This window comes from Nocardia sp. NPDC055053, from assembly GCF_053608285.1.
The window spans coordinates 230,687-288,357 of the sequence record NZ_JBSGVD010000004.1 but is presented as its reverse complement, the minus strand read 5'-3'; the positions used below and the strand labels follow the sequence as shown (position 1 = coordinate 288,357).

Sequence of the window (57,671 nt, the reverse complement as noted above, 5' to 3'; positions counted from 1 at the left end):
ATTGGAAAGTTTCTGGGGCTCAATGCAAATCGAGCTGCTGAACCGCCAGAAGTGGAAGACACCATCCGCGCTGTCAGCTGGCCACCGCGACTGGAACCCAACCGGTAGGCAGGTCACTCTCCGGATAAGCAGGGGAAACTCACACCGAGGTCGCACTGTCGGGGTGGACCGACGCGGACTGCCCCGCCGAGGACGTCTCCGCGCGCTACGGTGCCCAGGCCATGACAAGCCGCTGCACTACAACAACCAGGCCGGTGTCGTGTCGTTCACTCGCTGGAGGACATCCCGAGCTTCAGCCTGATCGCCGGCCACTGGGATTCTTCGCCCGAACACCGACCAGCCTGACCGGACCGCCGTCCCCCTGAATAGGCGGATCGCGGCCTGCACGAGCAGGGCACCTCATCCCCGGGCTGCGGCCGATTCCCGCAGCCCGGCTCACCGCCGTTGCGCCCCCAGCGTGGCGACGCTCGAGCGGTTCGGCATCGGCTCAGACGGAGAACTCGACCTGTCCGGACTCGCCGAGGTGGATGGCATCGACAGTGACGGTGGCGATGAACTGTCCGTGACCCGGCTGGAAGATGGACGACTTGGGGTCGCTCATCCAGGCGCCGGGACCGATGGCATGGACAACGCGGATGCCGGTTTCACTGGTGGTGAGATTCTTCCAGTGCAGGGTGACCTTCAGGCTGCAAGAGCCGACGCCAGTCATGTTGGTACTGACGGTGAACGCGGCCGAGTCCGGGTATCCCGGGCCATGCACCGACGAATCGACCACGGCGATACACGCGCCGTTGGTCAGCGAGTAGATCGTCTCGAATTCGCCGCCCGACGCGGCGGACGCGGGCGCCGCCGTCAGGGCGAGAAGGGTGGCCGACGCAAGGGCGCCGCCAGCGGAGAAAGCCGAAATTCTGGCCGAAATCATCGGAACCCCTGCCGAGTTGGGACGGACGTCAGATCAGGTCAACGATACCGTCGGCGTGACAACCTCGAGGCGAAGCGGCGCAGTCGGTCGCAGACTATGCCGAGCTCCTGTTGTCCCCGTAAGTCCAGGACGGTGACGTCGGCCGCTTCCCGGCCGGGGTCACTGGGCGTGGGCGAGGTTGGTCAGGGTGGCCACGCCCGCCATCGCGACAGCCACCCCATCGCCACGTAAGCGGCAGTCCCGCAGGATCTTCCAGGTCTTCCATCCGGGTGAAGGCATGTTCGACGCGGGCACGGACCTTGCGGTGGGACTTCTTGTGGTCCTGTTTCCAGCCCGGTAGCTCGACACCGGGTACCCGGCGGTGCGGGATGATCAGATCGGTGCCCTGGTAACCGCCGTCGGCGATCACCACCGCGTTGCGGCAGGTGTGGGCGGCACCGGACTCTTTCCCGGCCCGGCAGTGGTCGCGGTGTACCCCGCAACGGCCGCCCGAGCGCGACGACGAGTTCGGTGTCGGCGTCGATATCGACCTGGTGGTTGATGGAGTACCGGTAGTTCCACGGCCGTCAAATGGTCCGGATTGGCGTGCTGTTGACACGCGGCTACTGTCAAGGACGCAGCCATCCGCCTCCGCATCGGCGTCACCGACGTCATGGCCTCATACGGCTAGGATAGACGCAATTCACATTGTGCGCGTGAGCTCCGTCGGCTGCTCGAAAGCGCTTTTCGAGAACCTTCCGTCGCCGCGCACCCGGTGAATACTGTGTATTTCGCGACGGCATCTAGGAGCGCGTATGAGCGAGGCCACCCACCTGAATGTTTTGATCGTGGGCGCTGGACTGTCGGGAATAGATGCTGCTGTCCACGTCAGCCGTGCCTTTCCGGCGAAGAGCTATGCGGTGCTGGAACAGCGAGGAGAATTGGGCGGGACCTGGAGTCTGTTCCGATATCCGGGTATCAGGTCGGACTCCGACATGTACACCCTCGGTTTCGGATTCAGGCCGTGGGACGGGGAAAACGCCATCGTGGACGGCGCTGACATCCTGTGCTATCTGCGTGAGACGGCAGCGGAGTACGGCGTGGATCAGCGGATCCGATACCACCACCGAGCTACCAGATTCTCCTGGTCCACAGACGAGAAGTGCTGGACGGTGGCGATCGAACACGTCGATACCGGTGAAACGTCGACGCTCACCTGCGACTTTCTGTTCTCCACGAGTGGCTATTACGACTACGACCATGGCTACACACCCGACTGGCCGGGCCTGGACGCCTACCGCGGCACACTGGTCCATCCGCAACACTGGCCGAAGGATCTGGACTACACCGGTAAGCGGGTGGTCGTGATCGGTTCGGGCGCTACCGCGGTCACGCTCATCCCATCGATGGCCCGCGAGACTGCACACATCACCATGTTGCAGCGGACGCCCACCTATATCGTGAGCCAGCCTCGAAAGGATCCATTTGCCCAGGTGCTGAACAAGATCCTGCCCGGCAAGCTGGCTGCCAAGGTGATCCACGCACGCTATGCCGCCGTGACAATCGGTTTCTACGAGTTCTGTCGCCGTAGCCCCAAGACGGCCAGAGCCTTGTTGGAACGGTGGGCGAGGGTCCACCTACCTGACGGTTTCGACTACGCCAAACACTTGCGCCCACCGTATGATCCGTGGGATCAGCGGCTGTGTGTGGTGCCCGGAGCCGACTTGTTCAAAGCGATCCACAGCCACAAGGTCGACATCGTCACCGACATCATCGAGCGGTTCACCACGAATGGCGTCGCGCTCATTTCGGGCCGCGAGCTCGAGGCCGACATCGTAGTGACCGCCACCGGTCTCGAGGTGGTCCCGATGGGTAAGGCCGAGTTCTACGTCGACGGTGAGCGGATCGAACTGGGCAATACGTTCACCTACAAGGCGATGATGCTCAGCGATGTCCCGAACTTCGCCTTTGTCATCGGCTATTCCAATGCTTCCTGGACTCTGAAGGCGGATCTGGTCTGTGAGTACGTCACGCGATTGCTCGACTACATGGACCAGCACAACCTGAAGGTTGTCGTCCCGCGGCTGGCGGAGGGTCTCGAGCCGAAGCCGTTGCTCGACCTCACCTCGGGCTACCTGCAGCGCGCGGCAGGCAAACTACCCGTCGCCGGTGACCGCGACCCGTGGCGGTTGAAACACAACTGGTACTTCGACAAGAAGGCGCTGCGGCACAGCCGGATCGACGACGGTGTGGTGGCGTTCTCCGAATGAGGCCCGCGCCGACCGCGCGCCGCGGCTGACGGACAGGAGAATCCCCGCTGAACCCCGGGTATCGCACCTCTGCGGCTCACGTCTGGCGGCGGCGCGATGCGATGTAGGTGTGCGGGGACCCGCGGGTCCGACCTCGACGAGTGGCTGGAGCGACGTAAGCGCCAGCACCGAAACGGGTATCGGCACCACCTGGATACCGGGACCGGGTTCGGCGACGATGGACCGATGAGTGAAGTGGTCGACATGCGCTCGGTGCGCACCGAGCGCAGGGCGCAGCTCGGCGCGTTCCTGAAGTCGCGCCGGGCCAAGATCGCGCCAGGGGATGTCGGGCTGCCGCCGGGGCCGCGCAGGCGCACACCGGGTCTGCGGCGCGAGGAAGTCGCCCAACTTTCAGGCATAGGAGTCACCTGGTACACGTGGCTCGAGCAGGGCAGGCCGATCAATGCCAGTGTCCAGGTGCTCGATGCCGTCGCACGGACGCTGTGCCTTGACCCGGTCGAGAAGGCGCACCTCTACCGGCTCGCCGATGTGCCGTCCGTGCCGAGTTCGGTGATGCAGTCGGCGTTGCCGCCCGGTCTGCCGGTGATCCTCGATCAGCTCTCGCCGCTGCCGGCGGTGCTGCTCAGCGCGAAATACGATGTGCTGGCTCACAACGACGCCTATCGCGCGTTGTTTCCCCGCTGCGGCGACGGCGAGCAGAACATCCTGCGCCACGTGTTCCTGACCCCGGAGTGCTGCAACCCGTACCGGCACAACGTGCACGACCTGCGTCGCATGGTCGCCTACCTGCGCGGAGCCTACGTCAAGCACCTCGACCACCCGGAGTGGGTTGCCCTGGTCGAGGAGCTGTGCGGGGCGAGCGCGGAATTCGCCGATCTGTGGGCATGCAACGATGTCGCGGTCCCGGTGAACGTGGTCAAGGTGATCCAGCACCTGGCCGTCGGCACGCTCGCGATGCACATGACGAGTATGTCGCTGCCGGTGGTCGAGGGCGCCTGGATGCAGATCTTCACCCCGGTGGACGCGGCGGCGACGGAGACGATGTCGAGATTGCTCGCGATGACCGACGAAGAGCGGCTGGCGCCGGTGGATGAGCATGTCGCGCGCTCGCACGCGCTCGGCTGACCTGCGGCGACGGCCGACTTCCCGGGTCGCTTCAGTGCTGGAAACTCCACCACGCGCTTGCAATCCGCAATCTGCGAACCTCGGGTACTATCGCCGTCGGGGGAGCGCGAGATGTCCGATGGTCTGTTTAGTATGTCGCAGGCACCGGCAGCTTCGGCTGCCTCACCAACGCCATACACGACATCTCCAGGGGATGAAACTTGATCGACATGACACCGCACCCCACCCCCCGGAGCCGCTTCTCGCGGCGCTCCGGCATCACTTCGATCGTCGCGGTCGCCGCTGTCTGCGCCGCCCTCGTGACCGGTTGCTCCAAGGATGACGCCGCCACCACGACGGCGCCGCCGACCGGCCAGCTGCCCGATGGTGCGCAGCTCGTGAAGGAGTCGGCGAAGACCACGCAGACCCTGCGCACGGTGCACCTGAACATCAACGTGAAGAACCTGCCGAACCTGCCGGTGGAGACCGTCTCGGCGGACGTCACCAACGAGACCCAGGGCTCGGGCGCCGCGATGGGTGAGGCGAAGGTCAAGCTCACGCCGGAGTCCCAGTTCACCGAGGCGAAGTTCCTTGTGGTGGACAAGGTTCTCTACACCCAGACCGGCGGCCGCTACGTGCCGGCGGGCCCGGCCGAGAAGGTCTACGATCCGGGCGTCATCCTGGACAAGGACAAGGGCATCGCCAACGTGATCGCCAACGTCCAGAACGCCAAGGCGGAGGGCCGTGAGGTCATCGACGGCATCAACACCGTCAAGATCACCGGCACCATCGACGCCGCCGTGATCGACCCGATCGTGCCGCGCGTCGGTGAGAACGCGGGCACCATGCCGATCACCCTGTGGATCCAGGACACCGCCCCGCCTGCCTCCGACTCGACCAAGCCGTCGGACGCCGCGTCCACCGGTGATGGCCCGAATCTTGTTCGCGCCGTGGTGAAGAAGGATCAGGGCGAGGTCACCGTCGGCCTGTCCAACTGGGCCAAGCCGGTCAACATCGTCAAGCCCGCCGGCTGATCCGAGCCGGTTCAACCGGTTCAAACCCACACCGGTCCGGGGACCGCGGAACCTGGCACGCAGTGCCGTCCGCAGCCCCGGGCCGGTGTGTCGTCTGGGTGTCGCCTGCGGCAACTCGAGCTCCGAACGCACGCACGCACAACCAATAAGAGAATGTTCAGCGAGATGCAAGGCGCCACAAGGACTATACGTGTCGGGACGCTGGTCGGCAGGCAACACGCATCGCACGCCGATCGACACGGAGGAAGAACAAATGACGATCGATGATCGACCTGATGAAGAGGAGCGCGAGCTCCCGCCACCGCCCGGCCCTGGGGGTCGGCCTCCCGTCAACAACGTATGGGTTTATAACGGCAGAGCCTACGACCTGAGTGAGTGGATCTCCAAGCATCCAGGCGGTGAATTCTTCATCGGCCGCACGAAGAACCGTGACATCACCTCGATCATCGGTTCCTACCACCGTGATCCGGAAAAAATCGCGCGGATGATCGAGCGTTACAGCCTCGGTCGCGATGCCACTCCCGAAGACATCCACCCGAAGAACAACGCGCCCGACTTCCTGTTCAAGGAAGGCTTCAACAGCTGGGACGACACCCCGAAGTACAAGTTCGACAACAAGAACGACCTCCTGCACAAGGTCAAGGCCCGGATCAAGGAACCCGAGCTGGCGGCCCGGCTCAAGCGGATGGATCGCGCGTTCGACATCGTCGTGGCGGTGCTGATCTTCCTGTACTTCGCGGTGCAGGGCCTGCGCCTGTGGGACACCAGCTGGATGCCGTTGCCGGTCTTCGTGATCGCGATGGTGCTGCTGCGCAGCTCGCTGGCGGGCTTCGGCCACTACGCCATCCACCGGGCGCAGAAGGGGCTCAACAAGTACGCGGTGAACGCGTTCGACATGAACTATGTCGCACTGTCTTTCGTCACCGCCGACGGCCACGCGCTGCTGCACCACCCGCACACCCAGAGCGAAGTCGACATCAAGAAGAACGTCTTCACGATGATGATGCAGGTGCCGCGCCTGTACCGGGTGCCGGTGCACACGGTGCACAAGTTCGGACATCTGTTGACCGGCATGATCATTCGGCTGCTCGACGTCTGCCGGCTCACCCGCAAGGTGGGCATCAAGGACATGTACGGCACCTGGGGTGGGGCGCTGCCGCACTTCATCGGGTCCTTCGGCGTCCGGTTCCTGCTGGTGGCCGAGTTCGTCGTCTTCACCGTCGCGGGCGACTTCTGGGCCTGGGCACTGCAATTCGTGATCACGCTGTGGATCAGCACCTTCATGGTCGTGGCCAGCCACGACTTCGAGGTGCCGACCGAGGAACTGCACACCGAGACCGAGGACTGGGCGGTCAACCAGCTCGAGCAGGCCTACGACCTGACCGTGGTCGGCAACAAGTACGTCGACTGCTTCCTCTCCGCCGGTCTGAGCTCGCACCGGGTGCATCACGTACTTCCGTTCCAGCGCAGCGGTTTCGCCAATATCGCGTCCGAGGACGTGGTGCGCGAGGAGGCCGCGAAGTTCGGCGTGGAGTGGCTGCCCGCGAAGAGTTTCTTCGGAGATCGTTTCCCCAAGCTGTGCCGGACCTACCTGCTCGCGCCGTCGCGTGACGCCGAGGAGAACCGGTGGGGATTCGTGCGCGAACACTGCGCACCCACAGCGCTGAAGACCTGTGTGACCTACACGGTGCAGGGCTTCACCGGCATCGGAACCGTCTGACCCGCCTTCCGTTGCCACGTGTATCTGTTTCGAAAGGATTTGTGCCCGTGTCTGTTTCCCTTGACCTGCTCCGCACGGCCGACGTCGAGCGCGGGCACGACCTGCTACCGCCAGCCCCGCCGACCACGGTCGGTGTGATCGAAGCGGTCGCCACCGGTTCGCCCGAGCGCGTGGTCGACCAGTCCGTGAACGCCGGCAGGGTCGCCGAGCTGTTCTCCGATCCGGCTCAGCGCCAGCGCATTCCGCGGATCTACCAGAAGACCAGGATCGACACCCGCCACCTGGCGATCGACCCGCTCGACCCGGAGTTCCTCGAGTTCAGCCGCCGACCCGGCACCATCAGGGAGCGGATGAACCTGTTCTTCGAGCACGCGGTGCCGCTGGCTGTCGACGTCGCCCGCCGCGCCGTCGCCGGACTGGAGAACCCCGCGCAGGACATCGGCCAGCTGATCTTCGTGACCAGCACCGGCTTCATCGCCCCCGGCGTCGATGTCGCGGTCGTCAAGCAGCTCGGCCTGTCGCCCAAGGTCGGCCGCATGATCATCAACTTCATGGGGTGCGCCGCCGCGATGAACGGCATCAGGGCCGCCACCGACTACGTCCGGGCGAACCCGGACAAGAAGGCGATGGTGCTGTGCATCGAATTGAGCTCGGTGAACGCCGTGTTCGACGACGACGTCAACGATGTGATCACCCACAGCCTCTTCGGTGACGGCTGCGGCGCGGTGGTGATCGGCGCCAACCAGGTGCACCAGCCGCTTGCCCCGGGCAGCATCGTGATCCGCGACAGCTTCAGCCACCTGTTCGACGACGCGGAGGACGGCATCGTGCTCGGCATCAAGGACGCGGGCATCACCTGCGAGCTGGCGACCAGCCTGCCCGACTACATCTACCGCGGGGTGGATCCGGTGGTGACCGAGGTGCTCGCGCGCAACGGGCTGGACAAGAGCGCCATCGATCTGTGGGCGATCCACCCCGGTGGTCCCCGCATCATCGAGGAGTCGGCCCACTCGCTGGGCATCCCGGCCGAGGCGGCGGCGCCGAGCTGGGACGTACTCGCCGAGCACGGCAACATGCTGAGTGTCTCGCTGATCTTCGTGCTGGAGCGGATGATCCGCGACGCGCAGTCGGCGGCACCGATTTCCACCGGGGTGGCGTTCTCGTTCGCGCCCGGTGTCACCCTCGAAGGCATCGTGTTCGATGTCATCCGCAGCTGAGAGCACACGTCATGCATCTACTCCGTTTTCTCGCCGCGCTCTCGCCGGCCAGGATCGCTGCCGTGGTGGCCGCCGGCCTGATCTGCGGTGTGGCCAACACCTACCTGGTGACGCTGATCAACGCGGTCGTCTCGCCGAAGCCGCAGCCTGATCAGCTGTTGCTGCGGTTCGGGCTGACCGGCCTGGTGATCCTGGTCAGCGGTGTCGCCTCGCAGGTGCTGTTGATCCGGTTGTCGCAGGACGCGATCTACCGGCTGCGCAGCGACCTGAGTTCCGGTATCGTCTCCGCGCCGCTGGAACACCTGGAACGGCTCGGTATGCACCGCCTGATGGCGACGCTCACCGAGGATGTCCGTTCGCTGTCGCAGGCCGTGACCGCCATCCCGTCGATCTGCGTCGACGTGGCGACCATCATCGGCTGCTTCGTGTTCCTGTTCATCGTGTCGGGTCCGATCTTCGCGGTGACGGTGGCGGGCACGCTGGTCGGTATCGCGTGTGTCGAACTGGTGCTCAAGCGGGTGCGCGGGATCTACCGTGAGGCTCGCGAGAACGAGGACGCGCTGCTGCGTTCGTTCCAGGCCGTCACGCTCGGCATCAAGGAACTGAAGCTGCACCGCGGCCGCCGCCGGGACTTCATGGACCGGCATCTGCTCGGTTCGGCAGGCACGCTGCGCGATCAGAACACCGACGCGGGCTCGAAGTTCTCCTACGCGCAGGGCTTCGGTCAGGCGCTGCAGCTGGCGACGATGGCGCTGATCCTGTTCGTCGTCGCGGCGGCGCTGGATCTGCCGCGGGACACGATGGTCGGCTACGTGCTGGTCACCACGTTCCTGGCGATGCCGATGCAGAACTTCATGCACCGGATCCCGGATCTGCTGCGTGGTGATGTGGCGCTGGCCAAGATCCGGGCGATGAACCTGTCGATGGAGACCCTGCACAACGAGGAGCTCCTGCCGTACACCGAGCGTCCAGTGGCAGGGGAGGCCAAGCTGGAACTGACCAATGTCAGCTACGTGTACCGCTCCGAGGCTCCGTCGCCGGTTCCGCCGCCGCCCGGTTCGCACCCGGACGGGCCGCCCGCGCGTGGTGGGCATCCGCCGCGTCCCGGGATGCCGCCGCGGGCAGGCAACGGCCACCCCGGTCCCGGTGGGCCGCATCCGGCACACCCCGGTGCGCATCCAGGCGCCGCTCAGCTGGATGTGAACGGCAAGGCCTGGGTCGACCACGGCGGCAACGATGTTCGGCCGCTCGCGCCACCGCCTGGTCGCGACGAATCCGAGGACGCGGGCTTCCGGCTCGGTCCGATCGACCTGGTTTTCGAACCGGGGCAGATCACGTTCATCGTCGGCGGCAACGGCAGCGGCAAGTCGACGCTGGCCAAGCTCATCACCGGTCTGTATGTGCCACGCTCGGGGTCGTTGTCGCTCAACGGGGAGAGGATCGACCACGACAACATCGAGTGGTACCGGCAGAATTCGTCGGCGGTGTTCACCGATTTCCATCTGTTCGAGGACTACCTGGGCTTCGACCGTCCCGGTATCGACGGTGAAGTACAGCGCTACCTGGAGGAGTTGCAGATCGCGCACAAGGTGACCGTGCAGGACGGGCGGCTGTCGACCGTCGACCTGTCGCAGGGGCAGCGTAAGCGCCTTGCCCTGCTCACCGCCCTGCTCGAGGACCGCCAGATCTACGTCTTCGACGAATGGGCCGCCGACCAGGAGCCCCGCTTCCGCGAGGTCTTCTACCGCGAGATCCTCACCGACCTGAAGCGGCGAGGCAAGACGGTCATCGTGATCACCCACGACGACCGGTACTTCGACTGCGCCGACCAGCTGGTGAAGCTCGACTTCGGTCTGGTCGCCGTGTAGTTCACACACCACGAACGCCGGTTCGGTCCGTCAGGGCCGGGCCGGCGTTCGCCGTATCGGCGGTTCGGGCGCTCTCGTGATCTTGGTACAGTCCTGGGGCCGTGGTGTTCGGGAAACCGGTGTGGAACCGGTGCGGCCCTCGCCACTGTGATCGGGAGTGACGGATCGACCCGGATGATGTCATCCGGAACCACTGGGGTGCTCGCGCCCTGGGAAGGTAGATCCGCCGCGCACAATCCCGTCAGCCAGGAGACCGGCCACGGCTACTCAGTACCCATTCCACGAGGACCTGGAAGGCCGTCACCTTGACCCACTCTGTTTTCGCGCGCCTACGTACCGGCGCGCTGATCGCGTGCGCGATCGTTGTCACCGGTTGTGGTGTGCAGCCCGGCCCCGAGACGGGCGGCGGGAACGCCGTGACCCGCGCGAACTGCGGGATCGACATCACCGTCGCGGCACCGCCCCAGCGGATCTACGCGGCCTACCAGCCGTCGATCGAGATCGCGCATGCGCTCGGCGTCACCGATCGGCTCGTGGGGACGGCATTCCTGGATTCCGCGGTACTGCCCGAATACCAGGACGCGCAGGCGAAGTCGACCTTCGTCGAAAAGCTGCCGAGTCGTGACGAACTGCTCGCTCAGAATCCTGATTTCGTCCTGTCCGGGTACAACGGCGTATTCGCCAAGTCCGCGCACAACAGCGTGGGGACCCGCGCGAGCATGCACGATCTCGGTGTGCGGACCTGGGTGGTGAGTCCCCTGTGCCCGAGCGCGGACGGGCTCGCGGACGAGGCGATCGACCCGAAGACCGTGCGTTTCGACAACGTGTACGCGGATCTGCGGGACCTGGGTGCGCTGTGGGGCGTCGCCGATCGCGCCGAAGAGGTTGTCACGCAGCTGAGCTCGCGGATCGCCGCGGTCCGCGCGAAGGTGGGTGACACGGCGCGACCGCGGGTCGCGGTCGTCACGCCCAAGGACGACGGCTCCTATACCGTCGCGGGCGGGATCGACTTCATCACCCAGATCATCGATGCCGCGGGCGGGGTGAACGCCTTCGCCGACCTCACCGAACGTCGCAATGTCGCGATCGGCGCCGAGGAGCTCATCGCCCGCGACCCCGACATCATCCTGACCAGCCAGTGCTGCAAGGCGACCTACACGCGTGCCGACGCGCAGCCGCAGGTCGGCAAGATTGCCGGTAACCCCGCGTTCGCCAATCTGGCCGCCGTCCGCAAGGGCGCGGTCCATCCGTTCCTGTTCGCCGATCGGGCCGCCGGGGTGCGGATCGCGCACGCGACCGAACTGGTTGCCCAGCTGATCCACCCCGATCTGTTCGGGCGGTGACTCGCACCGCTCGCGGCACCGGCCTGATCCTGGTCGGTGCCGCGCTCGCCGCTGTCTGCGTCGGGTCCATCCTGGTCGGTTCACATCCGCTCACGCTCGACCAGGCGGTCACGGCGTTCACGGACTTCCGCGGCACCGACACCGACCGGATCGTGCGCTACCTCAGGCTGCCGCGAACCGCCGCGGGTCTGCTCGCGGGAGTGGCCCTCGCGCTGGCCGGAGCGGTCATGCAGGGTCTGACCCGCAATCCGCTCGCCGGTCCGGGGCTGCTCGGCGTGAACTCCGGCGCCTCGCTGGCCATCGTGATCGCCATGGGCGCACTGGGTGTGACCTCGCCGACCGGGTTCGTCTGGTTCGCCTTCCTCGGCGCGGCCGTCGCGGCCGCCTTCGTCTACCTGGTGGGGTCGTTGGGATTCGGTGGCGCGACACCGGTGAAACTGGCGCTGTCGGGTGCGGCGTTCACCGCGCTGTGCGGATCGATCACCACCGCGATCACGCTGCTGGACCGGACCACCTTCGACAACTTCCGGTTCTGGGTGGTCGGGTCGCTGACGCGGGCCGATGTCGAATCCGTCTGGGGGATAGCGCCGTTCATCGCCATCGGTGCCGTCCTTGCGCTCGTGGTGGCGCGTCCGCTCAACGCCATTGCGATCGGTGACGATATGGCACGCACGCTCGGCACGCGGCTCGTCGTGGTGCGCGCCGCCGGTGCGTCGAGTGTTGTGCTGCTAGCTGGTTCGGCGGTGGCGATCGCCGGGCCGATCGCGTTCATAGGCCTCGTCATCCCGCATATCGCCCGCGCCTTCGCCGGCCAGGACTACCGGTGGATTCTGCTGTGGTGCGCCGTACTCGGCCCCGCCCTGCTGCTGCTCGCCGACATTCTCGGGCGTGTCGTCGCCGCGCAGGAAATCCAGGTCGGCATCATCACGGCCTTCGCCGGATCGCCGTTCTTCCTCTACCTCGTGCGCAATCGGAAGGTGGCGACCCTGTGACGATCACCGAAGCCGGCGTCCTGCCCAGCGGCACCATCCTGGTGCGATCACCGGGGCGGCGCTGTGTCGTTCGGGTGCATCGGCGATCGGTGGCGCTGACCGCGCTGATCACGACGGCCGCGCTGGCGGTGGCGGCATGGTCGCTCACCATCGGCTACTACCCGCTCACCGTCGGCGATGTGCTACGGGTGCTCGGTGGTGGCGGCACCCTCATCGAATACGACGTGGTCGTCTCCGATCGGCTGCCGCGCGTGCTCACCGGGCTGTGCACGGGCGCGGCCTTCGCCGTCTCCGGTGCGATCCTGCAACGGATCGCGACGAATCCACTGGTCAGCCCGGAGATCATCGGCATCAACACGGGCGCCTCGCTGGGGGCGCTGGTCGTGAGCGTGCTGCTCGGTGGCTCCGGTCTCGGACTGGTCGGCGGCGCGCTGGCCGGAGCATTCGTCGCCATGGCCCTGATCGTTGCGGTGGCGACCAGGGACGGTCTCGACGGATATCGCCTCGTCCTGGTCGGGATCGGGGTGACGGCCATGCTGTCGTCGGCGATCGCGTTCATCCTGACCAGAGCCAATGTCTATCAGGCGCATACGGCCGCCATGTGGCTGACGGGCAGTCTCGCCAATCGCGACTGGATGCACGTCTGGTTCGCCGCCGCGGCGCTGGCAACGGTCGTCCCGCCGCTGATCGTCCTCTCCCGCTCCCTGTCGGTGCTCGAATTGGGTGATGAACTCGCGAATTCGCTGGCCGGGCGGCGCGGCCCGCACCGCACGACATTGATCGCCCTGGCCGCGCTGGCGGCGACGCTGGCCACCGCCGCGGCCGGACCGCTCGCCTTCGTCGCGCTGGTGGCACCTCAGATCGTGCGCAGGCTGCTCGCCGAACGCGGCGCAGGGCTCGCGCCTGCCGCGGCGACCGGCGCATTGCTGGTGGTCGCCGCCGACCTGGCCGCCCGCCGGCTGTTCCCCGCCGAACTGCCCGCGGGCGTCGTGACCGCCATCCTCGGCGCGCCGGTCCTCGTCTATCTCCTCGCTCGTGCAACCCGAATCGGACACGCTGGATGACCGCACATCTCACCACCCAGGACCTCGCTCTCGCCTACAGCGACACCGCGATCGTCACCGACGCCACCGTCGACTTTCCCGCCGGACAGCTCACCGTCATCGTCGGTCGCAACGGGTGCGGGAAATCGACACTGCTGCGCGGCCTCGCGCGCCTGATTCCACCGACCGCGGGCGCGGTCTTGCTGGACGGCGCCGATATCGAACGTCAGCCGGCGCGGACGTTGGCGCGCCGGCTCGGCATGCTGCCGCAGCAGCCGGTGGCCCCGGACGGGATCACGGTCGGCGAACTCGTCGGCCGCGGTCGCCATCCGCATCAACGCTGGTTCCGGCAGTGGTCCGCCGACGACGAGTCGGCGGTGCGGACAGCGCTGGCGGCCACCGATACTCTCGACCTGATCGACCGCACGATCGATCAGCTGTCCGGTGGTCAGAAGCAGCGGGTGTGGATCGCGCTGGCGATCGCGCAGGACCCGGAGGTCATGCTGCTCGACGAACCGACCACCTTCCTCGACCTCGCGCACCAGCTGGATGTGCTCGACGTGCTGCGGAACCTGTTGCCGCGCACCATCATCGCGGTGCTGCACGACCTGAATCTGGCCGCGCGCTACGCCGACCACCTCGTCGCCATGAAGGGTGGCCGGGTGGTCGCGCAGGGCTCGCCCGCGCAGATCGTGCGCGCCGACCTGATGGCCGAGGTCTTCGACCTGGAGTGCACGGTGATCGATGACCCGAACACGGGCACACCGCTGGTGGTTCCGGCCGGGCGGGCGGTGCGCACGGTATGACCCGCCGCTACGTCCTCGTCGCCCGGCCCACCCCGTCCGGTGTCGACCTCGCCGCCGTCGAAGCACTGGCGCGGGCCTGCGGGATCGGCTACGCCCTGCTCGACCAGGGGGAGCCGACGATCCACACCGTCCTCGACGACGCGGCCCTGCGCGAATCGCCGGTCACCTTGATCCCCCTGGCCGTGCCGCGCGACCGCTACCTGGAGACGTGGATCGCTCGTGCCGTGGCGAACTGGAAGGAGGACCGCGGCCGGGAACTGGATGTGCGCATCACCGAGGGTATCGACACCGCTACCGGATTCGCCGACGTGGTGCGGTCCAGAATGCGCGAGGAAGGCACAGCGGTCACCGCGAGTCCGCGCGCGTTCCGCAGCCCTGCCTGGTCGCAGATTCCCGAGCACAGCACGCACATCCTGGTCTGCCGCGGCCCCCGCTGCACCGTCTACGGCGCGGGCGAAGTGCACCGTGCCCTGCGCCGCGACAACCCCGACGCCCTGGTCACCCCGACCGGCTGCCTGAACCCGTGCAACCTGGGACCGCTCTACATCACCTATCCGGACGGGCAATGGCACACCCACGCACTGGAACCCGCGGCCGACGGCAACGCGGGCGCATAGGTCAGGCGCTCTCGCGCTGGGCCGCGATCAGCTGTGCCATCGGTGGGCGGTCGGTGAGGCTGACCTCGGACGGCGTTCGCTGCCAGCCGGTTTCGCCCGGCTGGAACTGCACGAGCCCGATTCCGGAGTCGCGGATGCCGAGCCGGTCGAGCAGGGTCGCCACGACCTGTCTGCTCATCACCGCGAGCTCGTGGGTCGGCCTGCTGCGGTGCACCCTGGTGCCGAGGTCGACCTGGGCGATCGCCGAGAGTCCGTGCCGCTGCCAGCAATCGATGAGGATCCCGATCTCCGCGCCGAAGCCGCTGGCGACGGAGATGTCACCGAGAAACGTTCGGGTGGCGGCGTATTCGCCGCCCAGCGGCTGCACGATCTCGGCCAGGGCGGGTGCGAGGGCGGTGAGCAGCGGGCGAGCAACCAACTGCGTCACCCGTCCGCCGCCGTCGGCGTCCACGCCCGCCGCGCTCGCCAGCGGCCGCCGGTAGTACCCCTTCACCAGCGCCAGGCCGGGATCGTCGAGCAGCGGCGCGAGCAGGGCGGGCACGAACGACGGATCCGGCTCGACGAGATCGGCGTCGAGGAAGACGATCAGATCACCCGTGCACACCGCCAGCGAGCGCCACAGCACCTCACCTTTCCCCGGCCTCGGGACTACGGCGGGCAGCGCCTCCTCCCTCGTGTAGACCGTGGCGCCCGCCGCCCGCGCCCGGGCGATGGTGCGATCGGCCGAGCCGGCGTCGAGGACCAGTAGTTCGTCGACCAGCCCGCCGAGCCAGGGCCGCGCGGCGGCGATCACCCCGGCGACGGTGTCCTCGTCGTCGAGTGCGGGCACCACCACCGAGACCCGGCGACCCAGCTTGCGGTCGATCAGTTCACGGACGTCCATGCAGACCAGTGAACGACAGACGGCCGCGCACCGCCACTGTTCCCCGCGATTCCTGTGATCGAAGCCAACGAGCCCCGGGCTCACTGGTGCGGATGCCGGGCCGATCGTGCTCCGCGCGGGTACCGTTGGCCTGATCGCGCTGGTAGCGGTTGCTCGGCGCGACAATCGACCGGTGGAGGGCGGCGTCATGACTGGGAGCGCAACGGTGGCCGAGGTGGCCAAGGGGTCCAAGACCGATCTGGTCGATGGCCGGTACACGGTGCGCATCGACCTCGACGGCCCGGTCGGAGCGGTGGATGTGTCGGCGGTGCTGGTGACGGCCGACGGCCGGGTGCGTTCCGACGCCGATTTCGTGTTCTTCAACAATCCGGCGGCACCGGGTGTGCGGTTGGAGTCCGATGCTGTGGTGTCGGTGGACCTTTCGGCAGTGCCCGCCGATATCCATCGGGTGGTGATCGCGGGCAGCACCGAAGCGCAGGGCATGCGGTTCGGGCAGGTCACCGGGTTGCGGGTGTCGGTCGCGGGCACGGCGCAGACGCTGAGTTTCCTACCATCCGGACTGGATTCGGAGACCGTGCTGCAGGCCGTCGCGTTGTACCGGCGGGGGAGCGGGTGGCGGCTCGACGCGATCGGGCAGGGATACAGCGCCGGGCTCGCGGCGTTCGCGACCGAGCACGGGATCGCCGTCGACGAGGAGCCGAGCGTGCCACCTGCTGGTGTGCCGCAACCTGTTCCGGTCGCGCCCGCGGTCGATCTCCGCAAGGTCGACGTGGTTCTCACCAAGGACTCGCCCGACAAACGCGCCAGCATCGACCTGCGCAAGGGCGACCCCGGCTACGTCCTCACGGTCGGTCTCGAATGGGACGGGCGCGGCGCGCAGTACGACCCGGCCGGGCGCGTGACGAAGTTCGGCAAGGGCGACCTCGACGTGTACTTCTTCTGCCGCAACGAGATCACCGGCGACTACGTGGTGATCAGCGGCGAGAAGGGCCACCAGGGCGACCTCGCCACCTGGCCGTTCATCCACCACCAGGGCGACAGCCGCGGTCCCGGCGCGCACAACCTCCCCGCCACCGAACAGGTCGTCGTTCGCCCCACCGAGAACGGCGATCTGCTGCTCAACGTCTACCAGTCCGTCGACAACGGTGCGGGCGCCATCGATACCTTCGGGCGGCCCCGCGTCCGCGTCCGCTACGGCCGCCCCGGCCCGGACGGTTTCCCCGGTCCCGACGCCGACCAGATCACCGTCGTCATCGGCAACGGCAAGAACTCCTTCTGGGCCACCGTCGCCCATATCGACGTCCGTGACGGCATTCTGACCGTCGACGGCGCCACTCGCTACAGTCGCGCCTTCAGCGAGAAGATGCCGGTCCTCGACACCGCCGGCACCTGGTTGCGCTCGGCCAAGAACGGCCCGGTCGGCCGCAGCAAGAGCAGCAACGGCCTCGGCCTGAGCCACTACGCGGGCCGCTGCCCCGACCCGCGCTGATCCCCGAGTAGTTCCGCGCGCCGCTCGTCGACCGTGGCGCGCAGGGCATCGACGACCGCGGCGACCTCGGGGCGGCGCAGCGTCTCCGCGCGCGTGACGAGCCAGTAGGTGAGCCGCACGCGCACCTGCTCGCCGAGCACGCGCACGAGATCGTCGTGGCGGTCGGCCATGAAGCAGGGGAGCAGGCCGATTCCGGCCGCGGCCCTTGTGGCCTCGACATGGACGAAAACATTGGTGGATGAGACGGATTGGCGCAGAGCGGGCGCGAAACTGGTGGCCAGGTCGAGATCGTCGACCTGCAGGATCGATTCGATGAAGTAGACGAGGGGGTAGCGGCGCAGGTCCTCGATCGTCTCCGGTGTGCCGCGGTCGGTGAGGTAGTCGCGCGCGGCATAGAGGCCCAAGCTGTAGTCACCCAGCCTGATCGCCTCGGCCCGATGGACCTGGGGCCGGCCGACCACCACCTCGATGTCGAGCCCACTGCGCTGGGTGGACGCGCGCCGTGTCGTCGCGATGATCTCCACCGCTACCCGCGGATGCTCGCGCTGTACGCGCGCGGCGGCGGGGGCCGCCAGGTACGCGCTGAAGCCGTCGGTGGCCGAAAGCCGCACCACCCCTTCGAGTTCCCGCTCGCCACCGGTCGCGCCGAGTGAACGCACCGCGGCCTCGATCGTCTCGGCCGCCGACAGCGCCGCCCGTCCCAGGTCCGTCAGTTCCCAGCCGCTGGTGGCCTTGGTCAGCACCCGTCCGCCGACCGCCCGCTCGAGTGCGGCGATCCGCCGCGAGATCGTCGTGTGGTTGATGCCCAGCTCCTCCGCGGCGGTGACATACCGCCCCGACCGGCCGACAGCAAGGAGAACCAGCAGGTCGTCGGCGCTGGGACGCCGGCCCGGATCAGGCGAGGTCGCGCTCATTTCTGCATCTTTGCAGATGCGTGGTGCGAACTTGGCCATTGCGACCGAATCCGATCTGCACGAATACTCTCCCCATTGCTAGTGGGCCATGTCACATTTGCACGGTGATGTGGTCGTGATCACCAAGGAGCTGTGATGAGCGTCAGCAACGCGACCAAGCAGGCCGGCGACGATCCGGGCGGGGCACCCAGTGGTCTGCGCCGGGTGGTGGCCGCCTCGATGGCAGGCACGGTCGTCGAATGGTACGAGTTCTTCCTCTACGGCACCGCCGCCACCCTCGTCTTCAGCAAGGTGTTCTTCGCCAAGGGCACCAGCGATCTCGATGCCATCCTCGCGGCCTTCGTCACCTACGCCGTCGGCTTCGCGGCCCGCCCGATCGGCGGCATCGTCTTCGGCTACTTCGGCGATCGGTACGGCCGCAAGCAGCTGCTGCAACTGAGTCTCGTCCTGGTCGGCGGCGCGACCTTCCTGATGGGCTGTCTGCCCACCTTCACCCAGATCGGCTATTGGGCGCCGGCCATGCTGGTGACGCTGCGGTTCATCCAGGGCTTCGCGATCGGCGGCGAATGGGGTGGTGCGGTCCTGCTGGTCGCCGAGCACAGTCCCAGCCGCAGCCGCGCGTTCTGGGCCAGCTGGCCGCAAGCCGGTGTGCCCGCGGGCAATCTGCTGGCCACCGTCGTGCTGCTCGTGCTGACCTCGACGCTGTCCGAGGCCGCGTTCCTGAGCTGGGGCTGGCGCGTCGCGTTCTGGCTGTCGGCGGTGGTCGTGCTGGTCGGCTACTACGTGCGCACCAAGGTGACCGACGCCCCGATCTTCGTCGAGGCCCAGCGGCACGCGGAACAGGCCAAGGCGACGTCGTTCAGCGTGTTCGAGGTGCTGCGCCGCTACCCGCGTGGCGTCTTCACCGCGATGGGGCTGCGTTTCGGCGAGAACATCATGTACTACCTGGTCGTCACGTTCTCGATCACCTATCTGAAGGTGCACGTGCACGCCGACACCACGACGATCCTGTGGTGGCTGCTGGCCGCGCACGCCGTGCACATGGCGGTCATCCCGCTGGCGGGCCGCCTCGGTGACCGCGTCGGCCGCCGCCCCGTCTACCTGGCTGGTGCGCTGGCCGCCGGCACCTGGGGCTTCTTCGCCTTCCCGTTGATGGACACCGCCAACAGCGCGCTGATCCTGTCGGCGATCATCATCGGCCTGGTCTTCCACGGCCTGATGTACGCGGGTCAGCCCGCGATCATGGCGGAGATGTTCCCGACCCGGATGCGGTATTCCGGTGTGTCGCTGGGCTATCAGGTCACCTCGATCGTGGCGGGTTCGCTCGCGCCGATCATCGCGGTCAAGCTGCTCGACTCCTACGGTTCCTCGGTCCCGATCGCGGTGTATCTGGCGGTGGCGTCGGTCGTCACGGTGATCGCGGTGCTGTACGCCAAGGAGACCAAGGGCATCGACCTCGAATCCCTCGACGCCGCCGACGCCGCCACCGCGGCCGCGCCGACGCCGGCCAAGGTCGTGTCGGCATGATCGACCTCATCGGACGCAAGGCGCTGGTCACCGGCGCGGCGGGCGGGATCGGGGCGGCCTGCGCGCACGAGCTGGCCGCGCGCGGGGCGGAGGTCACCGTCGCCGATATCGACGAGCTCGGCGCGAAGACCGTGGCCACCGAGATCGGCGGACATGCCTGGGCGGTGGATCTTCTCGACGTCGGCGCGCTGGCGGAGCTGAGCCTGTCGGTCGACATCCTGGTGAACAACGCCGGCGTGCAGACCGTCAGCCCGATCGAGGATTTCCCGCCCGAGCGGTTCCGGCTCATCCAGACGCTGATGGTGGAGGCGCCGTTCCTGCTCATCCGCGCGGCGCTGCCACACATGTACGAGCAAGGATTCGGGCGCATCGTCAATATCTCGTCGGTCCATGGGCTGCGCGCGTCCCCGTTCAAGGTGGCATACGTGACCGCCAAGCACGCATTGGAAGGGCTGTCGAAGGTGACGGCGCTCGAGGGCGGCCCGCACGGCGTCACCAGCAACTGCGTGAACCCCGGCTACGTGCGGACACCGTTGGTGGACAAGCAGATCGCCGAGCAGGCCGTCGCCCACGGCATCCCTGAACAGGAAGTGGTGGAGAAGGTGCTGCTCACCGAGAGCGTGGTCAAACGGCTGATCGAACCGGAGGAGGTCGCGCGACTGGTCGCGTGGCTGGCCTCCGACCACGCGGGGATGGTCACCGGATCCTCCTACGTCATGGACGGAGGGTGGAGCGCGCGATGACGAGCGTGACCGTGGCGCCGCAGTGGGTGCCGACCGAGCAGGACATCGCCCAGGCGCGGATCACCGATTTCGCGCGGTTCGTGCGGGCGCGTCATCCGGTCGCGCTGCCGGACTACCGGGCACTGTGGCAGTGGTCGGTCGACGACCTGGGCGGGTTCTGGGGTGTGCTGTGGGACTACTTTTCCCTGGGGGAGCGGTCGGCCGTCGTGCTCGCCAACGCGGACATGCCTGGGGCACAGTGGTTTCCGGGTGCGCGGCTGAACTACGTCGACCAGGTGATCCGGCAGGCACGGACTGATCGGCCCGCGATCATCTCGATCGACGAGGGCGGCACGGTCACGGAGTGGTCGTGGGACGAAATGCTGGGCCGAGCAGCCGGATTCGCGCGGACCCTGCGGGAACTAGGTATCCGGCCCGGCGATCGGGTAGTCGGCTACCTGCCCAACATCCCCGAGGCGGTGATCGCGTTCCTGGCGACCGCCAGCCTCGGGGCGGTGTGGAGTGCCTGCGGGCAGGACTACACGGCAAAGGCTGCCATGGATCGGCTGGGTCAGCTGGAACCCGCCGTGCTGGTGACCACCGACGGCTACCGGTTCGGCGGCAAGGAACACCACAGGGTCGCCGAGGTCGATGCACTGCGCGACGGTCTGCCGGGTCTGCGGGCGACCGTGCTGGTGTCGCGGTTGGGTGGCGTGGTCGACGGCGCGCTCGACTGGGACCAGGTGAGTGCCGACGACGGAACGCGGTGGCGCATTGAGCAGGTGGCGTTCGATCACCCGCTGTGGGTCCTGTACTCCTCGGGGACGACCGGTCTCCCCAAGGGCATCGTGCACGGCCACGGCGGCGTGCTGCTCGAACATCTCAAGGCGATGGCGCTGCAGTCCGACATCGGACCCGACGATACCTTCTTCTGGTACACCAGTCCGAGCTGGATGATGTGGAACTTCCAGGTCGCCGGACTGCTGGTCGGCGCGACCATCGTCTGCTATCCGGGCAGCCCGACGGCCCCGAAGCCGGATGCCCTGTGGGACATGGCCGCGCGCCTGCGCGTCACGGTGCTCGGCGCCAGCCCCGGCTATGTCCTGGCGTGCGCGAAGGCCGACGTGGTCCCGCGGCGCGACCACGATCTGTCCGCGCTGCGCCTGATCGGCATCACCGGTTCCGCGCTGCCCGCCAGCTCGTCGATCTGGTTGCGGGACAACGTCGGCGCCCACATCCCGGTCGCCTCGATCAGCGGCGGCACCGACGTCGTCTCGGCCTTCGCCGGCGGTGCGCCGACCGTCCCCGTCCGGCCGGGCGAGTTGTCCGCGCCGTACCTCGGCGTCGCCCTGGAAGCCTGGGACGACCAGGGCAGGCCCGTCCACGACGCCGTCGGTGAACTCGTCGTCACGAAACCCATGCCGTCCATGCCGATCCATTTCTGGAACGACCCCGACGGATCCCGTTACCGCGCCGCCTATTTCGAGGACTACCCCGGTGTCTGGCGCCACGGCGACTGGATAACGGTCACCGACCAGCACAGCGTCATCGTCCACGGCCGCTCCGATTCCACCCTCAACCGGCACGGCATCCGCATGGGCAGCGCCGACATCTACCAGGCTGTCGACCGACTCCCCGACATCGTCGACTCGCTCGTCATCGGCGCCGAACAGCCGGACGGCGGCTACTGGATGCCGTTGTTCGTGGTCCTGCCCACCGGCGCCACTCTCACCGACGACATGAAATCCCGCATCATCGTCACCATCCGCACCGAAGTGTCCCCTCGCCACGTCCCCGACGAGATCATCGCCGCACCAGGCGTGCCCCGCACCAGGACCGGAAAGAAGCTGGAGGTTCCCATCAAGCGAATCCTGCAGGGTGCTACCCCATCCCAGGTCCTCGACACCTCCGCGGTCGATCACCCGGCCCTCCTCGACTGGTATGCCCAGGTCCGTCGCCCCTGACGCTGCGTGGGCGACGACCACGGTGCGTAACGTGCGGTCTGCCGGATCCGATCCGCAATCGTGTGATCCGATATCTCGATGAGGGGGCAACGTGCGCGGGACGGCCGGTCTGACGAGACGAATTCTCACAGCGGGGGCCGCGGGATGCCTCGGCCTGCTCGGCGACAGCGGTGTCGCGGCCGCCGAGCAGGGACTCACCACACGCGTGGGGGCGAGCATCATCGGCGAAGCTGGGGATTCGCCCGGCGGGAATGGGTTCTCCAGGGCGCAGGGAATCGGAGGAAACAGCGGCGTCCAACTGGCGGCTGGACCGGGCGGCAATGGCAATGGAAATGGGGGCGGGAATCAGGGGAACAACGGGAACCCGAACCCGGGAAGCGGGAACGGTAACCAGGGCAACGGGGGCGGGAATCAGGGGAACAACGGGAACCCGAACCCGGGTAACGGAAATGGCAACCAAGGTAACGGGGGCGGGAATCAGGGCAACAACGGAAACTCGAACCCGGGAAGCGGGAACGGCAGTCAGGGCAACGGGGGCGGGAATCAGGGGAACAACGGCAACCCGAACCCGGGAGGCGGGTACGGCAACCAGGGCAAGGGCGATGGGGATCAGGGCAACTATGTGAACCCCAACCCAGGTAACGGAACCGAGCCCGAACCGGCGGCCGAAGAGCCCGACCCCAGCGGCCAGGCCCCCGCTGCGCCGTCCCCGCCTGCCCCCGAAGCACCCGGACCGTCCGTACCTGCTCCGGCCGCACCACCCGGTGAAAGTGGGGCGCCGCACGCTCCAGTGGCCCAAAGCAGGGACGCGCCGGTACCCCCGCACGACGTCACACCCACCAGCGCCACCGACGCCCTCCCCGCGCCGAATCTCCTGTCGGTAATCGGCGGACTCCTCGCGCTAGGAATAGCCGGCGGCGGATCGGCCGCGCTGAGCTTTCAGAGCGCGGCACAGGCGCAGGCCCGTGTTACCGCGTCGCGAGCCGAGTTCTTCGGCCCACGTCCGTAACCCACTCGCCGAACACAGGCCTGCTGTCCTGTCGCGCGCAGCCGCGATGCCGACCGATGTGGGGACGCGCTGAACGGCCGCTGAATCCCATTACAGCCTGCAACATTTAGGCGCTCGATGACGATGCGATGCTCATGCGACCGATGACACGGCTCGACGAGCAACAGCAGACCTCCGGCTTCGGGGAATTCACCGTGGTGGATGTCGAGACCTCAGGACTCCAGCCGCGGCGACACCGGGTGCTATCGGTTGCCGCACTCACGTTGGACAGCACGGGGCAGGTGACCCGTGAGTTCCACACCCTGGTGGATCCCGGATGCGACCCGGGTCCAGTGCATGTCCACGGTCTCACCGCCGAGGTGCTGCGCGGCTCACCGCGATTCGCGCAGGTGCACGAGCAACTGTCGTCGATGCTGGACGGCCGGGTCCTGGTGGCGCACAACGCGCTGTTCGACTTCGGCTTCCTCGCGACGGAGTTCCAGCGGGCCGGCGGGATACTCCCGGTTCAGCGGCGACTGTGCACGCTGGCGTTCGCCCGCCGGGTCGGACTGCCGACTCCGGACTACAAGCTGGGTACGCTGGCCGACTACTACGGTGTGCCGCAGCACAAGGCGCACGACGCTCTGGACGACACGCGCGTCCTCGCGAACGTGCTGCGCGCGCTGGTGGCCGATGCGGCCCGCCTTGGCATCGCCCCGCCCCTGCTGACGTGCACGCCGGACACAGACAGCCCGGCGCAGACTGCCCGGGTGACCGAACGCCGCGGCCCGAAGCAGTCGTGTGTGTACGCCTACCCGGGGCGCTGGGAGCCGGATGGGCCACTGCGCCAGGGCATGAAAGTCGCGTTCACCGGGGAAACGCGACTCCAGCGCGAGGAGTTGGTGGCGCGGGCTGAAGCCGCAGGGATCGACGTGACGAGCATGGTCAGCGGCCGGACGAGTGTTCTGGTCACCAACGCGCCCGATTGCGGAACAAGCAAGGCGATCAGGGCGATCCAGCACGCGACGCCAACCGTCGACGAAAACCGTTTCCTCGAGCTCCTCGCAACAACCGAGCCGGGAATTCCCCGGGAGGGCCAGCGCACCAAGGTGCCCTCGCGCCGTCGAATTCCCAGGCCCGCGGGCAGGCTGGCGGGACGCAGGGTCCTGGTCCTCGGCGGCACCCACGACGAGGCCGCCACGAGCAGAACCCGGATTGTGGAGCTCGGCGGATCGGCGGCGGTGAACCTGTCCGCCTCGGTGACGGATCTGCTGCTTCTCGCGGGCGGTGACACCGATCGCCGAGTGCGCAAGGCAACCGAGGTGGGGCTACCTGTCCACGGAGCCGAACTGTTGGAGCCGACGGCGCCGACAGCTCCCGAATCTGCGCCGGGCAGAGTGGAGCCGTCAGCCTCCGAACCGACCGTGCTGGCGCGGGGCCAGGTGGTAGACCTGCCGATGGAGGCGGAATCGTGGACCGTGCGCGCCACGTGGAACCAGCTCGGTCACGCGGCCGTCGACCTGGTCGCCTTTCTGGTCGACAGTGCCGAGAAGGTCGCTGCCTCCGACGATTTCGTGTTCTACAACCAGCCGGAAGCCGGTGGGGCCCGGCTCTCCGAGGAGGGCCCCACCGAGCAGTCCATCACGATCTCCCTCGATGACCTTCCCGAGCACTGCACCCGCGTCGTCTTCGCGGCCGCCATCGACGCTCCCGGCGTCACCTTCGGCGACGTCGGGGCGATCGAAGTGGACGTCGCTCCCGGCCTCGAATCGGGCGCCGTGATCCGAGCGACCCTCGACGCAGCCACCGTCGAACGAACCCTGTTGCTCGCCGAGCTGTACCTGCGCGGCGAGACCTGGCGCCTGCGCGCCGTCGGTCAGGGTTACGAATTCGACCTCGCCGCCCTGGCACGCAAGCACGGGGTGGAGGTCGAATAGCGCATTCGTCGGCGCTCAGGCGCCGAAGCGTTCGGCGACCATCTCCTCGGTGAGTCCGTAGTCGGCGAGGGAGTAGTGGTGGGTGGGTTTGCGGTCGCCGGTGCGGCTTTCGCTGTCGAGGGCGGTGATGGCGGTGCGGGCCTCCTCGGTGAAATCGGTCCCGATCCGGGTGTAGATGCGTTCGACGACGCCGAAGGGGTCGGCGCGCAGGTCGTCGAACTCGACGTCGATGAAGGTGGCGTCGGTGTGGCGGGCGCGGGCCTCGGTGAATGCGGAGAGGCCGCGGGCCCACAGGTCGAGCTGGGTGCGGCCGATGGTCTCGCCGGTGAAGGTGGTCGACCAACCGCGGGTGGCGTGTTCGTTGAGGCTGCACACCGACGGGATGATGGTGGCGGGGTCGCGGTGGGTCTGGATGACGACGGCGTCCGGGTAGACGGCGAGCAGGGCGTCCAGGCAGAACAGGTGGCTGGGGTTCTTGAGGACCCAGCGGCGGGTGTCGTTCATGCCGATCAGCTGTAGGTTGCGACGGTGGCGCGCGTAGGCGGGCGTCCAGTCCTGGCCGGCCAGCCACTGCGAGTAGCTCGGGACGTAGGCCAGGCATTCGTAGGAGTGCGAGGTCCCCGACTGCCGCAGCAACTGCCAGCATTCCTCCACGTCGGAGGCGCTCATGTAGTGCAGGCCCATGAATTCGGGGTTCTGCACTTGATGTTGCCGCAGGCCCGCGTCGATCTGCTGGTAGGCCGGATTCTCGGACCAGGTTTCGCGTGGCGGGCGTGGCTGCGGAAAGTCGGTCAGCCACATCTCCAGACCCTGGTTGGCCGGATCGGCCGCCAGTAGACGGTGCAGCGCGGTGGTGCCGGTCCGAGGCAGACCGGTGACGAAGATCGGCCGGGTGACGGGTGTGTCGACGTAGCCGGGGTTGGCCGCCCACGCGGCCTCACTCAGTGCGCGGGCGACGAGTGTGCCGCGCAGGAAGAATCGCGACATCTTGCTGCCGAGCTCGGTGAGCCCGGCCTCGTCGCGATAGGAGTCGAGCAGCACCTGCAACGCCTCGGTGTAGTCGTCGGTCCCGAAATCGGTGAGACCGGTGAGTTTGGTGGCTGAGGCGTGCAGGTCGGCCACGGTGCCGACATCGGTGCGCACGGTCATCGAAGGAAACTCCTTGCTCAGTTGTGGTATTCGCCGCAGTTGACGTCGAGGGTCTGACCGGTGATCGCCGAGGACCAGTCGGATGCGAGAAACACCACGGCACGGGCGATCTCGTCGGGCTCGGGCAACCGCTTCAGGTCGGATTTCGAGGCGGTCTGTTCGTAGACCTGCTCGACGGTGATGCCGTACTTCTCGGCGACCTGACCGAAGTACCACTTCAGCTGGTCGGTCCAGATATAGCCCGGCAGCACACTGTTGACCCGCACACCCTTGCCGCCGAGCTCGGTCGCCAAGGTCTGCGACATCGCCAGCAGCGCGGCCTTGGTGAGTTTGTAGCTGCCGTACCGCGGTTCGGAATGCCGCACGACCATCGAATTGATCATCACCACAGCGCCTTTGGACTCGGCGAGGGCGGGCGTGAACGCCTGCGTCATCCGCAGTCCACCCAGCACCGTCATGTCGAGGCTCGAGCGGATGTGGTCGAAGTCGGTGCGGTCTAGCGGTTTCATCGACGGCACCGAGAACGCGTTGTTCACCAGCGCGTCCACCCGCCCGAATGTCTCGACGGTCTTCGCCACCAGATTCTGGACCGCTGCCTCGTCGGTGATGTCGGTGGGCACGCTCAGCGTGGCACCACCGGCGGCCTCGATCTCGGCGGCTACCTCGAGCAGGCGCGATTCGGTCCGCGCCGCCAGCACCACCGTCGCGCCCGCGGCCGCGGCCTCCAGGCAGATCGACCGGCCGAGCCCGGGACCCACCCCGGAAACGACGACGACTTTTCCATCCAACAATGCCCCGCTCATCCGAGCATCCTTTCGGCGAAAGCCCGTTGCCGGGCGGCGATCCGGTCACGCCAGGCCGCGGCGTCGATCCGGTTGTGTTCGATATGGGGGAGGTGCTGTGCGACCTCGGTGACCGGCACGAGGGTGACGGTCGGGCCGTCGGCCTCGGTCATCGGCCGGTCGGTGCGCTGCCACCGGAACTGCAGGATGCCCCGCGTGCGCCCGGTGGTCTCGATCCAGTTCGCGATGCCGGGATCCTGCTTGCTGACCACCATCCGGATCATCCCGTCCGGATCCACTTGCGCCTGCGCGTGATTGAGGCTGGTCTGGTGGTTGACGTAGTCCAGCGAGATGTACCAGAGGCTGCCCAGCTGGAAACCCTGATACGGCGCATCCGATTTCGGGACGGTGATCACCAGCGCCTGATCGTCGGCGAGATCGAAATGCCCCACCGAGGAGTACTGGGTGCTCAGGCCGCCCGGGGTGAGCCGCGGCGCGGTGAGGGTGTTCACCGGGAGATCCAGATAGAACCACTTCGGGAAGTTGAACCAGGTGTGCACCCGGGTGAGCAGCATCTTCGCCGCGGCGCCGTAGCGTTTGCGCATCCGCGCCAGATCCGGCTCGACCGGGGCGGTGCCGATCGTGTCGACCCGTTCGATGCGGATCGAGCCCTTGCGTTCGGTCCAGTCGCTGTAGACCTCGCGCACGGCCAGCATGGACGCGCCTTCACCGAGCGCGAAGTAGCCGGGACCCGCGTCCGGCTTGGCGGGGCCGAACCGGATCGAGAAACTGCCGTCCTCGGCGATCGGAATCCGCCGATCGTCGAAGGCGTCCTCCCCACCGGGCACGTCGGTCGCGGTGTAATCGCCTTTGAGCACTTGGAAACTGAGGTCCACGGTGCTGCCGCGCACGCCGCTCACCACATACTCGGCGTCGGGCTCGATATTCGCGTGGTAGTAGAGCGTGTCCGGATTGTCCAGGCCCATCTTCGCGTACGGGCCGGTCGACGACACGAAATACGGATGGCTGGTGCCGTGCGCGCCGGAGAGCCGCAGGCAGGCGGCGACGCTCGCGGCGAGGTAGTCGTAGCCCTCGGCGAGATCGGTCTCGCTACGCACGAATTCGGCGCCGGCGATGAGCTTTTCGGCCTGAGCCACCGCGGCCGTGAACGGCGCGGTGAGCGGCTCCGATGGCGCGGTGCTTTCGGCTTCGGTGGCAGTACTGGAGTGGGTCAACGTTCTGCGATTCCTAGCTCTCGGAGGATATGGGCGGCGATGTCGGCGGGGGAGCCGAGATCGGGGGTGATGACGAGATCGGCGTGTTCGGGTCGTTCGTAGGGCGAGCTGATGCCGGTGAAACCGGGCAGCTCACCGGCGCGAGCCTTGGCGTAGAGGCCCTTGGGGTCGCGCCGTTCGCATTCCGGCAACGGCGTGTCGACGAAGACCTCGTGGAACGGCAACATCCGCTCGGCGTGCGTGGTGCGCGCGCGGGCACGCTGCTCGGCGAACGGGCTGATCACCGACACGATCGCGACCGCACCCGAATCGGCGAACAATGCCGCGACTTCCGCGACCCGGCGCACGTTCTCGTCCCGGTCGGCGGGGGAGAAGCCGAGTCCGGCGTTGAGACCGTGCCGCAGATTGTCACCGTCGAGCAGGTAGGCCGCGCGTCCCGCCGCGACCAGCTGACGTTCCACCTCGACCGCGATCGTGGACTTCCCCGAGCCCGACAGGCCGGTCAGCCAGATCGTGGCGCCGGAGTGCGTGCGATCCTCGCGGGTCACCGCCGAGCGGTGCCAGACCACCGTCGCCGGTGCCGCGTGCACGCCGGTATCGCGCCCGGTGACCATGCCCGCGGCGACCGTCTGATCGGTCACGGGGTCGATCAGGATGAAACTGCCGGTGCGCCGGTTCTCCCGGTACGGATCGAACAGCAGCGGTTGCCTGCTGCGCAGCCGGACCCGGGCGATGTCGTTGAGCGACAACGCGTCCACGTCCTCGACCCGGTGCAAGGTGTTGACGTCGAGCTGGTACTCGATGGCGGTGACTTCCGCCGGTGAGGTCTGTGCCGCGGTGCGCACCAGATACCGCGCGCCCTCGCGCAACTGCGTGGTCTCGGAGAACCAGCACACCATCGCGTCCAGATCGGCGCCCTGTTGCGGGCGGTTGCCCGGCCTGGCCAGCAGATCGCCACGGCCGATGTCGATCTCGTCGTCGAGCGTCAGCGAGATCGCCATCCCGGTGAACGCCTCGTCGACCTTGGTGCCGCCCGGCCCCCAGATCTCGCGCACCCGCGAGGAATGCCCGGCGGGCAGCACCACCACCTCGTCACCGGGCTTGAAGATGCCACCCGCGACGGTGCCCGCGTAGCTGCGATGGTCGAGGCCCTGCTGGGCCCGGATGACGTACTGGATCGGCAGCCGCGCGTCGATGAGATTGCGGTCCGAGGCGATGTGCACGTCCTCGAGGTGGCGCAGCAGCGGTGGTCCGGGATACCAGTCCATATGCTCGGAGCCGTCGACGACATTGTCGCCGAGCAGGGCCGAGACAGGCACGAAACTCAGGTCGCCGACCGTCAATTTCGCGGCGAAGGCGGCGAATTCGGCGCGGATCTCCTCGAATCGCTCCTGCGACCAGTCGACCAGATCCATCTTGTTCACGCACACCACCAGGTGCGGAACCCCGAGCAGGGTGGCGAGGAAGGCGTGCCTGCGGGTCTGCTCGGACACCCCGGCGCGGGCGTCGACCAGGATCAGCGCGAGGTCGGCGGTGGACGCGCCGGTGACCATATTGCGGGTGTACTGCACATGGCCCGGGGTGTCGGCGATGACGAATTTGCGCCGCGGTGTCGTCACATAGCGGTAGGCGACGTCGATGGTGATGCCCTGCTCGCGTTCGGCGCGCAGCCCGTCGGTGACGAGCGCGAGATCGGCCGAGTCCCCGCCGCGTTCGGTGCTCACCCGCTCGATCGCGGCCAGCTGGTCGTCGAACAGCGACTTGGAGTCGTAGAGCAGCCTGCCGATGAGGGTCGACTTGCCGTCGTCGACGCTGCCCGCGGTCGCCAGGCGTAACAGGTTGCGGCTCATCAGAAGTAGCCCTCTCGCTTGCGGTCTTCCATGCCGGTCTCGGAGATCCGGTCGTCGGCGCGGGTGGCGCCGCGCTCGGTCAGCCGGGTGGCGGCGGTCTCGGCGATCACCTTCGCCGCGGTGTCCGCGTCGCTCTCGACGCACCCGGTGCAGGTGGCGTCGCCGACGGTACGGAACCGCACCGTCGCCTCGAACGTGTGCTCGCCTGGTTGCGGGGTGATGAATCGGCCCGCCGACAACAGCATGCCGTCGCGTTCGACGACCTGGCGCCGATGCGCGTAGTACAGCGTCGGCAGCTCGACGGCCTCGCGGTCGATGTACTCCCAGATGTCGAGCTCGGTCCAGTTCGACAGCGGGAACACGCGAATGTGCTCGCCCTGCTGATGCCGCCCGTTGTAGAGGTTCCACACCTCGGGCCGCTGCGCCCGCGGATCCCACTCGCCGAAACGGTTACGGAAGCTGAAGACTCGTTCCTTGGCCCGCGCCTTCTCCTCGTCGCGGCGCGCGCCACCGAACACGGCGTCGAACCGGTGCTCACCGATCGCCCGCAGCAAGGTGGTGGTCTGCAACGGATTACGGGTGCCGCCGGGGCGCTCCACCGAGCGGCCCGCGTCGATGTCGTCCTGGACCCGCGCGACCAGCAGCCGCGCGCCGGTGCGGTCGGCGGTCCGGTCGCGGAACTCGATCACCTCGTCGAAATTGTGTCCGGTGTCCACGTGCAGCAGCGGGAACGGCAGCGGCGCGGGCCAGAAGGACCGTCGCGCCAGGTGCAACAGCACCGCCGAATCCTTGCCGCCGGAAAACAGCAGCACCGGCCGCTCGAACGTGGCCGCCACCTCCCGGAAGATGTGCACCGACTCGGCCTCCAAAGCCGCCAGATGCGACAACTCGTACCCCGTCTGCACTGTTCACCCACTTCGTTCCGCTGCTCCGGCGGCCGACTTCCGCCACCGGGTTGCAATGTCGAATATTCGACGCTATTGTTCGATATTGTGACACCGACGATAAGCCGGGCCGAGGGCGCCGGTCAAGAGGCGACCGCTGATTCGGTGGGCGAAGTGGGTGTCGCGTCACCGCCGACGCAACGGGTCGTGAAGGTGCTCGAGCTGCTCTCGCGGCACCCGGCCGATCGGCTGTCCCTGGCCCGGATCGTTCGCGAAGCGGGACTGTCCAGGGCCACCGCGCACGCGGTGCTCACCCAGCTCACCGCGGACGGCTGGACCGTGCGCGACGACGACGGCTGCTACGGCATCGGTCTGCGCCTGCTGACCGTCGCCCGCCGGGCCGAAGCGGCCTTCCCGCTGCGCCGTACCGCGGCACCGCACCTGCGTGCCCTGTTCGAGCGCACCGGCGACCCGGTGTTCCTCGCCGAACGCGACGGGGACAGCATCGTGGTCACCGAGGTCGTCGGGCACCCGTCCGCGGGCTGGATCCGCCCGGGCCGCAGGCTCCCGCTCGCGCCGCCTGTCTGCCGTGAATTCGTCGCCTGGGCGCCCGAACCGGCCCGGCAGACCTGGCTCGCGGCCGCCGATCCGGTCCACCGCGATCGGCTGGCCCGCGTCCTCGCCGAGATCCGTGCCCGCGGCTACTCGGTCGAACGCCTCGTCGACGATTCGACACCCATGCTGGAAGTGCTTGCCGGACTGAGTGATTCGCCGATCACCGCGGCACTGCGCGCACAACTGGGGTCGGTCATCACCGAACTGATCACCATCGACTACCTGCCCGACGAACTCGGATCCGAGAACGCCGTCGTCACCCTCGCCGCGCCGGTGCGCGATGCGAGTGGCGCGGTGGTGGCCGCGGTTGTCAGCTGCCCCGACACCCGCTTGTCGGCGGCGGCGCTGAGCGAGCTCGGTTCCGCCACCGTCGCCGCCGCCGACCGGATCGGCGCGGTGTAGCCGACCGGCCCACGCCGCCCGTCGAGGACGGTTCACCATTACGCTGACGGGGTGAACCTGGCCTGACCCGCAGGACGGTCGCGGAGGCAGGTGGCGAGGGAGGACTCGACGTGGCAAACGACAGCGATCGCTGGTGGGAGGCGCCGGGCATGTCGGGGGAGTCCCCGCAGGCCGGAGCCGGCCCCTACTCCCAGCCCGCCATCCCGCAGCAGCCGGGTGGATATCCGCCGCCGCAGTACGGTGCGCCACAGCCTGGGTACGGGCAGCCGCCGTATGGTCAGCAGCCTTATGCGCCGCAGCCCTACGGCCACCAGCCCTATGCGCAACAGCCGTACGGGTATGCGCCACAACCGAATCCGGGTCCGCCGCGCGGCGGAAGCAGCGCCGGTGTGATCATCGCCGTGGTCGTCGTTGTCGCGTTGATCGCTGTCGTCGGGATCGCCGCCGTCGTCATCGGCACCAGCAGTTCCGACGACACCTCCGCCGCGGCGACCTCGACCACCGCGACGACGGTGAAAGCGGGACCGCTGTCCGGCACGACCACCGCACCGGCGACGCCGGGTTCGAAGGGCGTGCTCGTCGCCTCCTACCGCGTCGCCTACGACGTGCCGTCGGCGTGGTCGGTCTCCGAGGAGTACGACACCATGTCCTTCACCACGGGGCTCGGCTCGATGAACGGCCGCGGCCAGGCGACCGAGGGCGAGAGTTACTGCCCCGGCTCGGCCTATCGCGCCATGGCGGGCGTCACCACGACCACCGAATCCGATCCCGCGGCCGCCGCCAAGGCCGTCGCGAAAATCGCTGCGGCAGGCGGATATTCGGACCCCACCGGCGGAAAGCTGACCTCACCGACCGCGCTCACGACCCAGAGCGGCGTCACCGGCCAGTTCGTCGAGAGCACGGGCCCCTGGAAGCCGGCGGTCGCCGGCTGCACCGCCGACTCGTACTCGGTGTACACGTTCGCCTTCAAGAACGCCGCCAACACGTTGCTGGTGCTGACCCTTCTCGTCGACCGCAACGCCACCGGCGAACTCACCGCCGACCAGGCCAAGAAGATCATCACCAGCTTGCGCCTGGTCTGAGCTCCGGTCAGGTCTGTTTCGGGAGCGTGGCTCGATAATCGGTGAAGTCGGTGGCAGGCATTCGCCCAGGCTATTGCACTGTTCGCCCGGTTTCGCGACCTGCTTCGCGTCGTGTCGTACGCTGCGGGGTTGGCGCGCGGGTGGTGGAATCTGCGGGTGCGTGTTTCGAGCGGAATAGCTGCTGTCGCTGCGGCCCTGATCATGACCCTGCCCGCTGTCGTCGCGGGACCGGCCACCGGCGCCGTTCGCGATACGGCGTGTGGTTCGACCCTGTCGGCCGGCGATATCGCCGATATCGCACGGCTGTCGGATACCTCGACGATCACCGGCGCCGACAGTCTCGCGCGGCTCGAGAACGCGGTGGACCGGCACCACCGGATCACCGAGATCCTCGTCGCCCACCGGGATCTGCGCGGTCTGTTCGCCATCGGGCTCGACGGCGTCGAGTACGCGGCCGTCATGCCGCTCCAGCGCGACCCCGCCGCCTTCGTGAACCGCGAATACGCGCATGCGATCAGCACGGACCTCCTGCGCCGATTCCTCGACAACCTCCACGCCGAATTCACCGGCGGCGTCACCGAACCCCACTGGGCCCACTACTTCTCCCTGGCCCAGGACTGCGGCGCATCCAGAGCCCGCACCGCGATGGCGGGCTACAACGCCCATCTCACGGTCGACCTGACGTATTCGGTGGCGGCAGTGGGCAGCCGACCCGAGAACGCCCCGGACTACTTCAAGATCGTCGCGAGCATCGCCGCCGCCGGCGACGTGATCGTCGACAGAACCAAAGCGGTCTACGGCGCCGACCTCGGCCCGCTGTGGCGGTTCTATTTCGTCGGCGAGGGACTCGACCAGCTGTTCGGCGCCGGCGTCGCCACGGAGCAGATGCTCATCGCCGCCGACCTGGGCGCCAACACCGTCATCTTCACCAATGGCCTTGCCCTGCAAGACCCCGCCCTCGCCCCTGCGGTGCGCGCGGAGGTCACCGCCCTGTGGCAGGCGGCTGACCTGGCCTTCGACGCGCTCGCGCGGATCAACGCCCTCTGATGTACTTCCAACAATGAGTATGCAGCGCAAAGACATTCAGGCCGCTGCCACTAGACAAATCGACGGCTGTCGCGGCATACCGAAATCACTGCCCGGCCGGCCTCGAGGCCATCGCGAGATTGCTCGCCGCGATCAAGGTGTCGGGATGACGATCACCCTGCGAACTCCTGCGCTTGTCCAGAGTGTCCCTCAACAGTGCCGTCGCCCGATCTCGATCTTCCGAATAGTGCAGGGCCACAGCGAGATTGTTCGCTGTCGTCAAGGTGTCGTGATGCTTGTCGCCAAGCAACTGCCTGCGACGGGTCAGGAGGTCCTCATGGATGGCCACAGACTCCTCGACCTCCCCCGATGCGCGCAGGCATACCCCCATATTGTTCGAGGACGTCATGGAATGCGGATGTTCCCTTCCCAGGATGTCGCAGCGCTCAGCCAGCGTCTCCTCGTGGAGCCGGCGAGCGGACGAAAGGTTCATCGTCGCGCGATAACTCACGGCCAAGTTGTTGGCCGAGGTGAGCGTGCAGTGGTCTCGGAGGCCGAGTACCCGTCGCCGGATTTCCAATGTCTCATCGTCGAGGGAGATCGCGCGCTCGGGGTCACCACAGGCGAGAAGATCGAAGGCCAGGTTGTTGGCGGCGGCGAGGGTGTCGGGATGTTCCGGCCCTTGCACTCGGCGACGGATCCGCCAAATCTCCTCGTTGAGGTCGCGAGCCGCGATGAGGGAGCCGCGTGCGTGCAGGTCGATCGCCAAATTGTGCCCAGCGGCGAGCGTGTCGGGATGGTCTCGGCCGTTCAGCCGACAGCGCCGGGAGTACACATCCGCGTCCAGTTCGTGAGCGGCCTCGAAGTCACCGAGACCGCGATAGGCGAAGGCCAGACTGTTCGCGACCCGCAGCACGAAGGGATGATCCGGGTGGTGCACCTGGCGCCAGCGCTCGTGCAATCGCAAAGCCAAGTGCAGGCTCGGCTCGCAGTCACCGCGCGCGGCCAGATACCACGCGGTGTCACACAACATGTCCGCAAGCCGCTCGTCGGTGCTGTTGTCCGCCTCGGCGGCCAACAGATGTGGCAACAATGCCGCCCAGCGCGCCCATGTCGTGGCATCACTGGGGTCTCCCGGATGTGCCGCTGAAAGGGCCGCGCATATCTGCTCGCTCAATTCCATCCTTTGGGTGTCGGTGATCATGGCACGGAGGATCGTTTGGGTCAGTCGATGCAGTTGCAGTCCGGATTCGTCGATGCGTGCGAGGCCGAAACGTCCGATCGATGCCGTGAGTTGCCACCACATATCTCGTTGTGGCGCGATATTTTCCTCGTCCGGCCGCGGCGCGGCCACGATGGTGACGAGCAGCGAACGGGGAACCGGTTCGGGCGCGATGAGCGCACACATCGAAAGCAGCCGTCCTGCAGCGGAATCAGCGGCGGCGAGTCGGCCCGCCGACAACCGTGTGGCGGCCCCCAGCGACCGGCCATAACCCGCGGGCGCTTCGCCATCGAGCAGGCTGACCGCCCGGGCGTCGAGGACAGACAGATATTCCGACGCGGACATCCTCGTTTCCGACAGGGTTCCCGCCGCTTGTGCCAATCCGAGCGGTAGGTACCCCAGTGCTTGGCCGAGGCGTTCGGCATCCCCTTGGCTCAGACTCGGACACTGCCGGCGAAGCAACGCCGCCGAATCGGGTCTGCTCAGTACGTCGAGCGTGACGGGCACGGCCAGTTCGTTCCACCTACCGCGACGCGAGGTAATCATGACGTGTACCGGCGGTCCCGGCAACCATGCTCGGATCGCGGCCGGTTCCTCCACGTTGTCGAAGACGATCAGCGAGGCTTGTGAGCGCAGCCGTGCAATCGCGAGATGCGCGGCGACAGAGGTCTCGGTCCCTAGCGCCACCACCTCGGCCCGGACGGACAATGCCGCGAGGTGACCGGCGACGAGATCACTGTTCTCCGCGTCCACCCACCAGATCAGTGTGTACCGGTCCGCGAATCGGTGCGCGTACTCGATCGCCAACTGTGTCTTGCCCACTCCGCCTATGCCGCACAGCACGACGGGAAGTGGCGTGGGCCCGGCCAGCAGTCGCTCGATTTCGGCCAATTCGGCGTCGCGACCGGTGAATACCGGGTTCCGAGGAGGCGATTGTGTCAATTGTTCGGTCCGCGTCGGTGCGGGGGCGACGGTGGTGCGCATCCGTAGCTCGGCATGGGTGACACCCGCCGTCAGCAGGGCAGCGGCACCCGCGGACGACAGTTGTATCCACCCGATCCCCGCGGTGGAAGCCCAGCCGGCAGCGGTGGCGGTGAACGCTCCCGCTCCGGATACGGCCGGCCAGGCGGCACTCCGCAAAAATCGCCGCAGCCTGCCGCTCATCTACTAACCTTTCAGGTGTGACCAGCCAGGACGACCATGTCCCGACAATGCCTCTCGATAGTTGGACCATCGATGATCTGGACATCATCACGACCGATGGCACCCCACTCCCGCTTCACGAATCCGTTCTGGTCGAACTCGCGGCTCGGCTCCGGCGAACCGCACCCGCTGGGGTGACGATCACGACCGACATGGCGCCACCTCAGGTGCGTCTGACCGGCGCTGACTCGATGCCGATACTGTTGGTCGAAGTGTCCGTCGACACCGATTTCATGCCGCCGCCCGTCCCGGCCCCGCATTATTGGCGTATCGGATTGGTTCCCTTCGCAGTCGCTGTCTACGTGAGATTGCCGACGGGTGAATACGAGCTGTCCGACCGATCGACTGGAGAAATCCGGGTGACCGAACCCTTCGCGCTGCACCTGCCATTGCCCGAGCTGTCGGCCGGTCGATCAGACCGGCGGTAGCTGACTCGGTTCGCCCCCGGAAACTTCCTCCGGCGGGTCAATTATAGATCGCTACGCCACTGTAGGACAACGAAATGTCAACTCGGGCAACACTTTCCGGTGGTCCGTTGCGGCGCGATGCCTAGCTCGAGTACCTGGGGGCCGCTCGTGCGGCCCTCCAGGTTGATGGTGGGCGAGGCCCTTGGTTGATGATTCATCTTGCGACAGAACGAATCTCGACCGAGAGCTTCGGTAAATAGTGTGCACGATGCCGGCGTTGCCGGAGCTTCGATGGACTTGTCGGCGTTCCGGCGGGAATTGTATCGCCGTGTGGCCAGCGCCTCGTCGGCAATTCGCTGGCCCGGACGGCCGTCCGATGGCCATGATGACCGGTATGAGCCTGACGACGTACTGGCCCCTGGCTGGATTACAGGTGCGGACACCCCGACTGGAACTGCGGATGCCCAGTCCGGAGGACCTGGGCGCACTTGCCGGGCTGGCCGCTGAGGGTGTGCACGACCCGGCAGTGCAACCCTTCATCGCGGAGTGGACAGACGCGGAACCTGACGTCCGCGCACAGCGGGTACTGCAGTGGCACTGGCGATGCTGGGCCGGGTGGCAGGCCGACGCATGGAGCCTCAACCTTGTCGTGCTCCGAGACGGAATGGTGGTCGGCACCCAGTCTCTCGGAGCGAAGAATTTCGCGGTCTGCTCCGAGGTGAACACCGGCTCCTGGCTCGGCCGGACCCACCACGGCCAAGGGATCGGCACGGAGATGCGGGCCGCGGTCCTGGAGCTGGCCTTCGCCTGGCTCGGGGCGAACTCGGCGGTCTCCGGCGCCTTCGAGGACAACCATGGCTCCCATAGGGTCTCGCGCAAACTCGGGTACGAGCCCGACGGTATCGAAGTACACGCGGTACGGGGAAAGCCGGCGGTACTCCGACGACTGCGGCTCACGCATGCCCGATGGGAAGCCCATCGAAGCGTCCCCGTAGAAGTCGCCGGGCTAGCGGAATGCTTGCCGCTCTTCGGCATCCGAAGGCCTTGAGGTTCACGCTGCGGCAATGTTTAGCGTCGAGGTGCCGGACAGGCCGGCCGAGTTTCGACGGGAGGTGTGGGCGTGTCCTGGTCGGTCGCCGAGCTAGCCCGCATGTCAGGAGTGACGCCGCGGACGCTTCGTCACTACGACGAAAGAGGACTGCTACGTCCGGCGGGCATCCGCAGCAACGGCTACCGCTTCTACGAGCGGGAGCAGCTCCTGCGGCTACAGCAGATCCTCGTGTTGCGGGAGCTGGACCTGGGGCTCGACGCCATCGCAGCGATACTCGATCAGCAGATCGACCATGTGCAGGCTCTGCGCGACCACTACGCGAGGGTAAGCCACGAGCGTGATCGGCTTGCTCGCGTCGCGCAGACCCTTGCCCGCACCATCGAGGAACTCGAGAGACAGGAAGGAACAGCGGGCATGGTCGAGATCAACAGGCCGGAGAACCTTTTCGAAGGTTTCGACCCGAGTCGATACGAATCACTAGAAGTGGACGGTTTTCCGGACCAGCAGCAGACGCGGGAGCGGTCGAAGCGGTTCACCGAATCGCTGACCGCCGAGGAAATAGCGCGGATGCAACGGGAAACGACAGCGGCGATGATCCGCATGGCCGAACTCATGGCATCGGGCACGGCGGTGAGCGATTTCTCTGTCCAGGCCGAGATCGACGTCGCGTACCAGCTCATCCGCCCGACCTGGGACCCGGATGCTCACGCGTTCAAGAAGCTGGCACAGACGTACCTCGACAACCCGGCCCACACCGTGAATTTCGACCGGATCGCCCCCGGGCTCGCGGAGTACTACCGCGACGCGATGGTGGTCTTCGCCGACACTCGGCTCATTTGAGCCGATAGTTGCCCTCCGAGAACAAGAACGGCACCGCCTGCAGTGTGAACTGTTGTCCGGAGCCAATTTTCGGCACGGCCATCGACCTCCCGGTGCCACACTTCCTGGAACAGCGACGGTTGGCAGAGCGCCTGTCACTGGTCGAGAGCAGCCCGGAGAATCGCTGCATCGTAAGGAATTTGGGTGGTTGACGGTCTCGTCTGAGTTCGTGACTCAACGGTGACGGCTCGGGTCGATGACTGCCCCGGCGCGCTCTCCGAGCAGCGATCGGCGCAGTTTCGCCATGTGGCTGTTCCAGTGTGTCTGAGCGGCGTCGCCGTCCCCGGCGGCGATGAGCTCGATCAGCCGCTCGTGTGAGCGGATAGTGCGTCTGCGTGCGGTTGTGGGTTGGTCGCTGCTTCGGGTGAGCACGTCGGTGATCGCCCGGGTGATCACCTCGTTGAGCATCTCGCAGACGAGGATCAATGTCTGGTTGCCTGCGAGGAAAATGAGTTCGCTATGGAAGCGGATAATGGCTTCGGTGCAGGCCAAGGGATCGTCGATGGTGCGCTTCTGCTCGAAGACGATGTCGCGTAGCTGATTCGCCGCTCGCTGGTGGCCGCGCGCGGTGGCGACCATGCGCACAGCCGCGGGTTCGATGATCGCGCTGGCGTCGAAGACATCGGCCAGGGCGACGCTGCGCGATTGCAGCACCAGCGCCGCCGCGCGTGCGGTCATGCGCTGGTCGGGCCGACGGACGATCACTCCGCCGAGGGCGCCGCGCACGATGGAGATCAGGCCGTCGGCCTCGAGAATGCGAAGGGCCTCGCGCAGGGACGGTCGGGATACTTCGAAGCGTTCGCGCAACCCGGCCTCGGTGCCCAGCAAGTCGCCTTCGTTCAGGTCGCTGCCGACGATGAGTGCTCTCAGCTGTGCCGCCACCTGTGTCGGCTTGTTCGTCGAGGGGCCCGCGGTGTTGACCGGGTCGTCGGCCGATGCTCGCTTGTCCACGTTCCTCCATATGCCTGACCTGAGCGAATCCGATCGAATCCGGAGCCGGATACGATCAGGGCCGGATGCGTGTCGAGCATGTCCGCCGTAGCAATTATCCGCTACTTGTAGCGGTCGCCGTCCCGCCACTGTCTCGGCCGGTGTCCTCGGATGACGCAACGCTGCGGGGTGGCCTCGCGGATCGGCGTGCGTAGTCGCGCGGTGGCCTGAACGTGGCATCGGCCCGCGCGGTCTTCGGAGGCCTATGGTGCGGTCGACGCGGTGCGCCACGGTCGACGTCGCCACGTTCCGTTGTTCGCTCTTCGATGTTGAAACATCTACAGGTATGTGTCGAAGAGCGCGGATGCGCCAGGCCTTCCCTTCGCATGCTGGTATCGGCCCACTGGGGCGGTTGACCGGGAGGTTGACGTCGTTGACGGTGGACTGCTTGCGGTTCATCGAACATCTACGTGAATCTCTGGACGCTCCTGTTGCTCTTACGGTATGTTCTTCGATAGTTGTCAAATGTCAGACAATTATCGGCCTGAGTTCGATGTGGTCGACGGCATATCACGGGAGTCTTCGATGACCAGGTCCGATTCGGACGCGGAGGGCGTCGGCCACACGGCCGGTGCAACCGTCGGCGAGGTCGAATCCGATGGCATCGCTGCTGTGCGCGATTCCGGCACGTCCGTCGTGGCTACCGCACGGACCCGTCGAACAGGGAGGTTCGATGTCGACGATTGAACTCGACGACGGTCCAGGGAACGAACAGCTCTCGGTGGCCGGTGTGCTGCGCCGCAACGGTGCGGAGACCGTGCTGTCGAGTATCGCGACTTCGGGCCGATTCCTGCGCATGACGGTGCGCGCTCTCGAACTGGGCGTGCTCGATGCGCTACGTCTGCGGTTCCGCAGCGGTGAGACTCTCACCCAGGCGTGGTTCCTGCTGAAGGTCACCGTCGTGCCCAGCGTGCTGATGGCGATCCCCTTCGGTGTCATCGTTTCCGCGCAGGTCGGAAACATCGTGTCCCAGTTGGGAGCCGATGCGATGATCGGTGCCGCGGGCGGTCTGGGGGTGGTCAAGCAGGGGGCGCCCATGGCGACCGCGCTGCTGCTGGGTGGTGCGGGTGCGGCGGCGATCGCCGCGGACCTGGGCTCGCGCACGATCCGCGAGGAAGTCGACGCGATGCGTGTGATGGGTGTCGATCCGATTCAGCACCTGGTGGTTCCTCGCGTCGTCGCCATGCTGCTCGTCGCGCCGATGCTCAACGCGCTGATCCTCGCCGTCGGGATCGCATCCGGCTATCTGGTCGCGGTCACCACCCTCGATGTGACGCCGGGCAGCTACTGGGAATCGTTCGGAGCCTTCACCACCGTCACCGATGTCTGGGTATCGCTGGTCAAATCGATGATCTTCGGGCTGCTCGTCGTACTCGTCGCCTGCCAGCGTGGCCTCGAGGCCCGGGGTGGGCCGCGGGGAGTCGCCGACGGCGTGAATGCCGCTGTCGTGATGTCGGTGGCCGCGGTAGTGGTGCTGAATACGGCCATCACCCAGGTAGTGGCGATGTTCTTTCCGGCGAGGTTGGGCTGATGACCGCGTCCGTGTACCGGCCACCGGGACTGCGCCGGCTCGCCGCGCTGTGCAGCCGGATCCGCCCGCTCGTGGCCGTCGAGTCGGTCGGGTTCGTCATCGGATTCTGCTGGCAGGTCGCGGCATCGCTGCCGTTCACGCTCGTGCGCTATCGGCGCCAGACGCTGGCCGCGGTCACCGACATGACATGGGGGCGCGGTTCGGTGGTCGTCGGTGGGGGTGTCGTGCCCCTGATGTTGCTCCTCGGTATGTCGATCGGTGCCTCCATCGGCATCGAGGCGTTCGGCACCCTCGACCTGCTGGCGCTCGGGCAGCTCAGCGGTCTCATCTCGGCCGTTGGCGTCACCCGTGAACTCGCGCCCATCGCCGCCGGGGTCGGTTTCGCGGCGCAGGCCGGATGCCGCATGACCGCCGAGATCGGTTCGATGCGTATCTCCGAGGAGATCGACGCCCTGGAGTCACTGGCCGTGCGGTCGGTGCCGTTCGTGGTGACCACCCGTGTGATAGCGGGCATCGTGGCGGTAGTACCCGCATTCGTGGTGGCGCTGATTCTGAGCTACCTGTCCTGCGGACTCGTCGTCACCACGATCCACGGCACACCGGAGGGGACCTACGGGCACTACTTCGACCAGTTCGTCGCGAGCTGGGATGTGATCGCGGCAACCATCAAGGTGATGGTCTTCGCGGTCGCGGTGGTGCTGATCCACTGCTATCAAGGCTTTTTCGCGCGCGGCGGGCCCGAAGGGGTCGGCATCGCCTCCGGACGCGCCATTCGCGCCAGTCTCGTATCGATCATCGCACTCGACATGGTCTTGACCATCCTTCTCTGGGGATTCCAATCCCCGATCACATTCGGTGGGTGACGCTGTGCCTCAGTATGGATTTCCCGGCGCCGAGGTCGGCCCGCGTCGCGCTCGAATGCTCGGTCTCGGCACCGTCCTGCTCGTCGCCGTGGTCTGGAGCGGGCTGCGTGCTGTTCCCGACAGCGGCCCCGAGGACGCCGTGCGGGTCACCTTGGTCACCGAACGAGTCGGAGCGGGCGTCGAGACAGGCACTGATGTCCGGGTGGACGGGGTGCGGGTGGGGAAGGTCGCCGCGATCGCGGTCGACGAATCGGGGCATCAGCGCATCGAGCTCGGACTGGAGGGATCTCAGCTCGTCGGTCTCACCGACACCCTCGGCGTCGACTACGTGCCGTCGAATCTGTTCGGTATCACCGCGCTGCAACTGCGCTCGGGTGTGGGCGGCGCACCGCTGCGCCGGGATACGGTCATCGATCTGACGAGTGACTCCGCGCGGGAGCGTGACGCGACTCTTTCCACCCTGTTGCGCTCGACGGGTCAGCTCACCGACGACGTCCTCACCCCGGCCCTCACCGATCTGCTTGACCGGACGGCGCGCGATCTCGAGGCGTTTCTTCCGCTGCTCGAAGCGATCGCGGTGACGGCTCGCGCGGTATCGGAGACTCGGCAGTTGCCGACTTCGGTGCTGCTGGATCAATTCGGTTCCGCGCTCGCCGGGCTGCCGCCGATGCTGACCGGTGGCATGGGGGTGCTCTATTCGATCTACACCAACGACTACTTCGAGGACCCCGAACAGCTGATCCGCTACGGTGACACATTCTCCAAGGTCCAGACCCAACTCCTCCCGAGCGTCACCCGTCTGCTCGGCGCCGCCGGCGGCCAGTTCGCCACCTCGCTGCCAGTCCTGACGGTGCTGCTCGACGCGATGTCCTCCTCGGTCGGCACGCCCGAACGGTCCCACGGGGAACTCGGTGAGCTCCTCGACCGCCTCGATGCGGCATTCCGGGACACACCGACCGGACCTGCCCTGGCGGTGCGGGCGGAGCTGAGTCTGGCGCCGGGACTGGCGATTCCGCTCCGGACACTGGTCGACAGCGGCTACGGCGCACCTGGGAGCCGATGATGTCGAAACGCTCGCTGCTCCTGCGGCTCGTCGTCGCCGCTGTGCTCACCGCCGTCATCGTGACGGGGATCCTGCGCGTCATCGACGCCCCGGTCACGGGGGACCTCGACACCTACACCGCCGAATTCACCGATGTCAACGGGCTGCGCTCGGGTGATGACGTGCGTATCTACGGAATCAGGGTCGGAAAGGTGGTGTCGGTCGAACTCGACGGATCGCTCGCGCGTGTCCGCTTCACGGTCGTGCGGGATCGTCCGGTGTTCGACGATTCCACGATCGCGGTCCGGTTCCAGGATCTCACCGGCTTCCGCTATCTCGCCGTGCAGCAGCCCGAGCAGCCCGGCCCGCGCCGTGACCCCGGCGATGTGATCGGTATCGACCGAACGGTTCCCGCCTTCGATGTCACCACGCTGTTCAACGGCCTACAGCCCGTCTTGGCGCAGCTCTCACCGGCCGAAATCAATCAGTTCGCCTCGAACATGATCGCGGTACTGGAAGGCGACGGAACCGGACTCGGCCCCGCGCTGGATGCGATCGGCGAACTGAGCAGACATGTGTCGGACCGACAGGCGTTGATCACGCTGCTGGTGAGCAACCTCGGACAGGTGTCCCAGCACCTCGGCGGCAAATCCGCCAACGCGATGGTGCTGCTGGCCAACCTGACCGCGCTGTTCGCCACCTTGACCGACAAGCTCAGCGGATTGGTCGATTTCGCGAACGTCATCCCGGTGGTGCTGTCGCCACTGCGCGACATCCTGAAGGTGCTCGGGATCAGCGGCCTACCCGATCAGGACCTGGACACGGTGCTGCGCAACGCTTTTCCCGCGCCGCAGCAGGCCGCCGAGGTGCTCGGCAGGCTGCCCGGTGTCTTGCAGACGCTGGCTTCGACCGTGCCGGTGACCGGACCTGACGCTGCGGTGTCCTGTTCCCATGGTGTCGCCGTTGCGCCCGCACCGCTGCAAGTACTCATCGCCGGACAGGGGGTCAGGCTGTGCAACTCGTGAGTCGATCCAAACCGTGGCGGCGTAGCGCCGGAGATCCGCGCCGCTTCGACACCGTCTCGGCGGATCTGCGTTGGGGATTCGTGGGACTCGGCTGTGTGATCGCTCTCGTCGTCGCGATCGGCGGGGTTCGTCTTTTGGGCACCGCGGGTGAGCACGTCTATACCGCCGACATGAGTGAAGCGGGGTTCATCCGTCTCGGGGACGACGTCAGGGTCGCGGGCATCCCCGTCGGCGAGGTGCGGTCGCTGACTTTGCGTTCGGATCGGGTCCGGGTCGAATTCAGCGTCGCCGAGGGGGTCTTCGTCGGCAACCAGACCACGCTCGCGGTTCGCATGCTGACCGTCGTCGGCGGCTACTACCTGGCCGTGATGCCCTACGGCACCGAGCCACTGGGGTCGAACGTCATCGCGCCGGAACGGGTTCGACTGCCCTACAACCTCACTCAGGTCTTCCAGGATGCGATCGAGCCGGTACGCCGGATCGATTCGGGTGAGCTACGCCGCAGTCTCGACGCTGTGGCCACCTCCCTCGACGCCGGCCCCGGCTCCCTCGAAGCTCTCCTCGACGCAGCGGAAGTGCTTGCCACCACGCTGGATCAGCAGAACACCGATATCTCCCGCACGCTGGCGGTCGCCGACGAGTACCTCACGGCGATGGACGCGAATTCCGAGACCCTGGGCCGATTGCTCAGCACCTTCGCCACCTTGGAGACGATCATCGCCAACAACCATGTCCAGGTCGGTCGGGTACTGGACGATCTGGCCACGGTGCTACAGGGCTTGACCCCGCTGGGGCGGGCGTGGGACGCGTCCTTACGCGAGCGGGCACGGCCGTTCGCCGCGGCGATTCCGCACCTCGAGGAGTTGGCCACCCGACTGGGTGTCCTGCTGGATTCGCTGCGGTCGTTCGAGCGTCGCCTGCTGACGGTGGTGTCTCCGCAGGGCGGCCTCATGGTCGACCAATCGGCGGCCACGCTGCGAGCGGGCAGCATTTGTGTTCCGATCCCCGGAGGGAACTGTTGATGGTGAAACGCCTTCTGGGAGCCCGCGGATTCATGTCCGGGGTGGTGGTGCTCACGGTCGTCGTGATCGCCGTGGTCGGATTCCGAGCGGCCAGGCCGAGTCCGGTGATGCGCGATTACTGCGCCGAAATGCCCGACAGCATCGGGCTGTATGTCGGAAGCGCCGTCACCGTGCTCGGCGTGCCGGTCGGCCGCGTCACCGCGATCCGACCCAACGGTGCCACCGCACACGTCGAGTTCTCGATTCCGGCCCAGCGCCGACTCCCCGCGGACGTGGGGGCGGTGACTGTCAGCGACACCATCGTCGCCGACCGGAAACTGGCTCTCATCGGGCCGGAACCCTCCGGCCTCGGATGGGATTCCGGCCGGTGCATCACCAGCACGCTGACACCGCAGAGTCTCTCTCAGACCTTCGACGCCCTCAGCGAACTCGTCGGGCAGCTCGGCGTCGGCGCGCCCACCCGACCCGGAGCTCTGGATTCGCTGGCCCAGGCCACGGCCGGATCCGCCGAGTCGTTCAATACCCTGATCCTGCGACTGAGCAGCGCGCTGGCCGCCCCGGACGCGGCGATCGGACATCTCGGTGCCCTCCTCGACAGATTGGCCGAACTGGCGCGCAAGGCCAACCTGCGTTGGCCCGAAATCGAGACCTCGGTCGCCGGACTGCCCCAGGCATTCATCGATATCAACGAGCACATCATTTCGCCGATCGAGCTGCTGGTCGACAGTATTTCCGAGGTGCTGCCCCAGGGGAACGACTTCATCATGATGTTCGGATCACCGGGCCTGCGAGCTATCGAAGGATTCTCGAATCTGCCACATCTGTTGTCGGTCGGCATAGGCTCGTTGACCGAGATCGTGCGAATGACACCCGCGATCATGACCGCGTTCGCGACCGCGGTCGATCCCGCCACCGGCCGGTTGGTCACCGGATACGCCCCAGCCCACCTCGAGTTGCCGCACCACGAAGCGAGCGCCATCTGCGCTGCGCTGCGCTCGATCACCGAACAGCAGTGCCGAGTTTCCGCGACCGGGACCACCGAAGCCCCCGTCCTACCCCTGCTGTTGGGGGCGGTGAGCGACCGATGAGAACGTTCACGACCTACCGCGCCCGGCCCGGAATACGGGTCGCCCTGGCGGCGGTGTTGGTGTCGATCGCCACCGGCTGCGGCTTCCAACCGGCGGATGTACCGATACCCGGCAGTGGACCCGGTGGCAGCACCTATCGGCTGCACGTCGAATTCGCCGACATCTTGAATCTGCCGCAAGGGGCTCCGGTGATCGCCGACGGGGTGAAGGTCGGGCGACTGACCGGATTGCGAATCGTAGATCCAGCTCCCGTGGTGGACGGTCGTTCCGGTCGTCCCGGGCATGTCGTGGCCGACCTAGCCATCCTCGACTCCGTGCGACTGTCCTCCGGTACGAGGGCGGGATTGCGGCAGGATACGCCGCTGGGTGCGGTCTACATCGCTCTCACCGCACCGGTGGGTGCCACACCGAACCGTCTGGCATCCGACGCGACCATCCCGCTCGCCGACACCGATCCGGCCCCGCCCATCGAAGACATCCTCGCGGGGCTGTCCACCTTCGTGAACGGTGGGGCGATCACCGACATCCAGCACATCGTCGGACGAATCAACGCGATCCTGCCCCGCGATACCACCGAGACCGCGCGTGTCGCCTCGGATCTCGGCGCCGATCTGACCGATCTGGCCGGCCATCTGGACTCCGTCGACACCATGCTGAACGGAATGCAGGCGACCATCGATGAGGGAATTCTGCACAATGCGACCGCCATCGGCGAACTGCTGACTCCCTACGGAGTGCAACACACGACCGACGGCGTCAACGCCTCCATCGAAGTGCTCTACATGCTGACCGCCCTCGATCCGATTGCCGACAACGTGGTCTGGCTGGCACCACTACTGAACTCACTGGACGGGGCGGCACAGGCGGTCGTGCCGATGCTTTTCGGGGGCCATCCCCTCGATGCCGGTTCGCGGTCGAATCTGGTGAAACTGACCGATCTGATCCAGCACAAGGTCATCCCCTTCGCCGAGCGCGGCCCGAAGGTCGACATCATCGATCTCACGGTAGCCACCGAGTCGGCCGATACGACATCCTCGCGTTCGGCGCAGACCGATCGCATCCTCGACACCCTCCGGATGATCGGAGTACTGCGATGACCGCCCGGTCGCTGTTCTCGCTGGCGTCGATCGGCCTCGTGCTGATCCTCGGCCTGACCTACATGACAGCGAATGTGCTCGACATCGATCCGAGGCGGCGCTACATCACCGTGGAATTGCGACTCGACAATTCCGGCGGCCTCGGTGCCGACGCGCCGGTGCTGCTCAACGGCACCCAGGTCGGTCACGTCGACGCGGTCCGCAAGCATGCTCGGGAGGTATGGGTGGGGCTGCGTATCGACAGCCGCTATCGCATTCCGGTCTCGAGCCTGGTTCGGATCGAACAGTTGTCGGCTCTGGGAGAGCCCTACGTCGAATTCGATCCCGCCGACGACCGCGGTCCCTACCTGGAGAACGGCCAAACGGTGTCCGCCGATCGAACACGAGCCCCCGCGACCATCACCACCCTGTCGGTGCGCGTGGTCGATCTGCTCGATGGGATCGACCCTGAGACGATCGCGCAGCTGGTCGATACCTTCCAGCGCGCGTTCACCGGCACCGATGCCGCCATGCAGACACTGCGACGTTCGGCGGCTCTGCTGGCGGCGACCATCCTCAGCCGCAAGGACTCAATTCGCCAACTGCTGGCCGATATCCAGACCATGGGTACCGACATCGCTTGGCTGGGACCGTCATTGGCCGAAGCCGGTCCGCAGTTCGGGCGCTTCGGCGAGGCGTTGAGCACCGTCATCCAATCGGCATCGGAATTCGTCGAAGCCCGGCCGGCCTCCGACTACTTCACCGGCGACGGGATGGTTCCGTTTCTCGACAACCTGACCGCACTCGTCGAAGAACTCGGGCCGGAGGTAGCACGCAGTGTTCCCGCGCTGCTCCCAGCGCTCACCGACGCGGCTGCTCATGCCCCCGCCATCGACATCAGCGACCTGATCCGCCAAGCCTTGCTCAGCGTGAGCGACGACGGTGCGCTGCAATTCCGCATCGCCATCAGATGACCCGCCGCGTCAGACAGGAATACCGACCATGAACACGGCCACCGACCCTACCGAGACCACGACGACCGGCGACGACGAACCGGCTCCGAAGTCCACGCCGCCCACCGCGCGCACCTTGTCGCTGCGCTGGTCCACCGTATTGATCGCGGCCGCGCTCGCCGTTCTGCTGGCAGGTGTGGTGACATTCGGCTCGTTGTACTGGTCGGCGCGCTCCTCGATCGCCGACCGCGACGCTCACGCCGCTGCCGAACAGCGCGCCGAGAAGATCGCCACCGACTACGCCGTGGGCGCGTCGACGATCGACTACCGAGACGTCCAATCCTGGTTCGTCCGACTCAAATCCGGTACGAGCCCCCAACTCGGCGCGAAGTTCGACGCCACCGCACCTCAGCTCGAACAGATCCTGCTGCCACTGCAATGGACGTCGAAGGCGACACCACTCTCGGCCACCGTCATCTCCGAATCCGGCGGGATCTACACCGTGAACGCCTACCTCGACGTGACCTCCACCAGCGCGCAGACGCCGGATGGGACCCATGCCACCGTCACCTACTCCGTCGTTGTCGACAGCAACGCGGAGTGGAAGATCACCGACGTCGGCGGTATGCAAGCAGCGCTTCCCGCGAAATGATCGCCGACCTCGACACCGGCGCCCAGTCGACCACGCATCGATCAGTCGGTCGCTCCGGGCCGGCGTAGGGGATCGCGAATGGATAGCTCGGCGGGCGACGCCGCGCGCTGCAACAGCCTGGCGGCCACAGCTTCTCGACATCGGAGGCGATCGTGCTCGGCAGCGCGGTGAGCTATTCGGCCAACAATTCGGGCGATCCAGCCCAGTGAAGACGAGTGGAGCGGTCATGAAATCATCCAAACCAGTCCAAGCCCCGGCGATCGGCAATGCCGTCACCGGCCCGAGCGCCACCCGATGGTCATGGAAGGCACTCACGGGGTGGACCATCGGCGTGGTCGCGGCCATCACCGTCCTGGTGACCTCCGAGAAACACGGACCGGCGTCGCCGGACAACCTCGACCCGAACGGCGCCGGAAAGCCACTGCCGGTCGAGCCCCTGCTGTCCGGGTTCGACTGGGTCAACGCCGGTCAGATCGCGGCCCTGGTCCTGTTCGTCGCGACCATCGTCGCCGTGGTCTGGGGCTGGCGCCGCCATCCCGGGCATCCGGTGATCCTGATGGTCATCGCCTCGAGCACGCTGTTCTGGCTCGACCCGTACAACAACTGGGCGATCGGACTGGTCTACAACCCACGCCTGTGGCACTTCCCCCGGGATTGGCCGTGGCTCAACATGTCTCCGATCATCGAGCCGCTCACCTCGTTCGTCTACGCGCCCTACATCCTGCTTCCGTACTTCGTGACGATGCCGATACTGCGGGCCCTCCAGCGACGCCGTAGTCCGGAGTCCTTCGTCTGGCGGCACCCGTTGATCTCGCTGGCGGTGCTGACCTTCATCTGTGGTGTTATCTGGGACGCCGCCCAGGAGATCCTCCTGGTGCGCACCCAGTTCCTGACCTACACCCATGTCATCGACTTCGGCACGCTCGACGCGGGCAAGAACAGCCAGTTCCCGTTTCTGATGGCCAGCTTGTTGATCACCGTGGTGATGATTCCGGCGTCGCTGCTGCTCTATCGGGACGACAGTGGCCGATCACAAGCCGAGAAGATCGCCCGGCGGTTCGGCCTCCACGCTCGCCATCCCAAACTGGCCACCTTCCTGGTGATGGCCGTGGCACTGAACGTCGCGATGTTCAGCTTCAGCACGTCGTTCTGGGTCGTCCGCGCGACCGGCGCGGCGTCCACCGTGGCCTGCCCCTGGCCGTACCCGACGGCACAGACCTGGGATCCGCACGGGCTCTACGAAGCCCAAGGCGCCCCGGGGCCGTTCACCGCCGGTGTCGCGAGCACCTGGCAGGTCGGACAACCCGATGGACGCCCGGTCGCGATCACCGAGGAGTCCGACCGGTGCGACCCCGGACGCTGACGTCGCGGCTCGATCGCCATCCAGGTCCGGCGGCCCTGGCCCGGATGGTCGAGTCGTCCGCCTACGGCAGAAGCCACCGAAAGCCGTTCCGTTCGAAGAGGACTGATGATGCTGACCGATGACCCCGCAGCGCCTTCCGATACGCCGACGCCCTTCTACCGGGCGGTCGGTGACGAGAGGGAGGTCTTCCGCGCGGCGGCCGGGCGCGGTTTGCCGGTGTTGCTGAAGGGACCGACGGGGTGTGGGAAGACCCGGTTCGTGGAGGCCATGGCGGCTGCGGTCGGCCGGGATCTGATCACTGTCGCCGGGCACGAGGACATGACATCGGCGGACCTGGTGGGGCGTTTCCTGCTGAAGGGGGGTGAGACGGTGTGGGTGGACGGCCCCCTGACACGGGCGGTGCGCGAAGGCGCGATCTTCTATCTGGACGAGGTGGTGGAGGCACGCCAGGACACCACTGTGGTGATCCATCCGCTGGCCGATCACCGTCGTGAGTTACCGGTCGACCGGCTCGGCACGACGGTGTCGGCGGCGCCGGGGTTCCAACTGGTGATCTCCTACAATCCCGGCTATCAGAGCGTGCTGAAGAGCCTCAAGGAATCGACACGACAGCGGTTCGTCGCCATCGAGCTCGGATTCCCGCCCCCGGAGATCGAGATCGAGGTGGTCGCCCACGAGGCCGGGATCGATGAGCGCACCGCCCGTGTACTGGTGACCCTGGGTAATGCGATTCGTGGTCTGGAGGGGATTCCGCTGCGGGAGGTGTCGTCCACCCGGATGCTGATCCTCGCCGGCGGCCTGGTCGCGGAAGGTTTGAGTCTGCGCAGCGCGGTCCGGTCGGCTGTCGTGCGAGCGTTGTCCGACGATCACGACGTCACTCGCGCTCTCGACGAACTCGTCGACGCGGTCCTGCCCCGATCATGACTGCCACAGATCCGGACGACCCGGCCCGGTACCGGTTGCTCGCCACCTTCTTGGCGGGCCGATCGGTCGAGGTCGCGCTGGCACCGGACGGGAAGACCGCCTTCACCACCGGCCGGACCATTTTCGTCACGCCCGGACTACCGGACGCCGAACAGCGGCGCGAACTACTGGTGCAGGCCGCGCTGCTCGGTGCGGGCAGCCTGCATCCGCGCCTGGTGCGGCCGCTGCGGCGACGTCCGTCACTGGCCCGCCGCTACCTGGCCCTCGAAGGGCGGCGGGTGCTCGCCGATCTGGCCTGCGCGATTCCGCTCGCTGCCGAGCTGTGCCCCGGCACGCACGCGCAGACAGCCACCGCTGACGAATCGTTGACGGTCGCCCGAGGGCGCCGCCCGGTCGAGGCTCCACCGCGATGGTTCGGCGTGATCCACCCCGCCCGCCTGCTCGCCACCACCGCCGTGCCGGGTACGCGGCCCGGCGGCGCGCCCGGCGTGGGTTCCGAACCACTGGACCTGCCAGAGACCGACGAGGCCGATCGCGAACGGCCCGCCCAGCGCGAGACCGTGAACCAGGACACGAGTCCGCTGTACATGCCACGGACTCTGCTGGACCTGTTCCGCAGACAACGCGGCGGTGGCCGAATGGCGGGGCGCGGGCCCGCGGGCGCCGGTACGGTGCGCGCCGTGCGCCGGGCTCAGCTCACCGGGACACAGGTGCGGCCACCATCCACGCGGATCCGGCGCGCCGACGGCAAGCCTGGCGCCGCCGCCGGTGTGAGCGGCGCGCTGTATCCGGAATGGGACGTCCATCGGGACCGATACCGGATCGACTGGTGCCGGGTGGTCGACTACCCGTTCGAGGTCGAACCCGCGGCCGTCCCCGTGACCGCGTTCGACGATGTGCTGCGTCGTCGCCTGGCCCGGATCGGCCTGGGCCTCGAGGTCGTGCGTGGCCGCCCCGACGGGGACGAGCTCGACCTCGACGCCCTGACCGACCTGTTCGTCGACCTGGCGTCGGGCTACTCGCCCCCCGAACACGTCTACAGCGAACGTCGCAAACGGAGTCGTGATCTCGGCGTCCTGATCCTGCTCGACGCCTCCGGCTCGGCCACCGACACCGACTCCGACGGCCTCACCGTCCACGACCACCAGCGCCGCGCCGCAGCCACGCTCGCCCTCACCCTGGAAGAACTCGGTGATCGCGTCGCCGTCTACGCCTTTCGCTCGAACGGCCGCCATGCCGTCCACCTCCCGGCGATCAAGACCTTCGGACAACAGTTCGCCGCCACGGGGCGCGCACGACTCGACCAGCTCCGACCGTCCGGCTACACCCGCCTCGGCGCCGGCATCCGCGGGGCGGGCGAGATTCTCAAAACCCAAGCGGGAACGAACAATCAACTGCTGGTCCTGCTGTCCGACGGGCTGCCTTACGAGGACGGCTACGAAGGCCCCTACGCCGAGGCGGACGCCCGCAAGGCACTCGAGGAACTCCGCGACGACGGCGTCGGCTGCCTGTGCTTGTCCCTCGGTGGCGGCACCGACCTCGAAGCGCTCGAACGCGTCTTCGGCTCAGCGAGTTACGCCAACGCCACCACCCTTGCCGAATTGAGTCCGCGCATGGACGAAATATTCCTGTCCTGCCTGCGGGAGGCAGCCGCGACAGCACGCGCGCGCGGAAGCCACAAGAAGTGATCGGAGGGACCGGCCGACCAAAGATATCGGGCCGCCGATCGGTATCGGCTCGACCGATCGGTTCAGTCCAAAGTTTGCCGCAAGAACTCGAATGTGGAGGTTACAGATGAAGCGGACGCAGAAGCTCGAGGATGTGAAACCGGCGGACTATGTCGTCGTGGGTGCGGGCAGCGCGGGGGCGGTCGTCGCTCGGCGCCTGGCCGACACCGGCGCGACCGTCACCCTGATCGAATCGGGCAAGCGGCTTCGCGGACCACTCGTCACGGTGCCGGGGATGTGCGGAGCGATCCACGCGGTGACGCAGCTGCAACGTCGCATGACCTGGCCCGCGTACACCATCGCGCAGCGACACATGAACGGCCGCGCGCTACCCCAGTCCCACGGTCGCGCGCTCGGCGGAGGCAGCGTCGTCAACGGAATGGCGTTCGTCCGGGGCAACCGGCGCAACTACGACGACTGGGCGGCCGAGGGTGCCAAGGGTTGGGCATTCTCCGACGTACTGCCGTCTTTCCGGCGGCTGGAGAGTTTCGAGGACGGCCCGAGTGACCTGCGTGGCGGTTTGGGTCCGATCACCGTGGAACGCGCCACGGGTCTGGCGCCCATCACCGAGAGCTTCATGACCGCGTTGTCGGCGGCCACGGGTGCCGGAGCCAACGACGACTACAACGGGGCACGCCAGACCGGGGTAGCCGCATTGCAGCAGAGTGTCGGCGCGGGTCGGCGAGTGGGGACCGATCGCGGATATCTATGGGACGCCCCGCCCAATCTCCAGGTGGTGAGTGGTGTGACCGCGACCCGGCTGATCGTGGAGCACGGCCGTGCGGTCGGCGTGGAGTTGGCGGCACAGGGCAGGAACCGGCATCCGATCGCGTCGGCGCGGGCCGGACGTGAAGTCATCGTCAGTGCTGGAGCGTTGGGTACGCCGCGCTTGTTGATGCTGTCGGGCATCGGACACGCGGCACATCTGCGCGAGCACGGGATCGACGTGATCGCCGACCTGCCGGTGGGCGACAACCTGCACGATCATCTGTTCGTCCCGATGTCGTACCTCGCGCCCGGTGGCCGCCGGGCGTCCCCGATGAGTTTCGCCGTGACAATGGCTCGTGAATATGTGCGCCCGCGTTCGACGTACATGTCGCACACGCTGTTCGAAGCCGTCGGATTCATCGACAGCGGGATACGAACTCGCGCCGACGTCCCCGATCTGGAGGTGTTCATCCTCCCCATGAGTTATCCGGAGAATCAGGATGAGCCGGGACTACACCTGGCCGCCGATCCATCGCCGTCGCTGACACTGCTCCCCACGATGCTCTATCCGGAGAGCCGGGGGACTGTCCGGCTGGCATCGACCGATCCGTTCACCGCCCCGGCGATCGACCCGAACTATCTGGCCGAGCCGCGAGACCTGGCGACCCTGCTCGCGGGAATGGAATTGGTCCAGGAGGCAGTCCGGCATCCGGCGGTGGCCTCGGGGATGGGTCGCCAGGTGCTACCCGAATCCGGCCTGACGAGTACGGCTCTGGCGGACTTCGTACGCCGCAACGCATCGGGGGTCTATCACCCGGTCGGAACCTGCCGGATGGGTAGCGACGAACGTGCCGTGGTCGATCCCGAACTGCGGGTGCGCGGCGTGGACGGACTTCGAGTGGCCGACGCTTCTATCATGCCCTCTATCGTCGGCGGCAACACCAATGCTGCGGCCATGATGATCGGTGAGCGCGCGGCCGAGCTGATCATCGGCGGCTGAACCAGCAAGGGCTTCTCGCACGGCGAGGCAGCCCGTGTAGATCCCTGGTGCCTGGATTCGGGCGCCCTGCGCCCGGCTCCGGTACCTGCGGCGATGGCGGAGCGGGCCGTGCGGACCCGGATGTGCTGGTTACAGGACGCGACATGATGTATCTCAAGTCTCGACCTCGTCGGCTGCATCGAGTGGCTGACGCGGGGGTGGTGCTCGGGTCGGGGAGTTCTCGTCTGGTTGTGCGATGTCATCGGTCATGCTTGTCTGTCCCACTCCGAGGAAGAAAGGAAAGTGGTCGCTAGTAGACCTGGACTGGTCCGGGGACGCCGTGAGGCGAGTTGGACATAGTCGGGAGATGCACACCGACGAGCTCCGCATGCCGCATGCCTGATCTGTTCGGCTGATGGCTGCTCCGGAGCCAGGTTTCATCGCACCGGCCGGTGCGCGAAGTCGCCACATAATCGGCGCGCACACTGCTGGCGGTCGTACGGCACTCGCATCGTTGATCCTCCGAGATGCCGTGGTGCCCGGTTCGGTCAGCGCGGGTCGCGGCATCAGCGGATGTAGAACGAAGCTGTCATCGGTCCGATCTACACTGCCGCGCCGCAGCGCGTTTCACGATCAGGCAGGTCGGCATGCACATATTCGACACCACCCGCCATCGGTACCGGAGCGATCCCCCGAACATGCGCTGATGTCGGTTGCAGTCACGCTTGCCCCCGATGTTGTATCCGTTGCATCGCTGGTTGATGGAGTGTGGGAGGCACTGTGGAATTCTGATGAGTTCGGACAACCCTCGCCAGTGTGACGCAGTGGGCATACGGGTCGAGCCGCAGCCCGGCCGGCGTCAAGTCAGGCCTATGCCCAAAACGATCGATGTACGACGCCGTCCTACGGTCGGCGTGGTGGGCTCGCTGCCCAGCGTGACGACCCGCACCGAAGATCCTTCGATTGCGATAGCGAGGCGCAATTATTGCCGAGTTGCGGCAGGTCCCTCATCTTTGTCGCCGTGACCGACCGAGAAGAAGGTGCCCGTCCTGGAGTCCGACGGCGACCACTTGTCCAGCGCGGGGACAGGCGGGGTCAACTGGTCGACGACTGCCAACCGCGACAACGAGTTCAACTTCACGTAGCCGAGTGTGGGGGCGGGGTGCGGTTCGATGATGCAGGCACTGCCTGAGGATGATGAGCAGGGTCATCCAGATCGCCGACGCGGACGGAAATCCTATCCAGGTCGATCGCCGGTGTGGGCCGGCGGGTGGAGGGCTTTTCCTGTGAATTGATCGAGAGTCATTCGTGGGTAACGCATCCCACGCTATTCGTCGCCGGCGGGGTCGAGGTGGGTGGTGATGAGGCCGACCATCAGATCGACGGTGAAGTCGAATTCGCGGTCGCGATCGAAGCGGGCGAGATGGGGTGCGGCCTGGGCGACTTGCGGGAGGCCGGAGGCTTCCAGGGTGTGTTGGCGGTCGGCGATTTCTTCGGGGTCGGTCGTTCCGAAGGTGGGGCCTGCGGAGACCTCGCGTAGGAGGGTGCCGATCATCGTGGCCAAGAGGGAGCGCATGAGGTGGACTGCTTGTTCAGTGCTGCAGCCGGTGCGTCGGAGCACGGTGAGGATGCTCTCGGCGGGGGCCAGGCCGGCGGTCGAGGACAGTTGGCGGGTGAGGACGAGGGTTGCGGCGCGGGGGTGGGCGAGGGTGACGCGGCGGAATTCCTGAGCCCAGGCGCGTAGGTCGCCTTCGATGGAGTCGGTGGGCGTGGGCGGGTGCAGTTGTTCGAGTAGGTACTCGGCGACGGCATCGAGGAGGTCGTCCTTGTCGTCGACGTAGTGGTAGAGGCTCTTGGCGTCGACGCCGAGGACGCGGCTGACCGAACGCATGGTCACGGCCTCGATGCCCTCGACGTCGATGACGCCGAGGGCGGCATCCCGGATCGCCACCCGGGACAGCTGCGCTTGTTCCTTCCTGGGTCGGCCTCGTCGGGGTGCGCTCGATGCTCGCTTGTCCGCTGTCACGCCGGTCATGATTCCACTCTTGCATATTTCCACGGCGTGGGTTTAATCTGGCATTAATTCCACGCCGTGGGATTAATGATGTGAGGTGATACCGATGCGAATGCCGTGGCGACAGGGTGACGTGCTGGACCTGGCGAGCATCGGCTCGCGGGTCGACAGCCTCACCGACCTCTCGAGGATCGATGGCGGCCCAGGGGCGCGGCTGACCGCTGTCCGGACCCAGGCACAGGATTTCCGCCGGGAGTTCATCGAAACCGGTACCCCCGACAGCGTGACCACCTGTGACCTGGTGACCCTGCCGTATCCGACCCGGTTCGGCCTGTTCCGCGCCTCCCGGGCGATCGCGCCGTTCCTGGCGATCACCAACCGCCTGCTGGTCATCCGGTGGCACGAGAGCGACGGAACTCCCCGGGTATTGCTGTTCGAGCCCAGCGATGTCGAACTCAGCCGCTACACACCGTATTTCGACAGCCTCGCCGCTCGCACGCCCGATGTCGTGCTGAAGCGGATGGTGACCGAGCATGCGACCGTGCTCACGCACCTGGCGCGCCTGCGCATCGACCCGTCCGAGGTCGA

General features: G+C 67.0%; 47 protein-coding genes, 2 pseudogenes and 1 riboswitch (2 of these 50 running past the window's edge). Of the genes and pseudogenes, 37 read left to right on the top strand and 12 right to left on the bottom strand.

Annotated elements, in window-relative coordinates:
- Positions 1 to 61, top strand: a pseudogene (locus tag ACWF82_RS06525) (transposase) (its annotated part extends 335 nt beyond the left edge of the window); the annotation flags it as partial.
- Between the two features lie 426 nt (positions 62 to 487).
- On the opposite strand, the gene ACWF82_RS06520 reads toward ACWF82_RS06525, so the two are convergent.
- Positions 488 to 922: a hypothetical protein gene (locus tag ACWF82_RS06520; RefSeq protein WP_452498622.1), complete on the bottom strand. Its 435-nt coding sequence runs from the start codon at positions 920 to 922 to the stop codon at positions 488 to 490.
- A gap of 159 nt (positions 923 to 1,081) precedes the next feature.
- Positions 1,082 to 1,488, bottom strand: a pseudogene (locus ACWF82_RS06515) (transposase); the annotation flags it as partial.
- A 228-nt stretch (positions 1,489 to 1,716) separates the two neighbouring features.
- Between ACWF82_RS06515 and ACWF82_RS06510 the strand changes: the two are divergent.
- The 11 genes from ACWF82_RS06510 (at position 1,717) to ACWF82_RS06460 (ending at position 14,915) form a co-directional block, all read left to right on the top strand.
- A complete protein-coding gene (locus tag ACWF82_RS06510) occupies positions 1,717 to 3,171 on the top strand; it encodes a flavin-containing monooxygenase (RefSeq protein WP_452498620.1) in 1,455 nt (484 codons plus the stop codon).
- A 225-nt stretch (positions 3,172 to 3,396) separates the two neighbouring features.
- On the top strand, positions 3,397 to 4,296 hold the full coding sequence (locus tag ACWF82_RS06505; protein WP_452498618.1) for a helix-turn-helix transcriptional regulator: 900 nt from the start codon (positions 3,397 to 3,399) through the stop codon (positions 4,294 to 4,296).
- 209 nt (positions 4,297 to 4,505) lie between these two features.
- The gene (locus tag ACWF82_RS06500) at positions 4,506 to 5,309 is read left to right on the top strand and encodes an LppX_LprAFG lipoprotein (protein ID WP_452498615.1); all 804 of its coding nucleotides are present in this window, start codon (positions 4,506 to 4,508) and stop codon (positions 5,307 to 5,309) included.
- Positions 5,310 to 5,562: 253 nt separating this feature from the next.
- Positions 5,563 to 7,029: a cytochrome b5 domain-containing protein gene (locus ACWF82_RS06495; RefSeq protein ID WP_452498652.1), complete on the top strand. Its 1,467-nt coding sequence runs from the start codon at positions 5,563 to 5,565 to the stop codon at positions 7,027 to 7,029.
- Positions 7,030 to 7,076: 47 nt separating this feature from the next.
- The gene (locus ACWF82_RS06490) at positions 7,077 to 8,246 is read left to right on the top strand and encodes a type III polyketide synthase (protein ID WP_452498613.1); all 1,170 of its coding nucleotides are present in this window, start codon (positions 7,077 to 7,079) and stop codon (positions 8,244 to 8,246) included.
- Positions 8,247 to 8,257: 11 nt separating this feature from the next.
- Positions 8,258 to 10,114 carry an ATP-binding cassette domain-containing protein gene (locus ACWF82_RS06485; RefSeq protein WP_452498611.1) on the top strand — a complete coding sequence of 619 codons (1,857 nt, stop codon included), beginning with the start codon at positions 8,258 to 8,260 and terminating at the stop codon, positions 10,112 to 10,114.
- 85 nt (positions 10,115 to 10,199) lie between these two features.
- Positions 10,200 to 10,390, top strand: a riboswitch (cobalamin riboswitch).
- A 29-nt stretch (positions 10,391 to 10,419) separates the two neighbouring features.
- A complete protein-coding gene (locus ACWF82_RS06480) occupies positions 10,420 to 11,457 on the top strand; it encodes an ABC transporter substrate-binding protein (RefSeq protein WP_452498609.1) in 1,038 nt (345 codons plus the stop codon).
- Complete coding sequence (locus ACWF82_RS06475) at positions 11,454 to 12,449, top strand: FecCD family ABC transporter permease (RefSeq protein WP_452498607.1); 996 nt, start codon at positions 11,454 to 11,456, stop codon at positions 12,447 to 12,449. Before ACWF82_RS06480 ends, ACWF82_RS06475 begins: the two co-directional genes overlap by 4 nt.
- Positions 12,446 to 13,513 carry a FecCD family ABC transporter permease gene (locus tag ACWF82_RS06470; RefSeq protein WP_452498605.1) on the top strand — a complete coding sequence of 356 codons (1,068 nt, stop codon included), beginning with the start codon at positions 12,446 to 12,448 and terminating at the stop codon, positions 13,511 to 13,513. Before ACWF82_RS06475 ends, ACWF82_RS06470 begins: the two co-directional genes overlap by 4 nt.
- A complete protein-coding gene (locus ACWF82_RS06465; RefSeq protein WP_452498603.1) occupies positions 13,510 to 14,298 on the top strand; it encodes an ABC transporter ATP-binding protein in 789 nt (262 codons plus the stop codon). Before ACWF82_RS06470 ends, ACWF82_RS06465 begins: the two co-directional genes overlap by 4 nt.
- Entirely contained in the window at positions 14,295 to 14,915 is a 621-nt protein-coding gene (locus ACWF82_RS06460; RefSeq protein ID WP_452498601.1) for a (2Fe-2S) ferredoxin domain-containing protein, read from the top strand. Before ACWF82_RS06465 ends, ACWF82_RS06460 begins: the two co-directional genes overlap by 4 nt.
- Before the next feature lies 1 nt (position 14,916).
- Here the strand turns inward: ACWF82_RS06460 and ACWF82_RS06455 are convergent, their stop codons facing one another.
- Positions 14,917 to 15,798: a glucosyl-3-phosphoglycerate synthase gene (locus ACWF82_RS06455; protein ID WP_452498599.1), complete on the bottom strand. Its 882-nt coding sequence runs from the start codon at positions 15,796 to 15,798 to the stop codon at positions 14,917 to 14,919.
- Between the two features lie 187 nt (positions 15,799 to 15,985).
- Between ACWF82_RS06455 and ACWF82_RS06450 the strand changes: the two genes are divergently transcribed.
- On the top strand, positions 15,986 to 17,287 hold the full coding sequence (locus ACWF82_RS06450; RefSeq protein WP_452498597.1) for a TerD family protein: 1,302 nt from the start codon (positions 15,986 to 15,988) through the stop codon (positions 17,285 to 17,287).
- Here ACWF82_RS06450 and ACWF82_RS06445 read toward each other — a convergent pair.
- Complete coding sequence (locus ACWF82_RS06445) at positions 17,257 to 18,201, bottom strand: LysR family transcriptional regulator (RefSeq protein ID WP_452498595.1); 945 nt, start codon at positions 18,199 to 18,201, stop codon at positions 17,257 to 17,259. The two genes, ACWF82_RS06450 and ACWF82_RS06445, sit on opposite strands and share 31 nt — an antisense overlap.
- 135 nt (positions 18,202 to 18,336) lie before the next feature.
- Here ACWF82_RS06445 and ACWF82_RS06440 point away from each other — a divergent pair, with 135 nt between their 5' ends.
- From ACWF82_RS06440 to ACWF82_RS06425, 4 genes are all read left to right on the top strand, one after another.
- Positions 18,337 to 19,728: an MFS transporter gene (locus tag ACWF82_RS06440; RefSeq protein ID WP_452498593.1), complete on the top strand. Its 1,392-nt coding sequence runs from the start codon at positions 18,337 to 18,339 to the stop codon at positions 19,726 to 19,728.
- Positions 19,725 to 20,471: a 3-hydroxybutyrate dehydrogenase gene (locus tag ACWF82_RS06435; RefSeq protein WP_452498591.1), complete on the top strand. Its 747-nt coding sequence runs from the start codon at positions 19,725 to 19,727 to the stop codon at positions 20,469 to 20,471. Before ACWF82_RS06440 ends, ACWF82_RS06435 begins: the two co-directional genes overlap by 4 nt.
- Positions 20,468 to 22,414, top strand: coding sequence for an acetoacetate--CoA ligase (locus ACWF82_RS06430; protein ID WP_452498589.1), 1,947 nt, complete (start codon positions 20,468 to 20,470; stop codon positions 22,412 to 22,414). Before ACWF82_RS06435 ends, ACWF82_RS06430 begins: the two co-directional genes overlap by 4 nt.
- Before the next feature lie 1,143 nt (positions 22,415 to 23,557).
- Complete coding sequence (locus tag ACWF82_RS06425) at positions 23,558 to 25,339, top strand: exonuclease domain-containing protein (RefSeq protein WP_452498587.1); 1,782 nt, start codon at positions 23,558 to 23,560, stop codon at positions 25,337 to 25,339.
- A gap of 15 nt (positions 25,340 to 25,354) precedes the next feature.
- Here ACWF82_RS06425 and ACWF82_RS06420 read toward each other — a convergent pair whose 3' ends face one another.
- Genes ACWF82_RS06420 through cysD form a run of 5 tightly spaced genes read right to left on the bottom strand, consistent with a single transcriptional unit; the run spans position 25,355 to position 31,260 of the window.
- The gene (locus ACWF82_RS06420; protein ID WP_452498585.1) at positions 25,355 to 26,488 is read right to left on the bottom strand and encodes a sulfotransferase family protein; all 1,134 of its coding nucleotides are present in this window, start codon (positions 26,486 to 26,488) and stop codon (positions 25,355 to 25,357) included.
- A gap of 17 nt (positions 26,489 to 26,505) precedes the next feature.
- Positions 26,506 to 27,291 carry an SDR family oxidoreductase gene (locus ACWF82_RS06415; protein ID WP_189028542.1) on the bottom strand — a complete coding sequence of 262 codons (786 nt, stop codon included), beginning with the start codon at positions 27,289 to 27,291 and terminating at the stop codon, positions 26,506 to 26,508.
- Positions 27,288 to 28,505: a hypothetical protein gene (locus ACWF82_RS06410; protein WP_452498583.1), complete on the bottom strand. Its 1,218-nt coding sequence runs from the start codon at positions 28,503 to 28,505 to the stop codon at positions 27,288 to 27,290. The genes ACWF82_RS06415 and ACWF82_RS06410 overlap by 4 nt, the downstream gene beginning before the upstream one ends.
- Positions 28,502 to 30,355: an adenylyl-sulfate kinase gene (gene cysC / locus ACWF82_RS06405; protein ID WP_452498581.1), complete on the bottom strand. Its 1,854-nt coding sequence runs from the start codon at positions 30,353 to 30,355 to the stop codon at positions 28,502 to 28,504. The genes ACWF82_RS06410 and cysC overlap by 4 nt, the downstream gene beginning before the upstream one ends.
- Entirely contained in the window at positions 30,355 to 31,260 is a 906-nt protein-coding gene (gene cysD, locus ACWF82_RS06400; RefSeq protein ID WP_452498579.1) for a sulfate adenylyltransferase subunit CysD, read from the bottom strand. Before cysD ends, cysC begins: the two co-directional genes overlap by 1 nt.
- A gap of 87 nt (positions 31,261 to 31,347) precedes the next feature.
- On the opposite strand from cysD, the gene ACWF82_RS06395 reads away from it, so the two are divergent.
- From ACWF82_RS06395 to ACWF82_RS06385, 3 genes are all read left to right on the top strand, one after another.
- On the top strand, positions 31,348 to 32,256 hold the full coding sequence (locus ACWF82_RS06395) for an IclR family transcriptional regulator (protein WP_452498577.1): 909 nt from the start codon (positions 31,348 to 31,350) through the stop codon (positions 32,254 to 32,256).
- Between the two features lie 110 nt (positions 32,257 to 32,366).
- Complete coding sequence (locus ACWF82_RS06390) at positions 32,367 to 33,338, top strand: hypothetical protein (RefSeq protein ID WP_452498575.1); 972 nt, start codon at positions 32,367 to 32,369, stop codon at positions 33,336 to 33,338.
- Positions 33,339 to 33,494: 156 nt separating this feature from the next.
- Positions 33,495 to 34,385 carry a DUF5995 family protein gene (locus ACWF82_RS06385; protein ID WP_452498573.1) on the top strand — a complete coding sequence of 297 codons (891 nt, stop codon included), beginning with the start codon at positions 33,495 to 33,497 and terminating at the stop codon, positions 34,383 to 34,385.
- 85 nt (positions 34,386 to 34,470) lie between these two features.
- On the opposite strand, the gene fxsT is transcribed toward ACWF82_RS06385, so the two are convergent.
- Positions 34,471 to 36,750: an FxSxx-COOH system tetratricopeptide repeat protein gene (gene fxsT / locus ACWF82_RS06380; protein WP_452498571.1), complete on the bottom strand. Its 2,280-nt coding sequence runs from the start codon at positions 36,748 to 36,750 to the stop codon at positions 34,471 to 34,473.
- A gap of 17 nt (positions 36,751 to 36,767) precedes the next feature.
- Here fxsT and ACWF82_RS06375 point away from each other — a divergent pair, with 17 nt between their 5' ends.
- The 3 genes from ACWF82_RS06375 to ACWF82_RS06365 all read left to right on the top strand — a co-directional run bounded on the left by ACWF82_RS06375 (position 36,768) and on the right by ACWF82_RS06365 (position 39,087).
- On the top strand, positions 36,768 to 37,217 hold the full coding sequence (locus ACWF82_RS06375) for a hypothetical protein (RefSeq protein ID WP_452498569.1): 450 nt from the start codon (positions 36,768 to 36,770) through the stop codon (positions 37,215 to 37,217).
- Positions 37,218 to 37,590: 373 nt separating this feature from the next.
- Positions 37,591 to 38,244 carry a GNAT family N-acetyltransferase gene (locus ACWF82_RS06370; protein WP_452498567.1) on the top strand — a complete coding sequence of 218 codons (654 nt, stop codon included), beginning with the start codon at positions 37,591 to 37,593 and terminating at the stop codon, positions 38,242 to 38,244.
- 72 nt (positions 38,245 to 38,316) lie between these two features.
- Positions 38,317 to 39,087: a MerR family transcriptional regulator gene (locus tag ACWF82_RS06365; RefSeq protein WP_452498565.1), complete on the top strand. Its 771-nt coding sequence runs from the start codon at positions 38,317 to 38,319 to the stop codon at positions 39,085 to 39,087.
- Between the two features lie 213 nt (positions 39,088 to 39,300).
- Here the strand turns inward: ACWF82_RS06365 and ACWF82_RS06360 are convergent, their stop codons facing one another.
- Complete coding sequence (locus ACWF82_RS06360; RefSeq protein WP_452498563.1) at positions 39,301 to 40,008, bottom strand: FadR/GntR family transcriptional regulator; 708 nt, start codon at positions 40,006 to 40,008, stop codon at positions 39,301 to 39,303.
- A gap of 781 nt (positions 40,009 to 40,789) precedes the next feature.
- On the opposite strand from ACWF82_RS06360, the gene ACWF82_RS06355 reads away from it, so the two are divergent.
- The 13 genes from ACWF82_RS06355 (at position 40,790) to ACWF82_RS06295 (ending at position 55,090) form a co-directional block, all read left to right on the top strand.
- A complete protein-coding gene (locus ACWF82_RS06355) occupies positions 40,790 to 41,647 on the top strand; it encodes an MlaE family ABC transporter permease (RefSeq protein ID WP_452498561.1) in 858 nt (285 codons plus the stop codon).
- Entirely contained in the window at positions 41,647 to 42,510 is an 864-nt protein-coding gene (locus ACWF82_RS06350; RefSeq protein WP_452498559.1) for an ABC transporter permease, read from the top strand. The genes ACWF82_RS06355 and ACWF82_RS06350 overlap by 1 nt, the downstream gene beginning before the upstream one ends.
- 4 nt (positions 42,511 to 42,514) lie before the next feature.
- Positions 42,515 to 43,573, top strand: a complete 1,059-nt coding sequence (locus tag ACWF82_RS06345; RefSeq protein WP_452498557.1) for an MlaD family protein — start codon at positions 42,515 to 42,517, stop codon at positions 43,571 to 43,573.
- A complete protein-coding gene (locus ACWF82_RS06340) occupies positions 43,573 to 44,577 on the top strand; it encodes an MlaD family protein (RefSeq protein ID WP_452498555.1) in 1,005 nt (334 codons plus the stop codon). The genes ACWF82_RS06345 and ACWF82_RS06340 overlap by 1 nt, the downstream gene beginning before the upstream one ends.
- On the top strand, positions 44,574 to 45,599 hold the full coding sequence (locus ACWF82_RS06335; protein WP_452498553.1) for an MlaD family protein: 1,026 nt from the start codon (positions 44,574 to 44,576) through the stop codon (positions 45,597 to 45,599). Before ACWF82_RS06340 ends, ACWF82_RS06335 begins: the two co-directional genes overlap by 4 nt.
- Positions 45,599 to 46,687, top strand: coding sequence for an MlaD family protein (locus ACWF82_RS06330; protein ID WP_452498551.1), 1,089 nt, complete (start codon positions 45,599 to 45,601; stop codon positions 46,685 to 46,687). Before ACWF82_RS06335 ends, ACWF82_RS06330 begins: the two co-directional genes overlap by 1 nt.
- Positions 46,684 to 47,784: an MlaD family protein gene (locus ACWF82_RS06325; protein ID WP_452498549.1), complete on the top strand. Its 1,101-nt coding sequence runs from the start codon at positions 46,684 to 46,686 to the stop codon at positions 47,782 to 47,784. Before ACWF82_RS06330 ends, ACWF82_RS06325 begins: the two co-directional genes overlap by 4 nt.
- Positions 47,781 to 48,737 carry an MlaD family protein gene (locus ACWF82_RS06320; protein WP_452498547.1) on the top strand — a complete coding sequence of 319 codons (957 nt, stop codon included), beginning with the start codon at positions 47,781 to 47,783 and terminating at the stop codon, positions 48,735 to 48,737. The genes ACWF82_RS06325 and ACWF82_RS06320 overlap by 4 nt, the downstream gene beginning before the upstream one ends.
- Before the next feature lie 28 nt (positions 48,738 to 48,765).
- Positions 48,766 to 49,368, top strand: a complete 603-nt coding sequence (locus tag ACWF82_RS06315) for a hypothetical protein (protein WP_452498546.1) — start codon at positions 48,766 to 48,768, stop codon at positions 49,366 to 49,368.
- 226 nt (positions 49,369 to 49,594) lie between these two features.
- Positions 49,595 to 50,731 (top strand): spirocyclase AveC family protein, encoded by a 1,137-nt coding sequence (locus ACWF82_RS06310; RefSeq protein ID WP_452498544.1) that lies wholly within the window; start codon positions 49,595 to 49,597, stop codon positions 50,729 to 50,731.
- 108 nt (positions 50,732 to 50,839) lie between these two features.
- Positions 50,840 to 51,655 (top strand): AAA family ATPase, encoded by an 816-nt coding sequence (locus ACWF82_RS06305; protein ID WP_452498650.1) that lies wholly within the window; start codon positions 50,840 to 50,842, stop codon positions 51,653 to 51,655.
- Positions 51,652 to 53,343 carry a VWA domain-containing protein gene (locus tag ACWF82_RS06300; RefSeq protein WP_452498542.1) on the top strand — a complete coding sequence of 564 codons (1,692 nt, stop codon included), beginning with the start codon at positions 51,652 to 51,654 and terminating at the stop codon, positions 53,341 to 53,343. Before ACWF82_RS06305 ends, ACWF82_RS06300 begins: the two co-directional genes overlap by 4 nt.
- A gap of 106 nt (positions 53,344 to 53,449) precedes the next feature.
- Positions 53,450 to 55,090, top strand: coding sequence for a GMC family oxidoreductase (locus ACWF82_RS06295; RefSeq protein WP_452498540.1), 1,641 nt, complete (start codon positions 53,450 to 53,452; stop codon positions 55,088 to 55,090).
- 1,306 nt (positions 55,091 to 56,396) lie between these two features.
- Here ACWF82_RS06295 and ACWF82_RS06290 read toward each other — a convergent pair.
- Positions 56,397 to 57,104 (bottom strand): TetR/AcrR family transcriptional regulator C-terminal domain-containing protein, encoded by a 708-nt coding sequence (locus ACWF82_RS06290; RefSeq protein WP_452498538.1) that lies wholly within the window; start codon positions 57,102 to 57,104, stop codon positions 56,397 to 56,399.
- 85 nt (positions 57,105 to 57,189) lie between these two features.
- Here ACWF82_RS06290 and ACWF82_RS06285 point away from each other — a divergent pair, with 85 nt between their 5' ends.
- A protein-coding gene (locus ACWF82_RS06285) for a hypothetical protein (protein WP_452498536.1) crosses the window boundary here: on the top strand, positions 57,190 to 57,671 show its 5' portion. The gene runs 619 nt beyond the window's last position; the window shows 482 of its 1,101 coding nt (coding positions 1-482); the start codon lies at positions 57,190 to 57,192; the stop codon falls past the right edge of the window.

Excerpts from the sequence above, each read along its gene's own strand:
- ACWF82_RS06520 (WP_452498622.1), bottom strand. The coding sequence starts at position 922 with ATGATTTCGGCCAGAATTTCGGCTTTCTCCGCTGGCGGCGCCCTTGCG.
- ACWF82_RS06510 (WP_452498620.1), top strand. The coding sequence starts at position 1,717 with ATGAGCGAGGCCACCCACCTGAATGTTTTGATCGTGGGCGCTGGACTG.
- ACWF82_RS06505 (WP_452498618.1), top strand. The coding sequence starts at position 3,397 with ATGAGTGAAGTGGTCGACATGCGCTCGGTGCGCACCGAGCGCAGGGCG.
- ACWF82_RS06500 (WP_452498615.1), top strand. The coding sequence starts at position 4,506 with ATGACACCGCACCCCACCCCCCGGAGCCGCTTCTCGCGGCGCTCCGGC.
- ACWF82_RS06495 (WP_452498652.1), top strand. The coding sequence starts at position 5,563 with ATGACGATCGATGATCGACCTGATGAAGAGGAGCGCGAGCTCCCGCCA.
- ACWF82_RS06485 (WP_452498611.1), top strand. The coding sequence starts at position 8,258 with ATGCATCTACTCCGTTTTCTCGCCGCGCTCTCGCCGGCCAGGATCGCT.
- ACWF82_RS06465 (WP_452498603.1), top strand. The coding sequence starts at position 13,510 with ATGACCGCACATCTCACCACCCAGGACCTCGCTCTCGCCTACAGCGAC.
- ACWF82_RS06460 (WP_452498601.1), top strand. The coding sequence starts at position 14,295 with ATGACCCGCCGCTACGTCCTCGTCGCCCGGCCCACCCCGTCCGGTGTC.
- ACWF82_RS06455 (WP_452498599.1), bottom strand. The coding sequence starts at position 15,798 with ATGGACGTCCGTGAACTGATCGACCGCAAGCTGGGTCGCCGGGTCTCG.
- ACWF82_RS06450 (WP_452498597.1), top strand. The coding sequence starts at position 15,986 with ATGACTGGGAGCGCAACGGTGGCCGAGGTGGCCAAGGGGTCCAAGACC.
- ACWF82_RS06445 (WP_452498595.1), bottom strand. The coding sequence starts at position 18,201 with ATGAGCGCGACCTCGCCTGATCCGGGCCGGCGTCCCAGCGCCGACGAC.
- ACWF82_RS06440 (WP_452498593.1), top strand. The coding sequence starts at position 18,337 with ATGAGCGTCAGCAACGCGACCAAGCAGGCCGGCGACGATCCGGGCGGG.
- ACWF82_RS06435 (WP_452498591.1), top strand. The coding sequence starts at position 19,725 with ATGATCGACCTCATCGGACGCAAGGCGCTGGTCACCGGCGCGGCGGGC.
- ACWF82_RS06430 (WP_452498589.1), top strand. The coding sequence starts at position 20,468 with ATGACGAGCGTGACCGTGGCGCCGCAGTGGGTGCCGACCGAGCAGGAC.
- ACWF82_RS06425 (WP_452498587.1), top strand. The coding sequence starts at position 23,558 with ATGCGACCGATGACACGGCTCGACGAGCAACAGCAGACCTCCGGCTTC.
- ACWF82_RS06420 (WP_452498585.1), bottom strand. The coding sequence starts at position 26,488 with ATGACCGTGCGCACCGATGTCGGCACCGTGGCCGACCTGCACGCCTCA.
- ACWF82_RS06415 (WP_189028542.1), bottom strand. The coding sequence starts at position 27,291 with ATGAGCGGGGCATTGTTGGATGGAAAAGTCGTCGTCGTTTCCGGGGTG.
- cysC (WP_452498581.1), bottom strand. The coding sequence starts at position 30,355 with ATGAGCCGCAACCTGTTACGCCTGGCGACCGCGGGCAGCGTCGACGAC.
- fxsT (WP_452498571.1), bottom strand. The coding sequence starts at position 36,750 with ATGAGCGGCAGGCTGCGGCGATTTTTGCGGAGTGCCGCCTGGCCGGCC.
- ACWF82_RS06370 (WP_452498567.1), top strand. The coding sequence starts at position 37,591 with ATGAGCCTGACGACGTACTGGCCCCTGGCTGGATTACAGGTGCGGACA.
- ACWF82_RS06355 (WP_452498561.1), top strand. The coding sequence starts at position 40,790 with ATGTCGACGATTGAACTCGACGACGGTCCAGGGAACGAACAGCTCTCG.
- ACWF82_RS06350 (WP_452498559.1), top strand. The coding sequence starts at position 41,647 with ATGACCGCGTCCGTGTACCGGCCACCGGGACTGCGCCGGCTCGCCGCG.
- ACWF82_RS06340 (WP_452498555.1), top strand. The coding sequence starts at position 43,573 with ATGTCGAAACGCTCGCTGCTCCTGCGGCTCGTCGTCGCCGCTGTGCTC.
- ACWF82_RS06330 (WP_452498551.1), top strand. The coding sequence starts at position 45,599 with ATGGTGAAACGCCTTCTGGGAGCCCGCGGATTCATGTCCGGGGTGGTG.
- ACWF82_RS06325 (WP_452498549.1), top strand. The coding sequence starts at position 46,684 with ATGAGAACGTTCACGACCTACCGCGCCCGGCCCGGAATACGGGTCGCC.
- ACWF82_RS06320 (WP_452498547.1), top strand. The coding sequence starts at position 47,781 with ATGACCGCCCGGTCGCTGTTCTCGCTGGCGTCGATCGGCCTCGTGCTG.
- ACWF82_RS06315 (WP_452498546.1), top strand. The coding sequence starts at position 48,766 with ATGAACACGGCCACCGACCCTACCGAGACCACGACGACCGGCGACGAC.
- ACWF82_RS06310 (WP_452498544.1), top strand. The coding sequence starts at position 49,595 with ATGAAATCATCCAAACCAGTCCAAGCCCCGGCGATCGGCAATGCCGTC.
- ACWF82_RS06305 (WP_452498650.1), top strand. The coding sequence starts at position 50,840 with ATGCTGACCGATGACCCCGCAGCGCCTTCCGATACGCCGACGCCCTTC.
- ACWF82_RS06300 (WP_452498542.1), top strand. The coding sequence starts at position 51,652 with ATGACTGCCACAGATCCGGACGACCCGGCCCGGTACCGGTTGCTCGCC.
- ACWF82_RS06295 (WP_452498540.1), top strand. The coding sequence starts at position 53,450 with ATGAAGCGGACGCAGAAGCTCGAGGATGTGAAACCGGCGGACTATGTC.
- ACWF82_RS06290 (WP_452498538.1), bottom strand. The coding sequence starts at position 57,104 with ATGACCGGCGTGACAGCGGACAAGCGAGCATCGAGCGCACCCCGACGA.